The 57671-nt window shown below is 36.9% G+C and carries 49 protein-coding genes and 1 tRNA gene (1 of these 50 running past the window's edge); 20 read left to right on the top strand and 30 right to left on the bottom strand.

Annotation, left to right across the window (positions count from 1 at the left end; translation table 11 throughout):
- The 4 genes from IEW45_RS13645 to IEW45_RS13630 all read left to right on the top strand — a co-directional run.
- Nucleotides 1-765 carry the 3' portion of an Rne/Rng family ribonuclease gene (locus IEW45_RS13645; RefSeq protein WP_229665958.1) on the top strand. 795 nt of this gene lie to the left of the window's left edge, so 765 of the gene's 1560 nt are visible here — the last part of the coding sequence; its start codon lies beyond the left edge, outside the window; it ends in the stop codon at nt 763-765.
- 254 nt (nt 766-1019) lie between these two features.
- Nucleotides 1020-1439: a YkvA family protein gene (locus tag IEW45_RS13640; RefSeq protein WP_188621820.1), complete on the top strand. Its 420-nt coding sequence runs from the start codon at nt 1020-1022 to the stop codon at nt 1437-1439.
- A gap of 58 nt (nt 1440-1497) precedes the next feature.
- Nucleotides 1498-2028, top strand: coding sequence for a hypothetical protein (locus IEW45_RS14845; RefSeq protein ID WP_229665957.1), 531 nt, complete (start codon nt 1498-1500; stop codon nt 2026-2028).
- Between the two features lie 85 nt (nt 2029-2113).
- Nucleotides 2114-2446 (top strand): YegP family protein, encoded by a 333-nt coding sequence (locus tag IEW45_RS13630; protein WP_188621819.1) that lies wholly within the window; start codon nt 2114-2116, stop codon nt 2444-2446.
- Nucleotides 2447-2498: 52 nt separating this feature from the next.
- On the opposite strand, the gene IEW45_RS13625 is transcribed toward IEW45_RS13630, so the two are convergent.
- Nucleotides 2499-3194 (bottom strand): hypothetical protein, encoded by a 696-nt coding sequence (locus tag IEW45_RS13625; RefSeq protein ID WP_229665956.1) that lies wholly within the window; start codon nt 3192-3194, stop codon nt 2499-2501.
- Between the two features lie 234 nt (nt 3195-3428).
- On the opposite strand from IEW45_RS13625, the gene ileS reads away from it, so the two are divergent.
- From ileS to IEW45_RS13610, 3 genes are all read left to right on the top strand, one after another.
- Nucleotides 3429-6833: an isoleucine--tRNA ligase gene (ileS, locus tag IEW45_RS13620; protein WP_188621817.1), complete on the top strand. Its 3405-nt coding sequence runs from the start codon at nt 3429-3431 to the stop codon at nt 6831-6833.
- Nucleotides 6834-6840: 7 nt separating this feature from the next.
- Nucleotides 6841-7221 (top strand): TraR/DksA family transcriptional regulator, encoded by a 381-nt coding sequence (locus IEW45_RS13615; protein WP_188621816.1) that lies wholly within the window; start codon nt 6841-6843, stop codon nt 7219-7221.
- Nucleotides 7222-7351: 130 nt separating this feature from the next.
- Complete coding sequence (locus IEW45_RS13610; protein WP_188621815.1) at nt 7352-7960, top strand: lipoprotein signal peptidase; 609 nt, start codon at nt 7352-7354, stop codon at nt 7958-7960.
- A gap of 5 nt (nt 7961-7965) precedes the next feature.
- Here the strand turns inward: IEW45_RS13610 and pbpC are convergent, their stop codons facing one another.
- The 4 genes from pbpC to IEW45_RS13590 form a co-directional block, all read right to left on the bottom strand.
- Entirely contained in the window at nt 7966-10314 is a 2349-nt protein-coding gene (pbpC, locus tag IEW45_RS13605) for a penicillin-binding protein 1C (protein ID WP_188621814.1), read from the bottom strand.
- A 28-nt stretch (nt 10315-10342) separates the two neighbouring features.
- The gene (locus tag IEW45_RS13600) at nt 10343-15847 is read right to left on the bottom strand and encodes an alpha-2-macroglobulin family protein (RefSeq protein ID WP_188621813.1); all 5505 of its coding nucleotides are present in this window, start codon (nt 15845-15847) and stop codon (nt 10343-10345) included.
- Between the two features lie 146 nt (nt 15848-15993).
- A complete protein-coding gene (locus IEW45_RS13595) occupies nt 15994-16476 on the bottom strand; it encodes a hypothetical protein (RefSeq protein ID WP_188621812.1) in 483 nt (160 codons plus the stop codon).
- 7 nt (nt 16477-16483) lie between these two features.
- Nucleotides 16484-16927 carry a nucleoside deaminase gene (locus IEW45_RS13590; protein ID WP_188621811.1) on the bottom strand — a complete coding sequence of 148 codons (444 nt, stop codon included), beginning with the start codon at nt 16925-16927 and terminating at the stop codon, nt 16484-16486.
- A gap of 64 nt (nt 16928-16991) precedes the next feature.
- Between IEW45_RS13590 and IEW45_RS13585 the strand changes: the two genes are divergently transcribed.
- The 3 genes from IEW45_RS13585 to IEW45_RS13575 are packed head-to-tail and all read left to right on the top strand — an operon-like array spanning nt 16992 to nt 20390.
- The gene (locus IEW45_RS13585) at nt 16992-17591 is read left to right on the top strand and encodes a hypothetical protein (protein ID WP_188621810.1); all 600 of its coding nucleotides are present in this window, start codon (nt 16992-16994) and stop codon (nt 17589-17591) included.
- 33 nt (nt 17592-17624) lie between these two features.
- The gene (locus IEW45_RS13580; RefSeq protein ID WP_188621809.1) at nt 17625-19397 is read left to right on the top strand and encodes a 1-deoxy-D-xylulose-5-phosphate synthase; all 1773 of its coding nucleotides are present in this window, start codon (nt 17625-17627) and stop codon (nt 19395-19397) included.
- Between the two features lie 45 nt (nt 19398-19442).
- Nucleotides 19443-20390 carry a DUF3078 domain-containing protein gene (locus IEW45_RS13575; RefSeq protein ID WP_188621808.1) on the top strand — a complete coding sequence of 316 codons (948 nt, stop codon included), beginning with the start codon at nt 19443-19445 and terminating at the stop codon, nt 20388-20390.
- A gap of 36 nt (nt 20391-20426) precedes the next feature.
- On the opposite strand, the gene IEW45_RS13570 is transcribed toward IEW45_RS13575, so the two are convergent.
- From IEW45_RS13570 to IEW45_RS13545, 6 genes are all read right to left on the bottom strand, one after another.
- Nucleotides 20427-21767, bottom strand: coding sequence for a deoxyguanosinetriphosphate triphosphohydrolase (locus IEW45_RS13570; protein ID WP_188621887.1), 1341 nt, complete (start codon nt 21765-21767; stop codon nt 20427-20429).
- Between the two features lie 24 nt (nt 21768-21791).
- Complete coding sequence (locus IEW45_RS13565; RefSeq protein ID WP_188621807.1) at nt 21792-22049, bottom strand: hypothetical protein; 258 nt, start codon at nt 22047-22049, stop codon at nt 21792-21794.
- A gap of 1 nt (nt 22050) precedes the next feature.
- A complete protein-coding gene (locus tag IEW45_RS13560) occupies nt 22051-22578 on the bottom strand; it encodes an RDD family protein (RefSeq protein WP_188621806.1) in 528 nt (175 codons plus the stop codon).
- 93 nt (nt 22579-22671) lie between these two features.
- A complete protein-coding gene (locus tag IEW45_RS13555) occupies nt 22672-25077 on the bottom strand; it encodes a ribonucleoside-diphosphate reductase subunit alpha (RefSeq protein WP_188621805.1) in 2406 nt (801 codons plus the stop codon).
- A gap of 81 nt (nt 25078-25158) precedes the next feature.
- Complete coding sequence (locus tag IEW45_RS13550) at nt 25159-26136, bottom strand: ribonucleotide-diphosphate reductase subunit beta (protein WP_188621804.1); 978 nt, start codon at nt 26134-26136, stop codon at nt 25159-25161.
- 537 nt (nt 26137-26673) lie between these two features.
- The gene (locus tag IEW45_RS13545; protein WP_188621803.1) at nt 26674-27255 is read right to left on the bottom strand and encodes a DUF3109 family protein; all 582 of its coding nucleotides are present in this window, start codon (nt 27253-27255) and stop codon (nt 26674-26676) included.
- Nucleotides 27256-27377: 122 nt separating this feature from the next.
- Here IEW45_RS13545 and IEW45_RS13540 point away from each other — a divergent pair, with 122 nt between their 5' ends.
- The 3 genes from IEW45_RS13540 (at nt 27378) to IEW45_RS13530 (ending at nt 28843) form a co-directional block, all read left to right on the top strand.
- Nucleotides 27378-27953, top strand: coding sequence for a MarC family protein (locus IEW45_RS13540; protein ID WP_188621802.1), 576 nt, complete (start codon nt 27378-27380; stop codon nt 27951-27953).
- Between the two features lie 71 nt (nt 27954-28024).
- Nucleotides 28025-28222 (top strand): hypothetical protein, encoded by a 198-nt coding sequence (locus IEW45_RS13535; protein WP_188621801.1) that lies wholly within the window; start codon nt 28025-28027, stop codon nt 28220-28222.
- A 9-nt stretch (nt 28223-28231) separates the two neighbouring features.
- Complete coding sequence (locus IEW45_RS13530; RefSeq protein WP_188621800.1) at nt 28232-28843, top strand: FAD-dependent oxidoreductase; 612 nt, start codon at nt 28232-28234, stop codon at nt 28841-28843.
- A gap of 81 nt (nt 28844-28924) precedes the next feature.
- On the opposite strand, the gene IEW45_RS13525 is transcribed toward IEW45_RS13530, so the two are convergent.
- From IEW45_RS13525 to IEW45_RS13515, 3 genes are read right to left on the bottom strand one after another with little or no spacing between them, the layout of a single operon-like run.
- Nucleotides 28925-29281: a cation transporter gene (locus tag IEW45_RS13525; RefSeq protein WP_188621799.1), complete on the bottom strand. Its 357-nt coding sequence runs from the start codon at nt 29279-29281 to the stop codon at nt 28925-28927.
- A 34-nt stretch (nt 29282-29315) separates the two neighbouring features.
- The gene (locus tag IEW45_RS13520) at nt 29316-30902 is read right to left on the bottom strand and encodes a S41 family peptidase (RefSeq protein ID WP_188621798.1); all 1587 of its coding nucleotides are present in this window, start codon (nt 30900-30902) and stop codon (nt 29316-29318) included.
- 3 nt (nt 30903-30905) lie between these two features.
- Nucleotides 30906-31334, bottom strand: coding sequence for a deoxycytidylate deaminase (locus IEW45_RS13515; protein WP_188621886.1), 429 nt, complete (start codon nt 31332-31334; stop codon nt 30906-30908).
- Between the two features lie 300 nt (nt 31335-31634).
- Between IEW45_RS13515 and IEW45_RS13510 the strand changes: the two genes are divergently transcribed.
- Complete coding sequence (locus tag IEW45_RS13510) at nt 31635-32066, top strand: tellurite resistance TerB family protein (protein ID WP_188621797.1); 432 nt, start codon at nt 31635-31637, stop codon at nt 32064-32066.
- Between the two features lie 81 nt (nt 32067-32147).
- Here the strand turns inward: IEW45_RS13510 and fbp are convergent, their stop codons facing one another.
- Nucleotides 32148-33164 carry a class 1 fructose-bisphosphatase gene (fbp, locus tag IEW45_RS13505; RefSeq protein ID WP_188621885.1) on the bottom strand — a complete coding sequence of 339 codons (1017 nt, stop codon included), beginning with the start codon at nt 33162-33164 and terminating at the stop codon, nt 32148-32150.
- A gap of 113 nt (nt 33165-33277) precedes the next feature.
- Between fbp and IEW45_RS13500 the strand changes: the two genes are divergently transcribed.
- A complete protein-coding gene (locus tag IEW45_RS13500; protein WP_188621796.1) occupies nt 33278-33751 on the top strand; it encodes a GNAT family N-acetyltransferase in 474 nt (157 codons plus the stop codon).
- A gap of 37 nt (nt 33752-33788) precedes the next feature.
- Nucleotides 33789-35060 (top strand): aspartate kinase, encoded by a 1272-nt coding sequence (locus IEW45_RS13495; RefSeq protein ID WP_188621795.1) that lies wholly within the window; start codon nt 33789-33791, stop codon nt 35058-35060.
- A 52-nt stretch (nt 35061-35112) separates the two neighbouring features.
- Here the strand turns inward: IEW45_RS13495 and IEW45_RS13490 are convergent, their stop codons facing one another.
- The 4 genes from IEW45_RS13490 to IEW45_RS13475 form a co-directional block, all read right to left on the bottom strand.
- Nucleotides 35113-35628, bottom strand: coding sequence for a hypothetical protein (locus tag IEW45_RS13490; RefSeq protein ID WP_188621794.1), 516 nt, complete (start codon nt 35626-35628; stop codon nt 35113-35115).
- Between the two features lie 4 nt (nt 35629-35632).
- Complete coding sequence (locus IEW45_RS13485) at nt 35633-36424, bottom strand: cysteine peptidase family C39 domain-containing protein (protein WP_188621793.1); 792 nt, start codon at nt 36422-36424, stop codon at nt 35633-35635.
- Between the two features lie 134 nt (nt 36425-36558).
- Nucleotides 36559-36822, bottom strand: a complete 264-nt coding sequence (locus IEW45_RS13480; protein WP_188621792.1) for a hypothetical protein — start codon at nt 36820-36822, stop codon at nt 36559-36561.
- 11 nt (nt 36823-36833) lie between these two features.
- The gene (locus IEW45_RS13475; RefSeq protein WP_188621791.1) at nt 36834-39149 is read right to left on the bottom strand and encodes a cysteine peptidase family C39 domain-containing protein; all 2316 of its coding nucleotides are present in this window, start codon (nt 39147-39149) and stop codon (nt 36834-36836) included.
- Nucleotides 39150-39370: 221 nt separating this feature from the next.
- On the opposite strand from IEW45_RS13475, the gene IEW45_RS13470 reads away from it, so the two are divergent.
- Nucleotides 39371-42793: a DUF8818 domain-containing protein gene (locus IEW45_RS13470; RefSeq protein ID WP_188621790.1), complete on the top strand. Its 3423-nt coding sequence runs from the start codon at nt 39371-39373 to the stop codon at nt 42791-42793.
- On the opposite strand, the gene IEW45_RS13465 is transcribed toward IEW45_RS13470, so the two are convergent.
- The 7 genes from IEW45_RS13465 to IEW45_RS13435 all read right to left on the bottom strand — a co-directional run bounded on the left by IEW45_RS13465 (nt 42790) and on the right by IEW45_RS13435 (nt 48330).
- The gene (locus IEW45_RS13465; protein WP_188621789.1) at nt 42790-43272 is read right to left on the bottom strand and encodes a hypothetical protein; all 483 of its coding nucleotides are present in this window, start codon (nt 43270-43272) and stop codon (nt 42790-42792) included. The two genes, IEW45_RS13470 and IEW45_RS13465, sit on opposite strands and share 4 nt — an antisense overlap.
- 182 nt (nt 43273-43454) lie before the next feature.
- Nucleotides 43455-45599, bottom strand: coding sequence for an Ig-like domain-containing protein (locus IEW45_RS13460; protein WP_188621788.1), 2145 nt, complete (start codon nt 45597-45599; stop codon nt 43455-43457).
- Nucleotides 45600-45601: 2 nt separating this feature from the next.
- On the bottom strand, nt 45602-46126 hold the full coding sequence (locus IEW45_RS13455; RefSeq protein ID WP_188621787.1) for an ankyrin repeat domain-containing protein: 525 nt from the start codon (nt 46124-46126) through the stop codon (nt 45602-45604).
- 11 nt (nt 46127-46137) lie between these two features.
- Nucleotides 46138-46680, bottom strand: a complete 543-nt coding sequence (locus IEW45_RS13450) for a YceI family protein (protein ID WP_188621786.1) — start codon at nt 46678-46680, stop codon at nt 46138-46140.
- 22 nt (nt 46681-46702) lie between these two features.
- A complete protein-coding gene (locus IEW45_RS13445; RefSeq protein WP_188621785.1) occupies nt 46703-47077 on the bottom strand; it encodes a cytochrome c family protein in 375 nt (124 codons plus the stop codon).
- A gap of 10 nt (nt 47078-47087) precedes the next feature.
- A complete protein-coding gene (locus tag IEW45_RS13440) occupies nt 47088-47933 on the bottom strand; it encodes a DUF5777 family beta-barrel protein (protein WP_188621784.1) in 846 nt (281 codons plus the stop codon).
- A 7-nt stretch (nt 47934-47940) separates the two neighbouring features.
- Nucleotides 47941-48330, bottom strand: a complete 390-nt coding sequence (locus IEW45_RS13435; RefSeq protein WP_188621783.1) for an OB-fold protein — start codon at nt 48328-48330, stop codon at nt 47941-47943.
- Between the two features lie 212 nt (nt 48331-48542).
- Between IEW45_RS13435 and IEW45_RS13430 the strand changes: the two genes are divergently transcribed.
- Nucleotides 48543-49379, top strand: coding sequence for a hypothetical protein (locus tag IEW45_RS13430; RefSeq protein WP_188621782.1), 837 nt, complete (start codon nt 48543-48545; stop codon nt 49377-49379).
- An 8-nt stretch (nt 49380-49387) separates the two neighbouring features.
- On the opposite strand, the gene rlmF is transcribed toward IEW45_RS13430, so the two are convergent.
- Nucleotides 49388-50350, bottom strand: coding sequence for a 23S rRNA (adenine(1618)-N(6))-methyltransferase RlmF (gene rlmF / locus IEW45_RS13425; RefSeq protein WP_188621781.1), 963 nt, complete (start codon nt 50348-50350; stop codon nt 49388-49390).
- Nucleotides 50351-50405: 55 nt separating this feature from the next.
- A tRNA-Ala gene (locus IEW45_RS13420) sits at nt 50406-50479 on the bottom strand.
- Between the two features lie 124 nt (nt 50480-50603).
- Here IEW45_RS13420 and IEW45_RS13415 point away from each other — a divergent pair.
- Nucleotides 50604-51374 (top strand): enoyl-CoA hydratase/isomerase family protein, encoded by a 771-nt coding sequence (locus tag IEW45_RS13415; protein WP_188621780.1) that lies wholly within the window; start codon nt 50604-50606, stop codon nt 51372-51374.
- Between the two features lie 74 nt (nt 51375-51448).
- Here IEW45_RS13415 and IEW45_RS13410 read toward each other — a convergent pair whose 3' ends face one another.
- The gene (locus tag IEW45_RS13410) at nt 51449-56029 is read right to left on the bottom strand and encodes an Ig-like domain-containing protein (protein ID WP_188621779.1); all 4581 of its coding nucleotides are present in this window, start codon (nt 56027-56029) and stop codon (nt 51449-51451) included.
- Nucleotides 56030-56257: 228 nt separating this feature from the next.
- Complete coding sequence (locus tag IEW45_RS13405; protein ID WP_188621778.1) at nt 56258-56896, bottom strand: 2OG-Fe(II) oxygenase; 639 nt, start codon at nt 56894-56896, stop codon at nt 56258-56260.
- A gap of 109 nt (nt 56897-57005) precedes the next feature.
- Between IEW45_RS13405 and IEW45_RS13400 the strand changes: the two genes are divergently transcribed.
- The gene (locus IEW45_RS13400) at nt 57006-57455 is read left to right on the top strand and encodes a 6-pyruvoyl trahydropterin synthase family protein (RefSeq protein WP_188621777.1); all 450 of its coding nucleotides are present in this window, start codon (nt 57006-57008) and stop codon (nt 57453-57455) included.
- The last annotated feature ends 216 nt before the right edge of the window (nt 57456-57671 follow it).

The following is a 57671-nucleotide window of genomic DNA, read 5'->3' as shown; positions in this document are numbered from 1 at the left end:
AAGGACTATCTGCAGGAGATAGCTCCGGATAAAGCGAATATCGTTAAGCTATACCAAAACAGGGATTTGCCACTTTTTGAAAAATATAACATTGAAAGGCAAATTAAAACATCGTTTGGTAAAACTGTATCGATGAGTAAAGGTGCATACCTTATTATAGAACATACCGAAGCATTGCATGTTATAGATGTAAACAGTGGTAACCGCTCTAATAAGGCACAAAGCCAGGAAGACACTGCACTGGAAGTAAACCTGATTGCAGCGGCTGAAATAGCACGACAGTTACGATTGAGGGATATGGGTGGAATTATTGTTATTGATTTTATTGACATGTCTAACCCGGAAAACAGAAAGAAACTGTACGATTTCCTTAAACAGGAAATGAGCGACGATAAGGCTAAACATAAGATCCTGCCTCCGAGTAAATTTGGGTTAATCCAAATTACACGGCAACGTGTCAGACCGGAAGTAAACATCAAAACAAGAGAGGAAGACCCTAATAAAACCAACGGGGAAATTGAAGCTCCTATTCTTATAATTGATAAAATAACGGCTGACCTTGAAAGAATTATAAAAAAGCACAAAAAAATAGTGCTTAATGCGCACCCGTTTGTGGCCGCATACCTTACTAAAGGTTTCCCTTCTATACGCTCTAAATGGTTTTTTGAGCATAAAAAATGGGTAAAAGTTATACCACGTGACGCTTACACGTATTTAGAATACCGCTTTTATGATAGCAAAGGAAACGCTATCGCGACAGAATAAGAAAAACCGCCTAACAAGATGTTAAGGCGGTTTTTTAATTTAAATACCTAAATAAATATTATTTGCCAGCAAGACCTTATTGGCTTTTTTGTAGTGTTGTGTAATAATCTTTAGCCCCCCAAGGTTAAACACAACATTACAAAAATACAAATAACTGTAAATCAAAACTATACCCATTAATAGGTATTTTACAGAATAATAAAAACACACTGTCATTACTATTTTTGTATTTTAGTTGTACTAACTAAAAAATAATGAAAGAGTTTACAGAAGAACAAGCCAAAGAAGAACTGAATAGAAAACAACAGAAATTCTCACCTAAAGATTTTGCAAAACTTATAGCTAAAGGAGATGTTTTAAAAAATAAATTTAAAACCCGTAAAAAGCTATCAAAATTTGTAAAAGATTTTAAGGTGCTTTTTGCAATGGTTAAAGACTATTATAAAGGCAATTATAAAAAAGTTCCATGGTATATTATCTCCTCAATAGGAGCTACACTCCTTTATGTGCTGTTACCTACAGATGCAGTTCCTGATTTTATCCCGTTTGTTGGTTATATAGATGATGCTACTATTTTCTCCCTGTGCCTTAAAATAGCAAATACAGAGGTTAAAAACTATTTAAAATGGAAAGAGGAAAACACGCAGGATAATCAAAACCCTATCCCTAATTAAATAGTATCTATGAAACTTCAATTAAAATATATTGAGCTAAAAACAGGATATAGTGATAATGGTCCCGCATGGATTGGCTATATACAACTATCAAAATCGGGGGAAAACAATTTATTTTAATGGTAAGGGCTTTAAATCATGTAAAGGAGCAGGAATACAAGGCAATTATTACGATAGTGAAACGGGTGATGAATACTGGATTTCAGGGGTAAAAAAAGATATGACTGACAGACACTGGGCTGGTGGCGGCAAAATATTTATTGAAAAAAGAGCTGTAAAAAATTACCTTACGGAAATAGGCATAAGTTCTTTAAATATCTCTGACTATGAGCTTGTTGATATAATAACCGAAGTACCCAAAGAGCGCTTATATGAAATGGAAAATGAAGTTACAGAAGCACCTTTATTTGATGATAATATACATTTTAAACAGCCTCCTGAACTCACTATCAACGAAATTGAGTATTTAATCCAACTATTAGAACAAGATGAAAAAGAAGCTGTATATAATAAAGGGAGAAGGACTATAAAACAAAAAAGGCTTTTATTAGAAGAAGAGTACAGGAAAAGACTAATAAATAATGGTTAAATTTTGCATCACAAAAAATTTTGCACACTATACTCTTTCACTAAAAATTAATAAATTGTGATTATAAAATAAAAACAACGCAAAAATGGGTAAATTTGAAATTTTAAGACGAACAAATGATGATTACCAGTTTAACCTGAAAGCATCTAATGGCGAAATAATACTAACCAGCCAGGGGTATGCATCTAAAGCAGGTTGCCAAAACGGAATAGAATCAGTAAGAGTTAACTCTCAGGATGATGCTAATTTCGATCGTAATGAATCCTCAAACGGGAAACCTTTCTTTAACCTGAGAGCCGCTAACGGACTTATAATTGGTACAAGCCAAATGTACAAAAGTGTATCAGGTCGCGATAATGGTATAGAATCAGTAAAGAAAAATGCTCCCGATGCTGAAATAGAGGACCAAACAGTATAAACTTAATATTACAAAATAAAAAAGCCCTGTTCTACAACAGGGCTTTTTTATTTTATTCAAGAGTAAACAACTTACTAAATTTTTCTTTTGTAGTCTCATAATACATTTTATCAAGATCTGGCCTAAGAAATTCAATACTTTCATAAGACTGAACTACAAATCTTGCTTTGTCTTTATATAACTTTAAGTACACCACTAACTCAGGCATTAAAAACTTACTACCCTTTTTCATAAACTTATACAAATCTTTTTCAACAACATTTACATCCAGCGAAGAACTTGGTGTAAGAAAATCAATTCTGTTAGCATAAATTGTTTTTATCTTTATTTCATGATTCTTATCTCCCTCCAAATTTTTCAGCTTTTCAAGCTCTTGGCTTTCAAAAACATAATAAACAATAACATCCTGAGGTATCCATCCTTTACTAATGGATTCATATTTATAGTGGCCTTCTTTCCCTTTTTTAATAAGGATAGTATAATTAACATCATCTATAGTCACATCATGTAACCCTATATAAGTAAAGTTTTCCCTGTTTTCACCTAAAGCATAATGTTGATAATCGATAAGCTTCTTATCCTGACCTGAGAGGTTCCATGGCAATCTGTTTTTTCTTGACAACCACTCTCCATCATCATTCTGTAGCCAGCCTGTTGCTTCTGTTATTTTCCCTTTTGCAATAGGATTAATAGTGGGTAAAGTTGCATTTTCTCTTTCTTGACTATATGCAAATACAGATATTAGCAATAACAATAATAAATAGTTTTTTTTCATTATTTGAAATTTTTTAATAATTAAATGTTGCCAAATTTAGAATATTACTTAAAGCTGTAGCTGGCCTAAAAAGGAATTATTTATAATTTAACATACAGGTAATCTCTCTTTTACCAAATCCTTAAATCTGTCCTCTACACAGCAATAACTACCATTACATAGAAAAATTCATTACTTTCGCAAATTGATTTTATAGACTGCAACAAAATGAGTATGAAGTTTACTGAATATAAAGGACTTGACCTACCGTCTCTGGCAGATGAAGTACTTGATTTCTGGAAAAAAGAGAACATTTTTGAAAAAAGCGTAACTACCCGAGAGGGTAAACCACAATATGTATTTTTTGAAGGCCCCCCATCGGCAAACGGGCTTCCGGGAATACACCACGTTATGGCACGTGCCATTAAAGATATTTTTTGCCGCTACCAAACCCAAAAAGGCTTTCAGGTAAAACGTAAAGCAGGTTGGGATACCCACGGGCTTCCTGTAGAACTGGGTACCGAAAAAGAGCTAGGTATTACCAAAGAAGACATCGGTACAAAAATATCAGTAGAAGAATATAACGAGGCATGTAAGCGCACAGTAATGCGTTATACAGACGTGTGGAATGACCTTACCGAAAAAATTGGTTACTGGGTAGATATGGATGACCCGTATATTACCTACAAACCAAAATACATGGAATCGGTTTGGTGGTTATTAAAGCAGATATATGACAAAGATTTAATATACAAAGGGTACACCATACAGCCGTACTCGCCAAAAGCAGGTACAGGACTTAGCTCACACGAGGTAAACCAACCGGGTGCGTACAGAGATGTAACCGATACTACTATAGTAGCACAATTTAAAGCCATAGCAGATACCTTACCGGAAGTTTTACAAGGCTTTGGGCAAGTAGACCTTATGGCTTGGACAACTACCCCTTGGACGCTACCAAGTAACACTGCCCTTACTGTAGGACCAAATATTGATTACGTATTGGTAAAAACATTTAACCAGTACACTTTTCAGCCTATAAATGTAATGGTGGCTAAGCCACTTTTAGGCAAGCAGTTTTCGGGTAAGTTCTTTGCAAGCGAAGACGATGCTGACTTTGAAAAAAACTATAGTTCATCAGATAAAAAGATACCATATAAAGTATTAGCCGAAATAAAAGGTAAAGACATGGTGGGTATAAAGTATGAGCAGTTGTTGCCATATGCACTACCATACCAAAACCCTGAAAATGCCTTTAGAGTAATATCAGGTGATTTCGTTACTACCGAAGATGGTACCGGTATAGTACACACTGCCCCTACTTTTGGTGCAGATGATGCCAAAGTAGCAAAAGAAGCTACACCGGAAGTACCGCCAATGTTAGTATTGGATGAAAATGAAAATGCTGTACCACTGGTAAACCTTCAAGGTAAATTTAGAGATGGCTTAGGCGACCTTAGTAATAAATACGTTAAAAACGAATATTATACTGATGGCGAAGCTCCTGAAAAATCTGTAGATGTAGAAATTGCAATACAGCTTAAAGAATCCAACCAGGCATTTAAAGTAGAAAAATACGTTCACAGCTACCCACACTGCTGGAGAACCGATAAACCTATATTATACTACCCGTTAGATAGCTGGTTTATACGCGTTACTGATATAAAAAACCGTATGTTCGAGCTAAATGAAACCATCAACTGGAAGCCAAAAGCAACAGGAGAAGGTCGTTTTGGTAACTGGCTTAAAAATGCAAACGACTGGAACTTATCGCGCTCTCGTTACTGGGGTATACCATTACCAATATGGAGAACCGAAGACAAAACCGAGGAAATGATGATAGGTTCGGTTGAGGAGCTTTACAATGAAATAGAAAAAGCTATCGCTTCGGGAGTAATGACGGAAAATCCGTTTAAAGGGTTTGAAGCAGGCAACATGAGTGAAGAAAACTATAGCATAATAGACCTTCATAAAAACGTAGTAGATAACATTACGCTGGTAGCACCATCAGGTAAGCCAATGAAGCGCGAAGCTGACCTAATTGATGTTTGGTTTGATAGTGGTTCTATGCCCTATGCACAGTGGCACTACCCGTTTGAAAACAAGGAATTAATAGATACGCATAAAGCATTCCCTGCTGATTTTATCGCTGAGGGGGTTGACCAAACACGTGGATGGTTCTATACCCTGCACGCTATTGCAAGCCTTGTGTTTGATGAAGTAGCTTATAAAAACGTTGTAAGTAACGGTTTAGTTCTGGATAAGAACGGACATAAAATGAGTAAAAGACTGGGCAATGCCGTAGACCCTTTTACTACACTTGCCGAGTACGGCCCTGATGCTACCCGTTGGTACATGATAAGCAATGCTAACCCTTGGGATAACCTTAAGTTTGATATAGAAGGTGTAGCAGAAGTTAGAAGAAAATTCTTCGGAACACTATATAATACCTATTCGTTTTTTGCGTTATACGCTAATATTGATGGATTTAGCTATGCTGAAGATGAAATTCCGCTGGATGAGCGTCCTGAAATAGACCGATGGATACTTAGTGAACTTAATACATTAATAAAGGATGTAGACAGTTACTACGCCGAGTACGAGCCTACAAAAGCTGCAAGAGCAGTATCAGACTTTGTACAGGAAAACCTTAGTAACTGGTACGTAAGGCTGTGCAGAAGACGTTTTTGGAAAGGCGAATATGCGCAGGATAAAATAGCGGCTTACCAAACCCTATATACTTGTTTGGTCAACATAGCAAAATTATGTGCTCCAATTGCTCCTTTCTTTATGGACAGGCTTTATAAAGATTTAACACAGGCTTCACAAAAAGAAAGTTTTGAGAGTGTACATTTGGCCGACTTCCCAACATATGATGATAACTTTGTTGATAAGTCGTTGGAAAGCAGGATGGAAAAAGCACAAACAGTATCATCACTGGTACTGTCACTTCGTAAAAAGGAGATGATAAAAGTGCGCCAACCACTGCAAAAGGTAATGATTCCGGTACTTGACGAGAAGCAAAAAGCTGAAATAGAGGCGGTATCAGAACTGATAAAAGCAGAGGTTAACGTTAAGGAAATTGAACTGATAGACGATGCTTCGGGTGTTCTTGTAAAGCAAATTAAACCTAACTTTAAAATGTTAGGGCCACGCTTCGGAAAAGATATGAAACTGGTTTCCAGTGAGATAAATAAATTCTCACAGGAAGAAATCAATACCATAGAGAAGAACGGCAGCATAGACGTTGAAATATCAGGAAAAAGTATTACCTTAACATCTGAAGATGTGGAGATTTCTTCACAGGATATAGAGGGCTGGCTGGTAGCAAATGCAAACGGTATAACCGTAGCGCTGGATATAACAATAACGGAGGAATTGAAGAACGAAGGTATTGCCAGAGAGCTTGTAAACAGAATACAAAATTTAAGGAAAGACTCAGGTTTTGAGGTTACCGATAAAATAAAAGTTCATCTACAAGCAAATGAAACGCTGCGAAATGCTGTAAGTGCAAATGAAGGCTACATCAAATCAGAAACTCTGACAGAAGAATTGATTTTTGAAAGTGAAGTTAAAAACGGAACTGAAATAGAATTTGATGATATAAAAACCTTAATATTAATTTCAAAATAGTTGGAATATGGTAGATGAGCAAATAAGATACTCTGATGCTGAATTAGCAGAGTTCAAAGAACTTATTACAAAGAAAATAGAAAAAGCTCAAGCCGATCTTGAACTTATTCGCAGCGCATACATGAACGACCTTAATAATGGTACTGACGATACATCGCCAACCTTTAAGGCTTTTGAAGAAGGAAGCGAAACAATGTCTAAAGAGGCAAATTCACAGTTAGCTATCCGTCAGGAAAAGTTCATTCGCGATCTTAAAAATGCAATTATCCGTATTGAGAATAAAACATACGGTATTTGTAAAGTTACAGGTAAGCTAATAAACAAAGAAAGATTAAAACTTGTTCCTCATGCTACCATGAGTATAGAAGCTAAAAATATGCAACGATAAAACAAAAAGCCATTCTGTACTAAGAATGGCTTTTTTTATCTTCATCTTATTTATATAAATTACCTGTTTAAATACCCTAAAGTGATATTATTTAATAATTTCACTTATTTTTGCGGGTAAAATTTTTGTAATGTCATTAAAGAAAGCCTACCTAGTTGCTATAATTGTATTATTAATTGACCAGATTTCTAAGATATATATAAAAACTAACTTCAAACTCCACGAAGCTATAGAAGTATTAGGATTAGACTGGTTTCAAATAAACTTCATTGAAAACGAAGGAATGGCTTGGGGCGCTACTATTCCCGGTTCTTATGGTAAACTAATACTTACGCTATTTCGGATTATTGCTGTAATAGCTATAGGATGGTGGCTTAAAGACTCGGTTAAAAGAGGATATTCGTCTTATCTTATATTCTCTATAGCTTTAATACTGGCAGGAGCTTTCGGTAACATCCTGGACTCTGTTTTTTATGGAGTAATTTTTAATGAAAGTACTGCTTCACAAGTTGCAACTCTTTTTGCTGATGAGCATTACGGAACTTTTTTTCATGGCAAAGTAGTAGATATGTTTTATTTTCCTCTTTGGCGTGGCACACTACCATCTTGGTTACCTATATGGGGAGGAGAAGAATTCTTGTTTTTCAATGCTGTTTTTAATGTAGCTGATGCTGCTATTTCTATTGGAGTGGCTATACTTATTTTATTCAACAAAAAAGCTTTTGCTAAGCCACAATAACGGCTTTATTTTGATATTATCTCTACACTTCGGGTAATTTCATTCCCCGACTCATCGGTTATTGTAATATAGTACTGCCCGGTTTTTACCTCAACAGGCATTTCGTGAAAGGTTTGTGTCATACCCAAATACTCATTATTGATATACCAAAAGAGCTTGGCATTTGTATGCGTATGGGCTGCTTTAAAAATCACAGGTTGTAGTTCTCCGTTAAAATCTTTCGTCAGGTATATTTTACTGTTATTTCTTGGGTAAATAAAATCCATAACCGTATCACTACCCTCATTACAATCTTCCCGAACAGGAGGCAATGGCATATAGTCCGTATGTAGTTTTTTATAATACCACTCCATAACAGGCGGTAATACAAACCAAGGTTTATTAACTATAGCTGCAACAGGTTCACAATTACTGTTCACCCTGTATTGTAATGAAGCATCCAAATGCACTAACATATGGTAAGGGCATACCGTAGTTTTTTTACCTGCTGGTGGAACCCATTGCATTACAGCAGTACAATTCTCTCCTGCCAAATGACCGCTTTTACTGCATACCGCTACTTCTTCTAAATCATTTAATGGTGGTTTAAACCAAGGTTGGTGTGGTAATAAATGGAAAACATCAAACAGTACAGGTGCAGCACTGCCTACCCCTGTTAACGAAGGTCGCCCCTCTCCTGAGGCATTACCTACCCAAACACCTACCACATAACGTGGGCTTGTACCAATAGCCCAAGCATCACGCCCGCCAAAGCTGGTCCCCGTTTTCCATGCAATTTCCAAAGAGGAATCGTAAAAACGCCATGCGCCATCTTCTTCAGGGCGGTTTACCTCTTTCATGGCATTATAGGTAAGCCATATTGCTCCTGCGCCAAGTTCAGGTTTGTTATAGGTTTCCTCTCCAAAGTTTCGCTTTCGGGTACTGTCCCAATTCAGTTCGGCAAACTCATTGGTTCGGTACTTTGCATCGTTTTTGGTAAAATAGTTTAAAGTAGAAGTCATCCCTGCATAGGTTTGGCATAAATCCCAAAGGTTTGATTCGGCACCGCCCAAAATAAGCGAAAGCCCGTAGTGGTTTGCGCCTTTGTTTACATCGTTTAGCTTAAAGTCCTGTAACCGGTCGTAAAAACGTTCTATACCGTATTCTTTAAGCATAAGCACCGCAGGAATATTCAACGAACGGGATAATGCTTTTTGTGCGGGTACAGCTCCATCATAGGTCATATCATAATTCTTAGGGCTATAACCTGCAATCTGAGCAGGAATATCCGCAATTAGAGTATTTGGCAGCAATTCTCCTGCATCTAACATCGAGGCGAATAATAGTGGTTTCAACACACTACCGGTGCTTCGTGGTGCGGTAATAATATCTACATCTTTTTGATGCACCCTGTCAGTCGGGGCATTACCGGTATACGCTACAATGTTTCGGGTTTTTACATCTACAACCAGTATAGCAAGGTTATGTATTTCTGTTTGGCGGTATTCGTTATAATAGCGCTTGGCTATTTGATTGACCTGACGTTGTAAAGCAGCATTCACTGTAGTTTTTACCCGATGCCCCTCACCTCTTTTAATGGTAATATTCTGTAATAAATGTGGTGCTGTTTGGGGTAAATCGAAAGGTTTTTGAGGTGGCTCTTCCTGTATGGAAAGTTCATAAGTAGTTGCATCAATCACACCTTCTTCAAACAGTTTTTTTAGTAAGCCATTGCGCTTTGCTACCAATTCATCCTGATTTCTCCCCGGGTAAATTAACCCCGGAGCATTGGGTAATACGGCAAGTGTAGCGGTTTCCGCCCACGATAATTGATGTGGTTGCACACCGAAATACCGCCAAGATGCCATTTCCAGCCCTACCACATTACCGCCATAGGGCGCATGAGCAGCATACAGGTTTAAAATTTCATCTTTGCTATAGCGGAGTTCCAAACGGGTAGCGAGTACTAACTCGACCAGTTTTTCCCAATAGGTTCGGTTTTTATTACGGGATAAGCGAATTACCTGCTGCGTTAAAGTACTGCCACCCCGCACTACTTTACCCGCTTTATAATTATCCTGAATTGCCTTTACTATAGACACAGGGTTAAAACCGGGGTGCTTGTAAAAGTATTCATCTTCAAAATGGGTAATACATTGTTTAAATTTATACGGCACGTTATCCTGGGCAGGAAAACGCCACTGGCCATCGGCAGCAATGCGAGCAGAAAGCAATTCGCCTTCTTTACTTTCAATAACCGTAGCGTAAGGTTCTTTAAACAGTTCCTTCGGCAAACAGAAATAATACCAAATAAGCAGCACAACTGCTATAGCCGATTTCATTCTGTTCTTTTTTATCCAGCGTATTAACTTCATCCAAAGGATGTTTTACCTCTTCATTAAATTACTCTACAACTTTTACCCACTGCCCTTTGGTGCGCGACAGGTACTCATTATCATACATTGCTTCACACTGTACGCCCGGCAGGTAATACTGCCCTAGGTAGGAAGCATTTAATTGTATTTTAAACGTCTTAGTATCACGAGCGCGTAAATTAAAATAGAAGTTGGTTCTGTCATCCCGAATATCTATATAATCGGCTTTGTTATCACCTGCACTACCATAATCGGTAAATCGGGTATTTATAATCTCCCAACCCGAAGGTATTATCTGCGTTAGTGCTACATTATCAACATACTCACCTGTAAGGTTGGTTACGGTAACTTCTGCTACAAACTCGGTTCCCTGCTGAACTGACGAAGGGTTTATTACACTACCATTTCTGCTTTCAAATACAATACGGGTACTTAACCCGCGTTGCTCTGTCTGCTCTTTTCCTACAGGTAATACTCCGCTGTAAATTACTTTTACATATAGCGAACCTTCACCATTATTGTTTACCGTTACTGCATTATTATTGGCTACAGGCAATACCCTGCTGGCAAATGATTTTCCTGTTTTTATATTTTTTGATGTACCCTTAACGGTATAGGTTACATCCAGCCCATCCATTTTATTTGCCTGTGCAAATTTTGACATGGAGAATAAACAGAATGCCGTAGTTTGGGTGCTCATCCAGCTTGATGATGACATTTCCTTTGCTATTTGTTTTGCCATGCGAAATGCTTTTTCTTTTTCTTCTAAAAGAATTAATGTTTCCAGCATCATCGCTCTGTTGCGGTATGCCGAACCATAGTAATAATAATTTTTACCGGTTACATCAAGCGACGATTGATTAAGCAATTCCATACCCGCGCTTTTTTGCCCTGCCAGTGCATAGGCTGCCGCTAACCTCAGCTTAGTATCATTCGTTATACCCTGTGTTTCCCTCAACCTGTTCATAGAGGATAAGTCAGGTGAACCTGCTAATGCTAAAGTGTATAAACGGTATGCCTGAGAGAAATCGTTATGATAACGCTCGCTGTAACGCCATTGTCTGGCTGTTTTCTTTTGGTATTGCAGCCACTGTTGTTTCATGTTTAATGGTAAGGCATAGCCTTTACGCTCTGCTTCCAGTAAAAAGTGCCCTACATAGCTACTGCTCCACTCATCAGGAGTTGAATTACCCGGCCAGTACACAAAGCCTCCGCTACCGTTTTGGTAAACTTTCAGGCGTTCTATACCTGCTGTTATATTGCTTTGTATTTTTTGTTTTCTGGCATCGTCAATATCTGCTATATCCGCTAAATATAATTGTGGGAATACACTTGATGTAGTTTGCTCCACACAACCATGTGGGTATCGTATAAGGTAATCTAACCTTCTGTTGAAGTCTATTGAAGGGAAAGAGGACACTTCCAGTCTTGCTTTGTTTGTTCCTGTTGTACCAAAAGCTGCCCAAGACAGCGTACTGCTAGGACCTGCTTCCAATACTATTTCTTCATAGTTTTGGGTAACAGGGTTAGGGTTTACCACATCAATTTCTACACTGTAACTTGCTTTTTCTTTACCTGAGGTAGCGGTTACTTTTATTGTACCTATACCTGTGGTTTCACCTACTTCAAGATTAAAATAGGCTAATTTCTCGTCAGGTTCGCTAAACGATACTGTTTGGGTTGAACCTCCTGTTACTTTTATTCCTTTACTGGTTTCTACTTTAACCGAAACGTTTTTAACGTGTTTTTCCATAGCGAAAAGCGTTACGGGAAGCGTAACTTTTTCACCCGGAGAAATTTTTCTCGGTAACGAAGCCAATACCATTAACGGACTGCGTACAGGGGTAGTCTTTTCTGCCGAACCATAGGCTTCGTTATCGGTATTCGCAGCTACTACCATAGTACGTACTGACCCTATATATTCGGGTAATGTTATAGCATGCGAACGGGTTTCGCCTTTGCCTAAAGTAAACGGCCCTAAATATTTAACCACAGGTTTAAATCGGTTCGCTTTTTTAGCTTTACCACCGCCTATATATTCATCTCCACCAATACTGAATACCTGATTTACCTTACCGCCATACGCACCGATAACATCATCGTAAATATCCCATGTTTTTACACCCAGTGCTTCTTTAGCATAGAAAACATCCCAAGCGTTTGGCGTTTTAAATCGGGTAAGGTCAAGTAAACCATCGTCTACTATAGCCAGTGTATAGGTCATTGCCTTGCCTGATTTTTCGTTTACTTTTACCGTAAACTTGTGTTCCGGTTGTAACACATCAGGCATTTTTATTTGTGGCTCTAACTTGGTTGCTTTATCTATTACTTCAATCGGCACAATACCATACATACGTATAGGTGCATCGTTCTTTGTATTGGCGTGCGGTTGTAACAGCGTTATGTTGATATATACATTCGGAGCCATCTCTTCAGTTATAGGAACCTCAACTTGGGTTTCGCCTTTTGCTGTTTCTGTCCAGAACGTTTTTAGCACCTGCGAACCATTTTCTACAGCAACTAATGCCCTTCCTCCTTCTCCCGAAGGAAATGATACTACTGCTTTTTCGCCTACCGAATAACTTTCTTTATCGGTAGTGAATACTAACATTGTAGCTTCTTCTCCTCCCGAGTTTTTGGTACGCCCTGACCAGTAAGGCCAGTCTATCAGTACTGTTTCCCCTGATGAATGTCCGCTTTCTACATCTGTTACTCTTACAAGGTAACGCCCCCAGTCGTTTTCGTTTACATTCATAGTAAAGCTTGCTTTACCATTATCATCGGTAACTGTAGTGCGCGAACGATACGGCGTTTTAGATAGTGCCGAGTTATACGATGATCTGTTGTTGTGGGTGGCATCCCACCACCAACGCCAGCTTACTTTATAAACCCTTACATCTACTTTTCGGTTGCCTTTAGCTTTACCATCTTCGCCCAGTGTAACAATGCTAAACTTTTGTTCTTTTCCTGTTTCCAGCATACCATATTTATTCGGCTCAGGTGATTTTACACCTACATAGGCATCATAAGGCGAATAGGTAGCCGTAGCAACATCGGTACTGAAATCGCCTCCTTTTTCATACGCCTTGGTAATAATAGCCGCTTTTAGCATACCCGGTGCAGCCGACTTTAATGATGGCTGAATACTTACCGTAGTTTCCCCGTTATTATCTACCGCACCTGAGAACAGGTTTATTTCTTCTGTTTTAAAATTTTTAGCAGGGTCATCAAACACGTAATTAGAATACCCTTTAAAGGTTGTTTTCTGTTCCATGAACTTGGCTTGCATTTCCAGTTTTAAATTTCTTGCTTTTGCACCATGCAGCCATGCCACTTTTATGTTTGATGTATTCTTTTCTCTTCCTGAAAGTATCTCTCCGTTAAAACCGTTATCTATTTTAAGCCTGTTCGGTTTTATGGTTTCTATTTTAATTCGTTTGTAGAATTTAGCACCCCCCACGCTGATTACAGCCTGCCAGTTTCCTGTAGGCGCATTGCTTTCGGTAGGGACTACAAATTTGTAGTGGTTTTTGGCATCATACGTTTGTACTGCCTGATACACTAACTTACTATTAGGGTCACTCAATTTTAATTTTATAGGGTGCGATGCCGGTAGTTTAGCTTCTTTGTCGTTCAATACAAAACCAATAAACAATGTATCACCCGGACGCCATACACCTCTTTCGCCATATATATAACCTTTAAGGCCTTTTTGGAGCTTAGTACCATCTACTTCAAAATTACTTACCGATAGTGAGTTACCATCAGCCATTTTTACATAGGTAGTATTATCACCTTTGCTTACTACAGCAAAAAAGGCTCTTTTATCAAGCGACACAGTCGCTGTACCCTCTCCGTCAGTTTCGGCAGTGGCTACTTTTTGTTGTTGATAGTTATATACCTCTATTGTTGCGCCTGATACTGGCTTTGTAGTTGTAATGCTGTTTACAGAGAAGAAGTAGTTGTTATTCTCGCCTCCTTTGGCAATAACGCCTAAATCACTAGCCAAGACATTTGTTGCTACAGTTTTGCCGTAGAAGTATGATTTTGTACAAGGGTTCTCTCTGTCTCTCCAGTTATAATCATCGTAATAGTAGTAATCCTCATAATAATAGTCGTCAAAACCGGAGTAAAACTCAGTATCTTCATTTTCATCTTCCTCTTCTTCATCATCGTCAGTACTATCTCCGTTACCGCAATTGTATAATGAATATGACTTTCTCATAGAAAGCTCTACCCTGTATATAGCACCTTTTTCAGGTTGAATGATTGAAGCTAAATCCAATGCATAAGGGTTCCACTTATTGTAATTGATAAGGTTACTGGTTTTAAGTGTTATTTTTTTCTTGGCAACAGGTAAGGCTACCTTACGTAAGTTTCGTTGTCCTGAAATCTCATTATCCTGTAAAAACTGTAATACATTATTTTCGTAAATGCGATATACTTTTACGTCTACCGCGCTAAGGTTTACAGCTTCAAAATTTAATTTTAAGTTACTTGATGATGGCAGTATTGTTCCGCTTTTCAGGAAGCGTATATTCGGTTCTAATTGTTCAAAAACAAGCCGCTCCTCATAGGTTTTTCTTGTTTTAAAACCATCCTCACTTTGTATTCCCTGAAACAACTCTACTTTTACCGTACCTGTTACTTGCTGGTTAAGGAAAACTTTTAGCAAGTTTCCTTCTACAGCATAGGTTAGTTTTTTAACGCCCTGTACTGCTACTAAACCATCAAAGTTTTGGTCTTTCTTTAAAGGGTCAGAGAAGTTTACCAGTAATGCCAAAGCTCCTTGCCTTTGTACTTCAACATTTATAATTTTAAAATTGTTTTTACCCGGTATATCAAACTCTTCGCTACCGGACTTATCCATACCAATAGCATCGCCACTCCAATTAATTGTAACCTTGCTATCGTCTTCCTTACGCTGAATGCTGTCTATAACAAACAAAAAATCTGTAGCTTCTCCTTCTGTAACATCAAAACGAATAGGCAGCTTTTTACCGTCCTGCTCTGCCGAAACCAGTTTATGCGCTATAGCAGCATCCATATAATCACTGGTTTTAATTTCCGCATTTAAATACTGCCAGTTTTTATCATACGATTGCAAGTCCATGGTAGTAACCATAAAATCCTGCTCTAGTGTTTTTACAATAAAATTGAAATCTTTTAACTCATCAGGAACATTTACAGCTTTAGAAAGGTGAAAAGTAACCCTATACTCTTGGTCTTGTTTTAAACGTTCTTCGGGTTGAAATACAATAGTATGGTTCCCCCGCAGCATTACTTTACCATCTACCGAGGGCGAGATACTGAATAAATCGTCGTCCAGTTCTGCATCAGCCTCCCAGCCTTCATTTGAAAAGGCTATACCCAGCTCTATATTATCTTTCGCAGAGATAACCCCGGAGGTAAATCCGGTTATATATTCCCTGTAAAGTGAAGGGTCTGAAACAAATTCTTCTCTTGATTCTTTAGAACATGACGTGATAAACAATACTGCTGCAAAAAACAGTAAGAACTTAGAGGCTTTCATAAGCTGCTACGGATGGTTTAGTTGGTTAATGCTATAAATTAAGTATATGATATCAGGAAGAAAAACAAAACTGCTTTTACTCCTCTAAATATAAGGGTATTTTTTTAAAGAGCGAACTTATATGTTTTGTGTTTTTATGTGTAATACTAAAACTGTTTAAACTCTTTACATTGTATAGTCCCTTGAGTATAAACTTGATTTTCAATATTGACTATATAATCTTTAGCACTTTTACAAAATGCTTCTTTAAACTCTTTCTTATCTAAATTATATATTCTTATAACAGCAAACTTTGTATTATAAATATACCCTAATGGAAACTCAATTTTATAATGATATGTCTCAAAGTTTTTAGAAGAATCTTTACCGATATAATCAAACTCTAAATACACTTCCTGATAAAAAGTTTCAATATCTGCAATTAACTCTTTTCCTACAGTATATGAATGATTTAATAACACTTCACCTTCTTTACTTACAAAGTTCATTTCTACACCACTTGTTACCAACTCATTATCAACAATTAAAACTATATTAACCTTAAGCTCATTTTGTGCATACCCCTGAGAAATAGAGACAATAAACACTACAAACAGAGAAAATGTATATTTATACAGAAGATTCTTCATAACGCTTTTACTTTCTTCGTTCTTTAAAAAAGGTTTTCATCAATTCAGCACATTCGGTAGCCAACACACCTTCTTTCACTTCTGTTTTAGGGTGTAGTTTACCTCCCATTACTCTATACCCCCTGTGTTCATCGGCAGCACCAAAAACAACCTTGGGTATCTGGCTCCAATATAATGCACCGGCACACATTTGGCAGGGTTCCAGTGTAACATACAGCGTACAATTAACAAGATATTTACCTCCGAGAAAATTAGACGCTGAGGTTATTGCCTGCATTTCGGCGTGGGCAGTAACATCGTTTAGTAATTCCGTTAAGTTATGCGTACGGGCTATTACCCTGTTATCTACCACTATTAAAGCACCTACAGGTATTTCGCCTTTTTCATAGGCTATTTCTGCCTCCTGTAAGGCTTTTTTCATAAAATATTCGTCGGTAAAAATGTTTTCCATAGAAAGCAAAAATACGATTCTCAGCAAATTATACGTTATAATAAGACAACCAACCCACTAGCTTATGAAAACATATAAAATATCAATCCCAAAACCTTGTCATGAAGATTGGAATACAATGACTCCAACCGACAAAGGTAAGTTTTGCTCCGCATGCGCTAAAAATGTTGTCGATTTTACTAATATGAGTGATGCAGAAATAAAAAACTACCTGATTACTAAAAAAGAAGAAAGGGTGTGCGGGCATTTCAGAAAGCAACAGCTTGACGCTATTACTATAGAAATTCCACGACAGGTTTTATCCTCACAAACGCAATTCAGGAAAATATTTCTGCTGGCTTTATTATTTACTATGGGTACTACCTTATTGAGTTGTGCCGATGAAGCAGGCAATAAGCAAAAAATAGAGAATGTGGTGATTGAGAAAGAAGAAGTGATAGTCCCTGAAGGTATTGATATTCTTGAAAACTTACCTCCTCCACCCCCTGAAGAAGTAGAATTTTTAGACGGAGAGGTCGCTATAGCGCCAGACACCACTCCTGAATGCAAAACAATAAAACAAATAACGACGCATACAGTAGGTAAGGTTACATTAGACATTAAGGATGAAAAAAAAGAAAACAATCACATTACAGGAGATACTATTATAACAACCAAGCAATAATAAATCAAGAGTAAATATTGTAAATTTGCATTCATGCAAAAGTTACTTAACACTATACAATCGCCTGCCGATTTACGAAAACTAACTCCTGAACAGTTACCGCAACTGGCTGCCGAATTACGGGAGTTTATTATTGATATTGTTTCGGTAAAAGAAGGGCATTTGGGTGCAAGTTTAGGTGTGGTAGAGCTAACCATTGCATTACACTATATTTTTAACACTCCTGATGATTTACTGGTTTGGGATGTAGGACATCAAGCCTACGGACATAAAATATTAACCGAACGCAAAGATAAATTCGATACCAATCGCCAATGGGGTGGCATAAGCGGTTTCCCAAAACGTAACGAAAGTGAATATGATACTTTTGGAGTTGGGCATTCCTCTACTTCCATTTCGGCAGCGTTGGGTATGGCTATCGCTTCAAAACTTAAAGGCGAAGCCGAAAAAAACCATATAGCTGTTATAGGCGATGCGAGTATTGCATCGGGTATGGCGTTTGAAGGGCTTAACCACGCAGGTGTTACGGATACTAATCTTTTAGTTATCCTTAATGATAACGCCATTGGTATAGACCCTAGTGTAGGGGCTTTAAAAAACTATTTAACCGAAGTTAAGGAAGGGCGCAACCCACGCCAAAACAACATGATTAAATCCCTTAACTTTGATTATATAGGTCCTGTAGACGGACATGATATCAACGCACTACTAAAAGAACTGGAACGCCTTAAAAATAAAAAAGGTCCTAAATTCCTGCATATAATAACTACAAAAGGTAAAGGGTTAAAAAAAGCGGAAGAAGATCAGGTAAAATACCACGCACCGGGTAAGTTTGACAAAGTAACCGGAGAGATATTACCGAAAACAGAAGATAATTTACCCCCAAAGTATCAGGATGTTTTTGGATTGACTTTAGTTGAGCTGGCAAAACAAAACGAAAAAATAATAGGCATTACCCCTGCAATGCCTTCGGGGAGTTCCTTAAAATTTATGATGGAGGCTTTCCCAGAAAGGGCTTTTGACGTAGGCATTGCCGAGCAACATGCCGTTACTCTTGCAGCAGGCATGGCAACTCAGGGAATGACGGTATATTGCAATATATACTCTACCTTCCTGCAACGTGCTTACGACCAGGTGATACATGACGTTGCTTTGCAAAACCTACCTGTAATTTTTTGTTTAGACAGGGCAGGACTTGTAGGCGAAGATGGCGCAACGCATCATGGCATATTTGATATTGCTTACCTGAACCCGATACCTAACCTGATTATTTTTGCTCCGCTAAACGAAAAGGAACTGCGAAATATATTATATACCGCTCAGCTTGGTTTAGAACACCCTATTGCGATACGCTACCCTCGAGGGCGTAGTGAAAGTACTGAATGGCAACTGCCTTTCGAGGAAATTGAAATAGGAAAAGCTACCGAACTGAAAAAAGGTAATACAGTAGCTATACTTTCTACAGGTACTATTGGTAACAATGTGACTAAAGCTTTTGATGAGGTGGATAACAGTAGTTTATTCTCTCATTATCATTTCGGGTTTATTAAACCATTAGATGAAAATACCCTCCATACTATTTTTAAAACCCACCAAACTATACTCACTATAGAGGACGGAGTTATAAAAGGTGGTTTTGGTAGTAGTATAAGTAATTTCGCTACGGAAAACAGCTACACACACACTATAAAGCATTTAGGTGTACCTGACAGCTTTATTGAACATGGAAAAGTAAGCGAATTACAACAATACTGTGGTATAGACGTTAAAAGCCTAGAAGAAATTTTTTCAGCTTACGAAAATTAACGATTTTTGCAAGCGCATCTATTATTCTATTAAACATCAATTTTAATGAAGTTAAAATCCCTCTTAACAGCATTGCTGCTACTAGGCTATATATATAATGGTTATTCGCAGATGATTGCGACTACATTACCCGATTCTATTACTTATTGGGAAAATAACAACAAACTGGGGCTGGATATTTCGGAAATTGCATTTGTTAACTGGAGTGTGGGTGGTAATAACTCGGTAACCATATTGGGTAAAGGAGAGTTTTCTCGTAACTACAGTAAAGGCAATCTTAACTGGGATAATGAGTTGTTATTAAAATACGGGCTTAACAGCCAGGAAGGCCAGGTATTACGAAAAACCGACGACCAGATAAAATTTACCTCTACCTTTGGTTATAGAAAAGATACTATATCACACTGGTATTATAGTGCCAAATTTAACTTTAATACGCAGTTCTCTAACGGTTATGCTTACCCAAATACCGAAGATGAAATTTCAGGACCTTTCTCCCCTGCTTATATCTTTCTGGGGGTTGGTAGTGAGTATATACGAAAAGACTTAGGGCTTAATGTTTATTTATCTCCGTTAACTAATAAAACCACATTGGTATTAAACCATGCACTTGCTGACCAAGGTGCTTTTGGTGTTGACCCTGCCATATATGATGAAGAAGGAAACCTTTTAAGAAAAGGAAAAACATCACGAACGGAAATAGGTATATTAATTACCAACAGCTTTAAAAGGCAGATTTTTAAAAATATAATGTTAGACCATCGTATTAGTTTCTACACAGACTACATTAATAAGTTTGGTAATATTGATGTGGATTGGCAGTTTCAGCTGGACATGACTGTAAATGAATATGTAAGGGCTAATATAGGTTTACATATAATTTATGACGATGATATTAAAGCTACGGAAGAAGTGGGTGACGAAGTAGTACAGGTAGGACCAAAAATACAGCTAAAACAAATGCTTGGGCTTGGGCTTACTTATACTTTTTAATTCCTTGTTGCTACTATCCTAAACCTGAAATACTCTTTATTTATTACCCGTTATAGTGTTATATAATAATAACGCCTTGCCATCTGTTAGTGTGGAAACAAAATGGCAAATATGCAATAGCCTGTCATAAAGGCTCGTTTTATTGGTAACAAACTTTTCAGGTAATAATTTTAGCACCAATTTGTCGTAGTTATTTTCTACACCTTCAAACTTGTTATTGTAAGCAGTACAAAAAGTATCGAGTAATGTATTAATTATTCGGTAGCCTATAACCTCTTTTTCTACCACCTCACGGCTTTGGTATATATTTTCAATACTCAGGTTAATAATATCTCTCATTTGCGCAGTATATTTACCCTGCTCTGTTAATGAGTATGGATATTTACCTGCCAGTATAGCTTCTTCATTATCAAGAAACACTTTTACGGCATCATTAATAAGACTACTTATAGCTAATGCCCGCAGGTAGCTTACCCTGTCTTCTTTTGTAGTAAGACTTTTATATTTGTCTACCTGCACATTATTTTTAACCAGTTTTATAAGGTACTCCAGTGCAAAATCTTCAGAGATAACGCCAAGGTTAATCCCATCTTCAAAATCAATGATAGTGTAGCAAATATCATCGGCTGCCTCAACTAAGTAAGCCAGCGGATGACGCTCGAAGCCAATATCATTACCTGTTTTATTAGGTATAAGTCCTAATTCATTTGCTACATCCTGAAAGAATGCTTTGTCACACTGAAAGAAACCGTATTTTTTATCAGCAATATTTTTAGTTGGCTTTTTGGGTAGTGATTCCTTAGGGTATTTCATAAATGCTCCCAAAGTAGCGTATGACAACCGTACACCGCCTTCTATACCGGGGCGTGATGCTGTTAAAAGATTAAAACCGTTAGCATTTCCTTCAAAGTCTACTATATCCTGCCATTCTTTATCCGTTAGTTGATCTCTGTACTTTTTACCGTTACCGGTCTTAAAGTATTCTCCTATTGCTTTTTCTCCCGAATGTCCGAAAGGCGGATTACCAATATCATGCGCTAATGCAGCAGCAGCAACTATAGCACCAAAATCATTCATTTGGTAACCATGTATGTTTTGCAGATATGGGTGCTTTTCCAGTATTTTTTTACCTACAAGCCTACCCAGTGAACGTCCTACTACCGATACCTCTAAACTGTGGGTTAAACGGGTATGTACAAAGTCTGTTTTAGAAAGCGGAATTACCTGTGTTTTGTCCTGCAAGCTCCTAAAAGCTGATGAGAAGATTATACGGTCGTAATCTACCTCAAAACCTAAACGGGTATCATCCTGCTCTTTTCGTAAACGTTTACTTGTATCCCCCTGCCTTTTTAAAGACAGTAGTTGTTCCCACTGCATCATATTAGTATATGGTTTTATATTCTAGTCTTCTTCAGGTTTAGGAGCGTCATCATCTCCTTCTTGCTTATTTACCAAAGTAAAATCTTTCGATTTCATTGGGTATTGCTCATTACTTTTATCGCTGGAGTTTTCTATTGTCGATTTTATAGTTATCTTATCATTAAGATTAAAACCTTTAGCTACCGTTTTATAGTCTAACAGGTACTCACCACAAAAGTAGTTACCGTCCTCATCTTGCGCTATCACTCCCGTATAAACGGCTTTTTTTTCTTTTGCCATATTAATAATTATTAAGTTCTGTTGTTTCTTCCTGCCCTATTTGTTCAAACGATTGTTTCATCATTACAGCATGTTCATATTTTTTTACGTCAATTACATACGTCTTACTCAGGCTATCATGCCAGCCTCTTGCTTTTGAACCTAAAAATGAAAATGCTTCAAATGGTATAATTCGGCATATTGTACGTAGTAATATAGTCCCTGCATCAGGTTTAGATCCATCGTACATTACCACTTTTGTTCCTGTAATATATTTACCTATACTACGCGATGTAAGCGATTCTATAAGACCATAATAAACAATTAATATTACCACCCCCAGAAACCTTTCTTCAAGAGTTCCCATTTCCGCTATCCATATAGCAGGTCCGTCAATTCCAAAAGCAAGATATAATAGCGAAGCAAAAAGCCCTAACAAAAAGCCTAACACGAGTTGAACCACAAAATCTAAAAGAAGGTTTGCAAAACGTTTCCCTCCGGAAGCGTACATGGTTTCATCAACGTAAACAGCAGTAATTTGATTTTCCATAATTATAGTATTAAAAGGTGGTGGTTGATATAATTAAAATAAGGAGCATTATGCTCCTTATTTTAATTCTGCTAATATATTACTTTTTCTTTTTTAAGAACCGCACATTTCACAATCATCAGGGTCAGAGTTTTGGGCACGTTGTAACATTGCCTGGAACTCATTTGTAGACATTGATTCTGTATTAGCATCTTCAGCAGTTGCAGCAGCAGCTACCGGTTGCGCTTTTTTGTCATTATTAAGGGTAAACTTAATAGCATCTACAGCACTCTTAGTTCTCAGGTAGTACATCCCTGTTTTCAGTCCGCTCTTCCATGCATAGAAGTGCATTGAAGTAAGCTTACCAAAGGTTGCATTTTCCATAAACAAGTTAAGCGACTGCGATTGATCTATAAAGTAACCTCTTTGGCGGGACATATCTATAATATCCTTCATACTTAGTTCCCACACTGTTTTGTACAGGTCTTTTATATCCTGAGGAATAGCATCTATATGCTGAATGGAACCGTTGGCTCTCATTATTTCCTGCTTTAGGTTATCATTCCATAAACCAAGGTCTACAAGGTCACGTAACAGGTGCTTGTTTACTACAATAAACTCTCCTGAAAGTACCCTTCTTGTATATATGTTTGATGTATATGGCTCAAACGCTTCGTTATTACCTAATATTTGCGATGTAGAAGCCGTTGGCATTGGTGCTAACAACAGTGAGTTTCTTACACCGTTTGCCATAACCTCTTTACGAAGTGAAGCCCAGTCCCAACGTCCGCTAAGGTCTTCATCTTTTAAGCCCCAAAGGTTATATTGGAATTCTCCTTGCGATATTGGTGAACCTTCAAATGTTGAGTATGGTCCTTCTTCCTTAGCCATTTCCATACTCGCTGTAACAGCAGCAAAGTAAATGGTTTCGAATATTTCCTGATTTATTTGTTTTGCTTCATCACTGGTAAATGGCTGACGCATTAGTATTAATGCATCGGCAAGCCCCTGTACTCCTAAACCTACCGGACGGTGGCGCATGTTTGAGTTACGTGCTTCCTCTACCGGATAGTAGTTTCTGTCTATTACTTTATTCAGGTTACGGGTAATGCGCTTGGTAACATCATATAAATGTTGGTGGTTAAACACACCATCTTCTACAAACATTGGTAATGATATAGAAGCAAGGTTACATACTGCCACTTCATCAGGTGCAGTATACTCCATTATCTCTGTACAAAGGTTAGAGGAACGTATTACACCTAAATTCTTTTGGTTCGATTTTCTGTTAGCCGCATCTTTATACAGCATATACGGCAGTCCTGTTTCTATTTGAGACTCCAGTACTTTTTCCCAAAGGTCACGGGCTTTAATCGTTTTTCTTCCTTTGTTGGCTGCTTCATACTTTAGGTACATTTCCTCAAACTCCTCACTGTGTACGTCGTAAAGACCGGGACACTCGTTAGGACACATTAACGTCCATTCTGCATCTTCCTCTACACGCTTCATGAATAAATCAGGAATCCAAAGTGCTGTAAACAGGTCACGTGTTCTCATTTCTTCCTTACCGTGGTTCTTTCTTAACTCAAGGAAGTCGAAAATATCGGCATGCCAAGGCTCAATGTAAATCGCAAAACTACCTTTACGTTTACCTCCGCCCTGATCTACATAACGTGCTGTATCGTTAAACACACGCAGCATAGGCACAATACCGTTTGATGTACCGTTTGTACCACGAATGTATGAACCTGTAGCTCTTACATTGTGTATAGATAAACCTATACCTCCTGCTGACTGTGATATTTTTGCTGTATTTTTAAGTGTGTCATATATTCCGTCTATACTATCATCTTTCATAGTAAGCAGGAAGCACGACGACATTTGTGGTTTTGGCGTACCTGAGTTGAAAAGCGTTGGCGTTGCATGAGTAAAGAATTTTTTAGACATTAACTCATACGTTTCCAGTACCGCATCAATATCATTAAGGTGTATACCTACTGATACTCGCATTAGCATGTGTTGCGGACGCTCTACAATTTTACCGTTTATTTTTAACAGGTATGATCTTTCCAGTGTTTTAAACCCGAAATAGTCATAGTTAAAGTCACGGTTGTATATAATGCTCGAATCTAATGTTTCGGCATTTGCCATAATGGCTTCGTAAACCTCATCAGAAAGCAGCGGAGAAGGCTGTCCTGTTCTTGGGTTTACATATTCGTACATTTCGGTCATTGTTTCCGAAAACGACTTTGTTGTATTCTTGTGCAGGTTAGATACCGCTATACGGGCAGCTAACTGTGCATAATCAGGGTGGCTAACCGTCATGGCAGCGGCAATTTCCGCAGCAAGGTTATCCAGTTCATAAGTTGTTACACCATCATATAACCCTTCTATAACACGCATTGCTACTTTCACCGGATCTACAAGGTCGCTAAGTTCATAGCACAGTCTCCTTACTCTAACCGTTATCTTATCGAACATTACCGGCTCCTTTCGGCCATCTCTTTTTACTACATACATAGGCAATATTTTAAGGTTATTAATGGCGGGCAAAAATGCCCACTAACTTTATTATTTTGTTTTTGTGTGTTTGGTCTTTTTTTAGAAATCAGCGTCGAAGCTAATTTTTTGTGAGTTATCATCTTTATTAATAACTCCTGCTTTTTGGTATTCTGAAACTCTCTTTTCGAAGAAGTTTGTTTTACCTTGTAGTGAAATCATATCCATAAAGTCAAACGGATTGGTAACATTGTACTGTTTTTCACAACCAAGTTCTACTAAAAGTCTGTCGGTTACAAACTCCAAATACTGCGTCATTAACTTAGCATTCATACCTATAAGACTTACCGGAAGTGACTCTGTAATAAACTCTCTTTCTATATTAAGCGCATCTACTAAAATCTCTTTAATTCTTTCTTTCGGTACTTTGTTTACTAAGTGATTATTGTGCAGGTGTACTGCAAAGTCACAGTGTACACCTTCATCACGCGATATTAATTCGTTAGAGAAGGTTAAGCCCGGCATAAGTCCTCTTTTCTTTAACCAGAATATAGAACAGAATGCTCCTGAGAAGAAGATACCTTCTACCGCTGCAAATGCAATTAGTCTTTCAGCAAACGATTCAGACTCTATCCATTTTAAAGCCCACTCTGCTTTTTTCATAATAGCAGGAAATACTTCTATAGCACGGAAAAGTTTATCTTTTTCCTCTTCATTCTTTACATACGTATCAATTAAAAGCGAGTAGGTTTCACTGTGTATGTTTTCCATCATAATCTGGAAACCGTAAAAGAACTTTGCTTCGGCATATTGTACTTCGTTTACAAAATTTTCTGCAAGGTTTTCGTTTACAATCCCGTCAGATGCTGCAAAGAATGCTAAAATATGTTTTATAAAGTATTGCTCGTCGTCACTCAACTTGTTATTCCAGTCATTTAAATCCTGGTGCAGGTCTATTTCTTCAGCCGTCCAAAAGCTGGCTTCCATTTTTTTGTACCAATCCCAAATATCGTGGTGTTTTATCGGGAATATTACAAATCTATTTTTATTTTCCTGTAAAATCGGTTCTGTTGAAGACATAATTTTTTGACTTTTATAGTATTAGAATAATGCTCTTTTTCGCTAAAAGGGAGATACAAAGATTGCCATTTGTGAGAGAAAATGAAAGGCAAACTTATTCACAATCTGCAATAGTTTTTAACAACGACTTAATATTAGGATAACAAGGCTAAAAAATCACAAAATATTGTTTTTTAGTTATTTACAAAAAATAAACCGCTTTTAAAGGACTTTAAAAAATACGCAAAAACCTTTGTATTTACAAGTGGTAAGAGCTATTTTTAATCAAAATATTTTACAGGATATAAATGTATTTTATAGCTAAAAAAGTCGTAAGAAAAGTATGTTTTTATAGAACTTGATGAAATTTTAACCCGTTATTTTTTAACTTGTTATTTCTTTTTTGCATTTAATTAAACAGAACGGATAATTTTCATTAATAGTAGTTACTTCACACAATCTGTAATTCCCAAATTCATTCTCTGTTATCACTATCATAAAAACCATATAGCCATTTTCAGCCAGCAGGCTATAATGAGAAATTTAAAGAAAAAACCTTTACAAGTTTCCTGACTGTTTTTTAAACTCTTCGGCAACCTTATCAAGCTCTGCATACCAGTCCTCACCAAAACGACGGATTAATGCCTCTTTTACAAACTTGTATACAGGAACTTCTAATTCCTTGCCCAGTGTACAAGCATCACTGCATATATGCCAACGGCTGTAGTTTACCGCAGCAAACTCCGAAAAATCTTTTACACGTATAGGGTATAGGTGACAGGAAACAGGTTTTTTCCAGTCAACCAAGCCTTGATTATATGCTTGTTCAATACCGCAAAGTGCCGTTTTGCCATCAAAAATAACATAGGCACATTCAGCACCGTCAATAAGTGGTGTTTCAAACTCACCATCTTCACCTACTACCCAAGTCCCCTGAGCCTCTATAGCCTCAATTCCTTTTTTTCGTAAAAAAGGTTTCACTTTCGGGTATATTTCCTCCATTATTTTAGTTTCCTCCTCTGTTACCGGAGCCCCCGCATCTCCTTCTACACAACATGCACCTTTACATGCCGAAAGATTACACACAAACTCTTTTTCGAGAACCTCTTCAGAAACTATTGTCTTACCTATTTGAAACATGCTGCAAAGATAAAACAAACTTAGGTTAAAAACTGCCTGAATAAAATTTTAGTCTTTTTTCGTGGCAGTGTTTAATTTATAAGGTAATTTTGCAGCTTAAATTTTTTTAATTACATCAGGGTATGGCATTTGACTGGAGAGAATTATTTACAGTGAGCATGGTACTTTTTGCTGTAATAGACATTATGGGTAGTATACCTATAATAGTAGACTTGCGCAATAAAGTAGGGCACATACAGTCGGAAAAAGCATCACTGGTTGCCCTGATAATTATGGTTGCTTTTTTGTTTGTAGGGGAAGAAATTTTAAACCTTATAGGTATAGATGCCAGCTCGTTTGCCGTAGCAGGTTCGTTTGTACTGTTTTTCCTTGCCTTAGAAATGATACTGGGCATACGTTTATATAAAGATGACGACCCAAATACAGCATCTATAGTACCTATTGCGTTCCCGCTTATTGCAGGGGCAGGTACCATGACAACTATACTATCGCTTCGTGCAGAGTATGCCGAAATAAATATTATTGGCGGCATAATACTAAATGTAGCTGTGGTATATGGTGTATTAAAGTCATCGGCTAAAATAGAAAAAGTATTAGGGGCTAACGGGCTTGGGGTAATACGTAAAGTATTTGGTGTAATATTACTGGCTATAGCTGTTAAATTATTTGCGGCTAATGTTAAACAACTATTTATTTAACAACCCTTTACGTAATTTTATAATAAAACAAGGCTCCCCAAATAAAAGCCATTATTTAAAATAATTTTGCAATGAAAACATTTATTTATACACTAATAGCTATAGCCATAGGGCTTATTATATTTAATATAACCCTATTGGACTTTAACAACCTTTTTGAAGGCGACAGCCTTATTGCATTAATAGGTATAATAGCATCGTTATGTGCTGTATGCATACTTATTATATTTAAAAAGGCAAAGCAAATAGAGGAGAAAACCCGTAATTAACAATCCAAAATGTTTGACGTTTTAATAATAGGCGGAGGCGCATCGGGCGTTTCCTGCGCACTTATATTAGGTTCTGCACAAAACAAACCGTATGCAGAAGGTAAAAAAATAGGTATACTTACACACCAAAAAGCATCGGCACTGCGTGATGCTGTTTTTAATAATGCTTACGGTATTCCGGCTGGTAAATTAGGTAAAGATTTAATGGACGAAAGCCTGCAACAGCTTACCGACCTTTACCCGCATGTAGAACAAATAGAAAAAGAGAAAGTAATGAAAGTGGAAGGCGAAGCCGGAAACTTTACTGTTACTACAAACAAAAACAGTTATACTACCAAAGCTATTGTAGTAGCGGTAGGTTCTGCTCCTACTTTTAATATAGAGGGCTTAATGGACTATATAGAACCACACGGCAAAGCATTACCCGAAAAGAACCGCATACAGTTAAAGAATGATGACCATTTGGTTGATGATGGTATTTATGTAACCGGAACACTTGCAGGCTGGCGCAGCCAGGTAGCTATTGCTGCCGGTAGTGGCGCTGCGGTTGCTACTGATATTATGACGCTTTGGAATGACGGTGTGCCGGCACAATATCACGACAGTACAAGAAGTAAATAGAAACTTTACTTTAAACAAAAAACGGAGCTTTATAAGAGCTCCGTTTTTTGTTTAATTTTAATGAGATGGTAAAGTTATACCTTACACCTTACAACATCCGTCTAGTTTTTTATACCCTTCAGGGTCTGCTTTAACATCATCAGCATCATACCCTAATTGGCTAATCGCTTTTTTTATGGTTGCCAAATCAGTCTTTTTGGTGTTATACGTTACTTGTATAGTCATTTTCTCTTCATTAAGACTTACCATTTGCACACCTTTCTCTCGTAACAGCTTCCTGTCAAATAATTGTCCGCATGTCTCACATATCTTACAATGATCGCAAGCAATAGCTGTTTTTATAGTTACTGTCTGAATCTTTCTGTCTTGTGCACTTGCGGTAATACTAAAGCAAAATAATGCTATTAGTAGCAAGCCAGATTTAATTATTGTTTTCATTTTTTATAATTTATTTAGGTTAGTTAGTTATAAATTATTTTTTTAGTTGTCTTTCATATTCAAGCACTTTTTTTACCATAGTATCGCGTTTAAGCAACATTTGGTAATATACTTTTTCACTAAACAGTTGTCTTGAAAATTCAGCAGTTAAGTAGTACTTAACCTCATCTTTATGCTTTTCTAAAGGTAATACCAAACCACTATTGGCAAGGTATTCTCCAAATGCATTATAATACTTGTCTGAGTTTTTTATTTTTTCCTGTAAAGCATCAAGAGTAAGTCCTTCAAAGTCTTTACGGTGGTTATCCAGTTGTTCAAAAACAAAATAGCTTACAATACCTGATTTCATTACCATAAGTAAAGCCTCGTCACCATGTTCCCCTTCCAGCGGAACAAACACATCCGGTATAATACCGCCACCGCCATATACCGTACGCCCCCTTAAGGTTTTGTACTTTAAGGTATCCGCTATTTTAATACTATCGGCTGCATAAAGTTCTCCATTTTCATAACGTTTGGCAAAATCATCAAAATACGCCTCGCCTCCATCGGCATAGCTGCGCTGTATCGACCTGCCTGATGGCGTATAGTAGCGTGCTACGGTTAAACGCACAGCACTACCGTCGCCTAAAGGCATTTCTCGCTGTACTAACCCCTTACCAAAGGAGCGCCTGCCTACAATAGTACCCCTGTCATTATCCTGAATAGCTCCGGCTAATATCTCACTGGCAGATGCGGTGTTCTCGTTTATTAGTATATATACTTTGCCTTTTTCAAACATTCCGTCATCATGGGCATAAGTTATATCTTCACGACCTTTTTTATTCTTGGTTTTTACTATAACTAAACCGTCTTCCAGTAGGTCATCGGCAATATCAACCGCTTTTTCAAGGTAGCCCCCTCCGTTATCACGAAGGTCTATAATAAGGTTATCCGCACCTTCCTTTTTAAGCAGTTTTAAAGCAGTTTCAAATTCTTTATAAGTAGTCTCGGCAAAACGGTTTATCTTGATGTATGCAGTATTATCATCTGCCATTACCGCAGCATCTACACTTTGTATAGGCACTACATCTCGGGTAATGTTTACTTTAAACTCTTTGTCTTCACTTTTTCTGTAAACTGTAAGGGTTAGTTTAGAGCCTTCCTCTCCTTTTAGTTTAGAAAAAAGACTGTCATTAGGCAGGTTTTTACCATAAAGCTGATAATTATCGGCATACAAAATACGGTCGCCCGATTTTATACCTGCTTTTGCCGAAGGACCTCCCGGAATGGGTTTTATAACCGCAACCGAGTCTTTATACATATAAAAGTTAATGCCTATACCTACAAAATCCCCCCTCATACTTTGTGCTACCGATTCCATTTGAGCTCTGTCAATATAAACTGAATGAGGGTCCAGTTTTTCCAGTATGCTGTTCACGGTAAGGTCTACAATAGAGTCTGCATCTACATCATCTACATATTCACTGTCAATAAAATCAATTAGCTTATTCAGCTTGGTTTTATTGGAATATAAAGCACTGCGCTTAGATTCGGGAAAGTTTAAAAAACTGCCCAATAAAAGTCCCACTACCATAAAGGCAGCCAGTAATATAGGTAAATATGCTTTTTTTATCTTCATATATTAATCCAGTTCGGGCACACAAACCACCTTAACCCCTGCACGTTCTAAAAAGTCTATCCCCGAATTGTCTTTATAACTACTTTGGTATACTACACGTGTAACGCCAGACTGGTGTATAAGTTTGCTACAGTCTTTACATGGCGACATGGTTATATAGAGTGTTGCTCCCTCGCATGATTGGGTAGAGCGGGCAACTTTAGAAATGGCATTGGCTTCGGCATGCAATACATACCATTTGGTTAAGCCTTCGTTATCTTCACAGCAATTTTCAAAACCTGAGGGTGTACCGTTGTACCCGTCAGATATTATCATTCTATCTTTTACAATAATTGCGCCAACCTTTTTGCGCTTGCAGTACGACAGTTGTGCCCATTCTCTTGCTATTCTCAAATAAGCCTTATCGTACTTATTTAATTTTTCTTCTTTCATTTCCATAAAAAACAGTAAGATGCAAAGTTAAGGTTTCATCATTTTAAAACGGCAGGCACAAAAAATTTATTACTACAATTATGTATTAAAAATAACCTTATCGGGTAAATAATACAAACAGTACTCTTATTTTTTGTCTGTAAGCTCAAAATATCATGCTTTAACCTATAGAAAAAATGGTATTTCCCTGTTGTAATACGATAAGTGTAAAAAATATACTAAAAATCTTCATCAAATTGTTTATATGAGAAAATATATAATTTATATTTGCCGATATTTTATAGATAACACAAAATAACTATGTCAATTTCAGATTTATTTGATAGCGGTTTTAAAGAGAGAAACAAAGGTCATTTTTCATCTATTGTTAGAGTTGCAATGGAAAACGGACATATTAGTCCTGAAGAGAAACTGTTTTTAGATAAACTGGCTAAGCAACTGGATATATCGGAGAGCGAATATGAGGAAATATTAGCCAACCCGAACAAATATCCTGTAAACCCTCCTTACCTTTACTTACAAAGACTGGAGCGTTTATACGATTTATCTAAAATGGTATATGCAGACCATGTTTTAGGACCAAAACAAAAAGAAATTTTAAAACGTTTTGCCCTTGCACTTGGTTTTACACCAGGTAACGTTAACCTTATTGTAGAAAAAGCACTTTCACTACAGGTTATGGAAGTTGATGTTGATACTTTTGTGTATGAAATGCAACACATGAACCGATAGTAAAAAATATTATATAGTAAAAAAGCCTCTGTAATTACAGAGGCTTTTTTATTTAAACCAATAACACAAAAACTATAATAATTATTCTTGTTCTTTTGCTTCTCGCATAAATTGCTCTGCTTTTTCTACCATGTTATAACTACCACAGAAGAATGGCACACGCTGGTGCAGTTCAGTAGGTTTTATCTCCATGATACGGTTAAACCCGTCAGACGCTTTACCGCCTGCCTGCTCTGTTAAAAATGCCATAGGGTTACACTCATAAAGTAAACGCAGTTTACCGTTTGGTGCTTTGGCACTGGTAGGGTAAATATAAATACCGCCTTTTATCATATTACGGTGAATATCCGAAACCAAACTACCTATATAACGTGAAGTATACGGTCTGTCTTCCTCCTCACGCTGGCAATACTTAATATAATTTTTTACTCCTTGTGGAAAGTGTACATAGTTCCCCTCATTTATAGAATAAATATTACCATCTTTAGGGAACTCCATATTAGGGTGCGAAAGATAGAAAGTACCAATAGCAGGGTTTAGTGTAAACCCGTTAACACCGTTACCCGTAGTATATACAATCATTGTACTGGTACCATAAATTACATATCCTGCCGCTACCTGGTTTATACCTGGTTGTAAAAAATCTTCGGTTGTTACCGGTGTACCTTCAGGTGTTACCCTGCGATAAATAGAGAAAATTGTACCTACCGATACGTTTACATCTATGTTAGAAGAACCATCTAAAGGATCCATCATTACCACATACTTATTGTTATGGCAACCATCCTGTCCTTTTATAGTTATATACTCATCATTCTCTTCAGAAGCTATACCGCAAACTATTTCACGGTTAATAAGTGTTTGCATGAAAATTTCGTTTGCATACACATCCAGTTTTTGCTGATCCTCACCCTGAATGTTTCGCTCTCCGAAAGCTCCTATAATATCAACCAGTCCCGCTTTGTTTACTTCGTGGTTTACTACTTTTGCCGCCAGGCGAATAGAGTTAATTAATCGGGAAAGTTCTCCGGAAGAATACTTAAAATCTTCCTGTTTTTCAATGATAAATTCCCCTAAGGTCTTGTTGCGTCCTTCCATTACTAAAACGTTATAGTTGAGTTGTGGCACAAATATCTAAATTTTTGTGATAACACAATAATTTATTATTAAATAAGGTAATAGAATGTATTTTTGCCAAAATTTCACTACTTATGAACATCCGTAAAGGCACTAAGAACGACATGCCTGCCGTACTGGAACTTATTACCGAACTTGCTGTTTTTGAAAATGAACCTGATGCCGTTAGCATAACTGCTGATGACCTTATAAAAGATGGTTTTGGGCAAGACCCGCTTTTCTACACATTTGTAGCAGAAAAAGACGGGGAAATTATAGGTATGGCATTATTTTACTACCGCTACTCTACCTGGAAAGGAAAAACCATACATTTGGAAGACCTTGTAGTAAAAGAAAGTATGCGTGGTACAGGTGCGGGCAGTGCTTTATACAAAGAAGTGATTAAATTTGCTAAAGCACAAGGCGTGCGCCGTGTAGAATGGGTAGTACTGGACTGGAACACCCATGCTATTGATTTTTATAAGCGTAGCGGAGCTACAGTGTTTAACGACTGGCTTACGGTACAAATGGATGAAGAGGGGATTACCAAGTTTACGGCAAACCTATAGCAGTAAACCAATCAGCCAAATAAGAGCGTAAAGAACTATGAGAGTATTTAAATTTGGAGGAGCATCAGTTAAAGATGCTGACAGTATAAAAAATGTATACAATGTATTACAGCAAGTAGGCTATAATGATGTGCTTATTGTAATATCGGCTATGGGTAAAACCACCAATGCATTGGAAGTAGTGGTAAAAAACTACCGAGAAAAATCACCTGAGCTGCAAGCATCTATACAGGAAGTAAAAAAATACCATAACCAAATACTGCTCGACCTTTTTGAAGATGAAAACAATCCTGTTTTCAATACCGTAAAAGAGTTGTTTAATGATATGGAGAACTTTTTAAAGAAAAATAAATCTCCTAACTATAACTTTATTTACGACCAAGTAGTAAGCACCGGCGAACTGGTTTCTACAGCTATAGTGAGTCATTACTTTAGCTCTATGGGTTTACACAACCAGTGGCTTGATGTTCGCGATTATATTAAAACTGACACTACGTATCGTGATGCCGTTGTTGACTGGGAACAAACCCAACAAAATATAGCCCAAAAGGTAAACCGAAAAGTACTTAGCATCACACAGGGGTTCTTAGGCTCTGATGAAAACAGTTTTACCACTACTTTAGGAAGAGAAGGATCTGATTATACTGCTGCTATTTTTGCCTACTGCCTTAATGCCGAAAACGTAACTATTTGGAAAGATGTAAAAGGGGTACTTAATGCCGACCCAAGGTATTTTGACAATGCAAAGCTACTCAATCAAATATCTTACAGGGAAGCGATAGAGTTGGCATTTTACGGAGCATCGGTAATACACCCGAAAACATTACAGCCATTACAGCGTAAAGAAATTCCGCTATTTGTAAAATCGTTTACCGAGCCGTTACTACCGGGAACAAGTGTAAGCAAAGGTGCCGATTTAGAACCGCACATGAGCTGTTATATTGTTAAAAAGAATCAGTTGCTTGTATCGCTTTCCTCGCTTGATTTCTCTTTTATAATGGAGGAAAACATTAGCGAAATTTTTGCACTGCTGCACAAATACAAAATGAAGGTACACCTGATACAGAACTCTGCTATTAGTTTCTCCGTTTGTGTAGACGACAAGTTTGGCAACTTTGCAGAACTGAAAAATATACTGGCTCAAAAATTCAAAGTATCATATAACGAAGATGTATCGCTATATACCATACGCCACTTTACTGAAAAATCGGTTAACGCTGTAGCCGACAATAAAGAAATATTAGTAAAACAAGTAAGCCGCGAAACCATGCAACTGGTTACAAGAGAATTGCAACAGGAAACAGTATAAATAAAAAAGCCCCAAATTTGGGGCTTTTTATTTTTGGAACCTTAATTCATTATTATTTTAATTTCAAGGTTTTTCTATCAAATGTCTTATAAGACAAAACATCAGTACCTACATTTCTAGTTTCGTAAAAATTACCATTTTGCTCTAAAAACAAGCTAGAATAAGGCAAGCCTTGATGATGAAGTAATACAGTTCCGACCATGCCTATATCTCTACCAAGAAAGGTTACTTCAAACCCATTTTCCAACACTTCAGAACTATACCACTCCCATTTCCTCACCATAAAGCTACCGACAACATTAGGCAGACTATGCAAAATATAATCATTATGAAAATCTTCATCATCAAGTTGACTAACAAATGCTACCATTTGTTTTGATAACAAATTTTCCCATTTCGGGTCATCAGGAGACAGATGTTTATTTTTAATCAATACCGAAATCGTTTCTTTAAAAACATTCAGTTCATGTTGAGGATTGATTATGTTTTCAACAATGAAGTAACCATACTTACCGCTTTCGGGTAATTCCCCTTCTATATTATTTTTAATTCGTTCTAATTCTATCATATCGCTATTTTTTTAAAACTACAAATTTGTCATTAAATACTTCTTCAAAATCTGCCCAGCTAATACTATAATATGACCCTTCATTTAAGGGTAATGGATCCCTCAAAAACACTCTCCCGTTCTCAATCTTATCAACAACTACAGCATGAGCTCCTATATCTGGGGCTCTTATACCTACAATGGACACTTTATTATTACCTTTTAACGCATTCTCTAAAGTACCTAAGGTTATGTTCTTATCCATTGTCCCTCCTCTTGCTATAAACTGAAAACCTTCTTCTACATATAAATTTTCTAATGCTTTTGGAATATCCAAAATATTAGCTCCCTTCTCTGTAGTTTTTAAAGCAGCAGCAATGGTATTCTCATATTTTATTATTCCAAAATCACTTAAAGCCATTCGCAACGAATTAGCTACACAAGTATAATCTTTAGTTTGTCCAGAAATTAATTTGCTTGTACTTTCTGCTCTTAATGCCAAACCAGCATTTTCAATAAATGACTTATGAATGTCTCCTTGTTTAGCTGTTCTAGCAAGACGTTTAGCTCTTTTAGCAGCATTCCCTGTTTCTCTAACTACCTCCTCACTCTCCTCTATTAAATCATCTATTTGTTTTGCAAGCTTTTTATTTTTTAGCTGTTCTTTAAATTTTGCTCCATACTTTACTATTCCCTTTGCAAGATAGTAAGAAATAGTTCCCATACTTACACAAAAACTTAACAACCCCCAATGTGTTACAAACCACTTTCCGGCTTCTGTTTTACTTAGTACTCCCTTAGCTCCCGGTATTGCCATCCTTAGGTTGATTGGGCTAATAGAAATATCAAGTAAGCCGTGAAACCATGCAGCTAATTACAAGGGAATCGAAACAGGAAACAGTATAAATAAAAAAGCCCCAAATTTGGGGCTTTTGCTTAAAAGTTTAACGTTTATGTTTTTAATGGTGCATAATCTTTAATAAAGTCAATCAACTCATTCTCTGTATTAAAATCTTTTGATTCATTAACAATAGAATTAATCAGCACAACAGTCGCTTTATCGTCATTAAAAAAAATTTCAAACCCTTTATTAATCACGAATGTATCAGGCAGTGGCCCTGTTTCACCTTTTACACCTCCCCAGATATGACTATCCTTGTCAAAAACTTGATAGCCTATATTTGACAATTTTTCTTTTACTATTTTTCTGTTCATATTATATTCATTTAATTTTTAAACCAAAAAGCATATCTATTAGATAGATTCCATCTTTTTTCAAATTCATCCAGTTTCAAATACGCTTCGACCCCTGGCTCTCCACTATCTATTCCTTTAATACCATTTATTGGCCATGGGTCCCGAACATAAACAAAACCATTTTCAATTTTATCAATGATAATAGCATGGAATATTCTATCTGTTTCTCTATTTTTCACCCATGCAACCCACGATCCATTTTCACTTAAAATATGACTCAAATCAAGAACTGGCATTTCAACATGTTCTAATATCCCTTCTCCAAATGATTTATTTTTAAATATTTTCTCTGATGCGGCAACCATCTGTTTTTCATATGTAGGACCTCCTTTAACTATATTTCCAAATTTTCTGATTTTTTCTTCGGTTATAATAATATTTCTATCTTTTGCCAATTGTCTTATACATGCAACTGCACAAGAAAGAGAATCTTCCTGACCAAACATATTCCTTGAAAGAACAGATAAATATTCTATAAACCCACCTGTACCTATTGCTTTCACATTCGAAATATCTGCTGCATTGACAACCTTCTTACTCTCCTCTATTAAATCATCTATTTGTTTAGCAAGCTTTTTATTTTTTAGCTGTTCTTTAAATTTTGCTCCATACTTTACTATTCCCTTTGCAAGATAATAAGAAATAGTTCCCATACTTACACAAAAACTTAACAACCCCCAATGCGTTACAAACCATTTTCCAGCTTCTGTTTTACTTAGTGCTCCCTTAGCTCCCGGTATTGCCATCCCTAAGTTAATTGTGCTAACGGCAACATCAAGTATGGCAAATAAACGTGCTGCACCGCGTATCCCTGCCGAGAGTGCACCTCCACTGGTTATAATACCAATAACATCTACTACAGCCAATGCTGCGTCTGTTACATCGCTCCATTCGCTGGTATCTCCCAAATACTTACCGTACAATGCAATAGTGGGTATGGTTTCTACCTCATTTAAATCAGAATCAAGCTTTTTAATATAAATAATATCTAATGGATGAAATTGGTTTGATTCATTATCAGGATTATTTATTTCAATATCTTTTCCAAAAAGATACCTAAATATTGAAAGTGAATCAAATCCTACAACAGGCAATTGAAGCTCATTTGTAATTTTTACTTTTCCTTCTTCATCACCAAACAAAATATTACTTTCAATATGGGCATTCCCATCTTCACTAACAGTAAATGTTCTTGGTTTTATATCTTCACCCGCTATAAGGAATGTAAGAGCTGTAAAGTAGGTACAAAATTCCTTTATTGAGTTCTCATCATCAAAACCACTATATAATTCTATTAAATCATCAGGATTATTGTAAAAGTGTTCGTAGGCTGCTACAGGGTTTAACTTTGTTAATATTCCGGTTACTCCGGAAGTTGTATCGTTACCTAAACCATCTTTACGATCAAACTTACTAAGTTTAAATACATTCCCTAGTGTTTTACAAAAATCTAGTTCTTGTGCAACAAACCTAGGTATATATTGGTAAAGCCAATTTAGTCTGAAAAACTTTACATTATTATACTCTTTCCTGTAACCATTATATAAAACTTTATCTTCAAGCTCTTCTGTTTCCTTTAAAGCATCCAGAAAAGCATTCTTTATTTTATTTTTAAAATTACTGTTGCTAGTACGACCACACAATTTTAATAACTCTTCAAAATCATCATAAACAGAAGATGTTATAATAACAGCAATTTCACCTTTACTGTCTTCTTCAACAACGTAGCGGGTAGCCCTAACATAATAAAAATATAGCTTATAGCTAACTTTTCTGCGTAAAGGATCAAACTCAAAATCAAGCCCAACAGTTACATCATCTTCAGAATCTTTTTTAAGATTTATAACTCCTGTTTCTTTATTTAGTTTCCCATCCAATTGTAAATATCTCGAAGCAAGACGATCTGTTATAGGCTTTTCTTCATTATATATTTCTGTAACGGTAATGCTTGTTGAGTTTCCTGCCATACGGTCAAAAATAGCATCCTTTCCATGAGATAGTGTTTTTTTGACATCCTTTTTAGAAATACCAATAAAATTGCGGTAATCAAAAATAGTATCTTTACCTTCTTTAAGAAAATTTATTAACGTGGGAAAATCAATATGCTCTTCAGCATAATCCGGTTCATAAAAAACACTGTCCCTACCAAATGGGGAATCCAGTGCTATCTCATTAGAGGTTTGTTGAATGCTATTTCCTTGAGAAGCTAAATTGTTAAAAGCATCATTATTATAATTATCAAAGGAAATAACAGACCCTCCTGAGTTTAAATCGGTAAAATCCATGATTAAATTAAAGTCCTTTTAAAATACCCAAACACAGGTACGTGTTAAGTATATACAAATCTTGAAGAGAAAAATTATTTTAAAAGAAATCTTGAGTGGATAGTCGACGTCTGACTATTTTTGAGATTACAAAGATACTAATAATTTCTGTAGCACCACTACTCACCAACTAATTAAACTGAAATACACTACTTTTGCCTTTTTGGAGTTATAGTTGTGTGATGCTGAAAAACGGAGTGTTATTGGTGTTTTTGTGTTGTGTTTCCGCAGTTTTTGCGCAGGAAACCAACACGCCCTATAAAACCCGTACAATAGCTCCCGAACGCGACACTATACAAATAGATTCTGTTAGTATAAACAATTCCTACTTTGAACTGAAAAATAAAAGCGGAAAAGCCATTGACACCAGCTTTTACAAGGTAGATTACCGTAATGCTAAACTTATATTATTTAAAAATGGTTACAAAAGCACAGACAGCTTAACCCTTAGTTACCTTAAATACCCCGATTACCTTACTAAACAATACAGTATTTACGATAAAACTCGTGTGGTAGCAAACGATGCTGACGATGGCGCGCGCTATGCCGTAAACCCCGAAACCATAAAAACGTTTAAACCGTTTGACGGGCTGAATACATCAGGGAGTATAACGAGAGGGGTTACCGTTGGTAATAACCAAAATGCGGTAGTAAACTCTAACTTAGACCTGCAAATAACCGGTAAAATTTCCGACAAAGTAAGTCTACGGGCCTCTATACAGGATAGTAACATTCCATTACAGGAAGGCGGTTACTCCCAAAAACTAGATGAGTTCGACCAGATATTTATAGAAATGTTCGGCGACAACTGGAGCATTCGCGCAGGCGATTTGTTTTTAGAAAACCGAGAGTCGCGTTTCCTTAACTTCAATAAAAAAGTGCAGGGTATTTCCTCCTCTTTTTCATTTGGAAATTCAAGTTCACGCACCACTATTAGTGCTGCTGCTGCCTTGGTTAGGGGGCAGTATGCCCGTAGTACTTTTACAGGAGAAGAAGGTAACCAGGGGCCGTACAAATTACGCGGAGCAAACAGTGAGCTATATGTTTTGGTAATATCCGGTTCTGAGCGGGTATATGTAAACGGTATACTACTGGAACGCGGCGAAAACAACGATTATATAATAGATTACAACGCAGGAGAAATAATATTTACGCCGTTGTTCCCTATTACTTCGGAGATGCGTATTAATGTGGAATATCAATATTCGGAACGTAGCTTTACACGACTGGTGGCTTACGGTGGTATAAAACACGAAACGGACAACTGGAGTTTAGCCGGATATGTGTACAATGAAAACGATGTTAAAAACCAGCCGTTACAGCAAAACCTTTCGGAAGAGCAGGTTGCTATTTTACAACAGGCAGGCGATAACAGCAGTTTAATGACTGCTCCATCGGCGTATGAGGACACCTATTCGGAAAACAGAATTTTATACCGTAAAACACTGGTAAACGGCATAGAGGTTTTTGAATACTCCAATAACCCTGACGACACGTTGTTTAATGTTACCTTTAGCCTTGTAGGGAATAATCAGGGTAATTATATACTCGCTAACGCTGCCGCTGTGGGTAAAATATACGAATATGTACCACCCGTTAACGGCTTTCCGCAGGGTAATTACGAGCCTATAACACGCCTTACGCCTCCTACCAAAATACAAATAGCAACTGTTTTAGGTACGTATAATCCTAACGAAAAAACCTATGTAGATTTTGAAGTGGGGCTAAGTAATAACGACCTCAACCTGTATTCCCCTATTGATGATGAAAACAATAATGGTGTTGCGGGTAAAATAAATACCAAAAAGAGGCTGTATACTACCGAAGCATGGGAGCTTGATGTATTTGCAGACTATCAGTTTATTCAAAAAGATTTTAGGACGATAGAGCGTTTGTTTAATATAGAGTTTAACCGTGACTGGAATTTAAACGGTATAACTACGACGGATGATAACCAAAGCTATCTTATATCGGGTTTGAGTTTTAAACTGCCCAAAAAAGGAATAATTAATTATCAGGTAGAACAACTTGATTTCAGCGATGCTTTTTCAGGAACGCGCCATGTAGTACAGGGTACATACAATAATGGTAAAGTAACCGTTTCCGAACAAGGTAGCTGGCTGGAAAGTGACGGTAATTATTCCAAATCATCTTTTATTAGAAATGAAACCGTTGGTAAATATCATTTCGGTAAAAACTGGGTAGGTGGTTCTGTTAGAATGGAAGATAATACCGAACGCATTAAAGCTACCGATGAACTATCTGCCATAAGTCAGCGATTTACAGAGTTCGGCGGTTTTATTGGTCGCGGAGACAGTACCAGTGTATATGTAGAGTTTGGCTACCTGCAACGCGCTAACGACAGCCTTGTAAACAATGCGTTACAGAAAGTAAACACTTCGCGTTCCTACTACCTTAAATCCCGATTAATAAAAACCAAAAAAAGCGATTTAACCGTTTTTGCCAACTACCGTAACCTAAAGTTTGAAGACCCTGATATTGAAAACGAACCATCGTTAAACTCGCGTGTGGTGTATAACGACCGTTACTGGGGGCAACTGGTACAGGTTACTACTGCCTACGAAACTACATCGGGTACTATAGCACAACAGGAGTTTACTTACATAGAGGTTGAACCCGGTCAGGGTGTATATACCTGGAATGATTATAATGGTAACGGCATACAGGAACTACAGGAGTTTGAAGTAGCTCCGTTTCCTGACCAGGCAAAATATGTACGGGTGTTTTTACCCAACCAGGTATTTGTGCGAACCCACCAAAATAAGTTTTCGCAATCGGTTAACTTAAACCCTATAGAGTGGCAGAATGAAAGCGGGTTTAAAAAATTCTTGTCGCATTTTTACAATCAAACGTCCTATTTAATAGACCGAAAAATAGAGCGTAACGGTAACAATTTCGACCTCAACCCCTTCTCTACTTCCGAAGATAATTTACTGGGGCTTACCTCCGGCATTCGCAATAGCCTTTTTTATAACAGGGGAAAACAAAACCACTCCGTTACGTATACTTACATCAATAACAGGGCTAAAACATTGTTAACAGTAGGTTCTCAGGAAAACAGGAGTAACTCACACCAATTGCAATATGCCCACCTTGTAGAAGGCACTTGGTTGTTTGGCGCAACAGGGCAAACGTTACAATCATCATCATATTCGGATAATTACAGTAGTAAAAACTTTGAAATTGATGGTTACAGTGCCGAACCTAAAATATCGTACATCTTTTCGCGTAATGCCAGTTGGGATATTTTTTATGAATACCAAAACAAAGAAAATCAAATAGGAGAAGGCGAATTGCTTAATCAGCAACGTTTGGGAACATCGTTTAACTATGCTTCCGAAAAAGGTTTTACCGCAAGCGGAGAGTTTTCGTTTTACAAGAATGATTTTACAGGCGACGCAACCACTCCTGCCGCTTTCCAAATGCTTGAGGGATTACAGGCAGGTGAAAACTTAACGTGGCGGTTATTATTGCAAAAAAACCTTACCAGCTTTCTGGATGTGAATGTAAATTACCAAGGCAGGAAAAGTGAGACGAGTAAAGCTATACACACCGGCAGTGTACAATTAAGGGCTTATTTTTAATTGAACAGCTTTTTCTCCTTGTCAGTAAAAGCTTCTGATACTTTTACGTATTTTTTGGTAAATGCTTTTAAGTCTTCCCGTTGCTTTTGGTAGTTTTTTATTAGGAATTCTTTATCCTCATCAATTTCTGACGTGTAACCGGTTATCCAAGGCACATTATCCTGTATATTAAGGCGTATAAGGCGTGCTTCATAATTATCAGGTGCATCGGCTATAGTTTCCTCCAAAAGGTCTGTACCGCGATTAAAAAGCCTTGTTTTAGAAATTAATCCTTTCTCATATTTTGCTAATAATACCAAAGAGGCTGCTTTATATGCCATAAGGGTACTATCATCATAATCCTGTTCTTTAAAAGTATTATAAAAACTGTCTGCCTTTTGTTTTGATTGTGCAGCATCAATATAATGTTGCCTCACACTTTCCAGTTCGGGGTACGATACTGTTACAAACAACAACAGGCATAGTGAAAATACTTTCATATAATTTTACAGGGTTGGTATATATTAATCAACAAATTAAATAATATAATTTCAAAATCCATACCTTTTTACAAAACTGTACTACAAATAGTTAGTTTATAAAACTATAAAGAGGCCTCCTTATTTCTAAGAAAGCCTCTTTTTTAAACACCCAACATGAAAAAATTGTATTACAACTTGTATTACTTTTTCATTATTTTATATGATGACGTTGCCCCACTTACTGTAGCTATTTGTGCTATGTAAGTTCCTTGTGGCAACTGCTCTATATTTACTGTTACTTCTTCTGAATTAAATTGTTTACTCATTACTTCCTGCCCTAAAAGGTTTACTACTCTTACCTCAGCAATAGTTTCGTTACCTGATATTGTAAACATATTATCTACAGGGTTAGGGTATATTTTAAAGCTGCTACCTGTAAAAGTAGCTGAACTTAAATTCTCGTTTGCGGTAACCATAAATGGTTCACTTTCACAACCATCAATTGTTTGAGTTACATAATACTCTCCTCCATCAATAAGAGCAGTAGTCGATTCTATTTCTACTAACTGCATTGCTGCATTCATTACATACCATGTTACTGTTGCACCAGCTTCGGCAGTAACTTCTAAATCTGCAACTGTTGCACCTGCATCAAATTGCTGAATAGCATCGCCTGTAGGAGCGTTTGGCACATCTTTTATTGTTATTTCAACTTCTACCCTATCACTCTCGCAAAATCCATTGCTTTGAGAAACATAATAGGTACCTGATTCCGTAATTACCGAATTTACATTTAAAGGCTCTCCTCCTGTTTCATTTTCATAAACTAATGCAATAAAGAATCCTTGGTTGGCATCAACAAAAGTTACATCTATAGTACCTACTATTACGCTACCACAAAACTCTTGGTCTTCTACAATAGGGTTGCTAAGTGGTGAAATGTTTACTGTTACCTCAGTTCTGTCACTTGTACAACCATCAAGTGTTTGCTCTACATAGTAGGTGCCTGAAGTTAATAAATCATTAGCATCTAAAGCTGTACCACCTGTTTCGGTAGTGTACCAATTAAGTGTTGCGCCGGTTGCTCCCATTGCCATTAAGTTGAAAACAGTAGAACCTTCACAAAGGTTTTGCACAGCATCAGCGGTAGGACTTACAGAAGTTATAGTTACATCAAAAGCTTCTTCTGAAGGACATGCAGGGAAAGTTTCTGTAGTTGCATAAATATAAATTGTTTGATTACTGGTTATCATATCACCTGCTGTTAACATAGTCCCTGTTCCCGAAGGTCCTGTATAGTAATTACCCTCAGCAAGTACAGGCAATTCATACTCTGTACATACTGTTTGGTCTCCCGGAGAAGTTATTTCCGGAGAATCAATTATTGTAATTGTAAAACTCGTTTCGTCAGTACAGTTTGGTGTAGTACCGGACTCTGCGTAAATATATATTTCCTGAGTTGTTGTTATTATATCGCCCATAGAAAGCATTGTACCTGTACCCCCAGGACCAGTATAATAATTATTACCAGCATTTAACGATTGTAATACATACATATCACACATAGAAAAATCTTGTATTTCCTGTGCTGTAACACTATTAACTGTTACAGTAACCGCAGTTCTGTCACTTGGGCAATCTCCTAAATCCTGTTCTACATAATATGTTCCTGTAGCAAGTACTGCTGCATCGGCTAAAGCTGTACCGCCTGTTGCCGAAGCATACCAGCTAAGTATTGCTCCTGCCTCACCTGTAGCATCTAAGTCAGCCACTGTTGCACCATCACAAAAAGACTGGCTTGATGCCGTTGGTGCATCCGGTGCTACACATTCAAAGAAGTTATTTATACTATATCCTCTGTTAGTACCTCCGTGACTTGATAAACCGAAAGCTGCTCCGTTGTTTCTTGCCCATGCAAAATCAACATTTGTATCGCTATAGTTAAAAGTATAATCGTTTGAATCGCCTGTATTAAAGGCTCTTGTAGCTATTATGGTACGTATACCTGCTGAAACTGTATTGGAGCTTACTGTCCAGTTATTAGTATCTGTAGTTGGAGCTGCACCTATGTTATTTTGTACTGCATCAACCAGCGTTGTACCGTTATAATACACTACATCTGTACCGTTTTGCATACCTGCACCGGTATTAAAGTTACCAAACTGCAATGCATACCACCTGTCCGATGGTCCTGTAAAGGTAAGTGTAACGGTATCATCATTGTCATTCAGGAGCATTTCCGCCGTCATGTTAGACGATAGCGTGACTACCCCTGTAGTTTTACTTTGTGCATATAACCCTAAAGATGTACAAAAGATTAATGTTGTTAGTAATAGTTTTTTCATATTTATTTTTTTAATAGGTTAACAATATCCTGATTCTCTGTAAAAGCAGCATAATCTATAGCGCTTTTCCCTTGTTTATCTGCTTTGTTAGGATCAGCATCGTGTTTTATAAGTAATTTTATAAGTGCTACGTTTTCAAACTGTACTGCATAAATAAGTGGTGTAACTCCCATAGCATCAGCTATATTTGGGTCTGCACCGTTTTCCAACAGTACTTTTGCCAGTTTAGCATTACCTTTTACCGCTACGGCAGCGAGTGCAGTACCATTATCACTGGCGTAGTTAATGTCTTTTACATTTTTAGCAAGATATTCCGCTACAGCATCGTTGCCCCTGTAGCATGCCAGTATAAGCGGAGAAAAACCCATTTTACTGGTAGCATTAATACTGTTCTTATCTTTAGAATGAAGCATTTTCATTTCGGCTACTGTGCCATATCGTGCGGTATCGAAAACATCTTTTTCTGCTTTCATTTGCGCACTGCACACTACCGAAATCAATAAAAAAAGAAAGGTAATTTTTTTCATGTCGTTTTGTTTTAGTTGAGTGAAAAGTTATATGAAATAACTATTGTTTCTGCTATTTTTTTACTCACTACACTGGGTATTTCTATATCAAAGTCAGAAGGCTTTACACTAAAATTCCCTGTAATGGTAATGGTATTACCCGATTTAGAAATTTTAGCCTTACTGGTTATTTGTTTTGTTGTACCATGCAGGGTTAATTGTCCTGTAATTGTAAATTCCGAAGGAGTGGCGGTTAAGCTATCTACCTTAAAGTTAGCAATTTTTCCTTTAAAAGTTGCCTTAGGGTACTTGCTTGTTTCAGCATAGTTCTCATTAAAGTGCTCTTCCATTAAAGCTACTTTAAAGCGAAAACCTTTCATTAATGCCAGTACAGCCATATCGCCATTTGCAGCATTTACTATTGCAGAAGCTGATTTATTTTCGGCAGCTACTTCTTCAAAAGAGGCTACAGATGCTTCAAACTTTACAGTACCTGTTCTCGTACTGTATTTTTGCGCATAAAATGCCAAAGGCATAAATAATAATAACAGGGTAAAATATTTTATCTTTTTCATAGCAACTTTCTTTTTTATAATTCTAATTTTCAAGAAGTCCATCCATATTCCACTCCAGTATAGCATCTATGTTATTCATTGGCATACGCCCTGTTTGCGGCATTAATCCCGGTTGCCCGTTTTGCCTTTGAATACGATCCAGCAAATCAGTATTTTCTACTGCATCTTTAACCTCCATATAGTTTGTTAACGGCAGAAATGATGCTGTAGCTCCTGCTGAATGGCAGGTAACACAATTAGCATCTACTATCTGTTTTACATGTGCATCATAAGTTATCACTACAGGAATGTCATCATCTGTAATACTATCTTCCTCTATATCTTCATACGTATTACTATCGCAGCTATACAAACCGAAAACTGTAAGTACTACTATTATTTTTGTAATGTTCTTCATTTTCATCATTTTAGAATACTCTATACAGGTTAAACCCAAAGAAAAAATCACCATCGCCCCAGTCACCTGCTGCCTGAGTTAAATAACCCGCTTCTGTCATTGCCTGAGAGTTAGTAAACAGTAACTGGAAAATATGTCCTCCTGTTTCAATATCAACCCCTATCGAAAGTGGGTTTTTATAAAAATCAGGTTTATCAACATTATATACGTATTCCAGGTTAAGTGAGAGTCTTTTAGTAAGTTTTACTCTTCCCCCTGCTCCTACCGAAAATTGGTCATCATTCTCTATAGTAGGCTCATAAAGATTTTTATGTATAAAAGAAGGCACTAACTCTAATGATATTTTCTCCGATAGTTTTCTGGAAATCAATACTTGTGTAATGTATGATAGCCTGTCTGTAAATTCTAGTTTCGGATAATTTTCCTCTTCTAAAAAGGTATTTATATCTATAGTATTATAACCTACAATTTCAAAAGGAAAATTATCATTTTGTCTTGCCAGTCGGTACTTTAAGCCACCTTCATATACTTTCAGCAAAGTATGACGCGAAGCACTTACCGAAAGCCAATCCGTTATACCATATACTCCACCTAATTTGGTAGTAGCCATATCCAATCCAAAAAACTCTGATATACCATCTTTAACCGTACCAAAGCGGTGTGACACCACAAAATAGAATTCTTTTTTAGCAGGCATTTTAGTAGTTTGCAGGGTTACTATCTGTAAGCCCTTAAAAACTGCAGAAACATCACTATTTGTATCTACCTGTACAGAATCTAACTCCGCCAGCAAATCATCTTGCGCACTAGCGGAGATTGCAAAGAAAAAACTTATTACCAGTATTATATTTTTCATATTTTTATTAATCGTTTCTGCTACATTGGTCTAACTTTACTTCTCCAAAAAGTTCATCAAAACCAATACATCTTCCTTTTACTGAAATTTTATCGTCTTTGTTTATTTCAGGAGTAGTACTAAAAGCACATACTACAACAGCATCTAAAATTGCTAAAGAATCTTTTACCTCTGTTACTTTACCTTCTATTGCTATAGTTTTATTTAGATACATAGAGTCTGCTTTTGCCATATTATTTTCATAATCGGCAAGTAATTGCTGCGCTGTTAAAGTATGGGTTACTTCTTCTGAGGCTATATCCCTGGCATCTTTATACAAATAACCGTTATAGAAGTATACTGCACCTGCTACAAAAGCAACTACAACAAGAAGTGTTATTATAATTTTCCTATTCATGTTAAAAAAGAAAACAACTTTTACGTGTTTAACTCATTTTAACAAAAGTAAATAACAAAGTCCCTCTTAACTTAGAATAAGGATAAACCTTATATATGGATTAGAATTTGAGTAGATAGAGTGAGAATTTGATTATAATAGAAAAACTACAATCTTACAGTCAATATAAAAAGAGTTCATTTCATTATCTTTGAAAATGAATTTTAATCTCCATGGAAGAAATAACATTACAACAAGTTAAAGATTCACTATCTCGGTCAGGGTATCTACTTGAAAACCGTATAATGAATATGTTTATTAATAAGGGATTTGCTACAGAATCAAGTCATGTATTTTTTTTAGACACTATAGAAGAAAAGTATCGAGAAGTAGATGTAATAGCCATTAATACATTAGACAACATAAGCTTTAAAGATGAAAGTTTGACCTTAACGGTACGATTCATAGTTGAATGTATTAATAACCCTGTACCTCTAGGTCTTTTTGAAAATATTGGAGACATGGATGAAACAGCGACTGACTGGATTTATATGTTCACTAATGGATCGAATATATTAAGAGAAGAAGGCTCTATTAACTGGCCTTCATCAATCTCGAAATACGAATCAAAAATATTACTTTCAAAACCATCAAGACAATATTGTAGTTTCATTAAAAAAAAGGACAAAAGTAAAGACGAATGGATGGCATGTCATCCTAATGATTTTCATAATAATTTAAAAAAAATTGCTCAATACTTAAAACACGATTTAAAAAAAATAAGCAATAATTGGGATGGAATCAGACCTCAAATGGCTAGACTTGATCTTTTAATTCCAGTTATTGTGCTCCAAGGCGATATGCTTGAAATAAAAAACAACTGTGAAATTGATATAAATCCTGTTGATTATTATCGTTTAAAAATCCCTTATGAAGACAGTCTCCAAAAAAATGTTAGTATCGATATAGTTACCGAAAAGAAATTTAAGGAGTATCTCGACCAAAAGACAAAAACTATCCAGCTAATGTTTAATGATTTAAAAGAAAAATTAGAATTGAGTATAGTGTAAATCTATTCCTAACTCTTCCATCTTTTTATCCTCCATTCTTTTTGTTCTTCTTTAGAAAGGAACGACCAAGCTACAATTCGGGTAGATTTATTACCTGTACCCATAGCTATTGTTTTTACGGCAGTTGCCCCAATAGTCTCTAAGGCTTTATAAACTCCTTTTAAGTTAGATTGTTTAGACACTAAAGTTGAAAACCAAAAACAGTTTGTAGCAAACTTTTTACTTTCTCTTATCATACTATGTATAAACTTGCGTTCACCACCATCACAAATAAGCTCATTACTAATACCCGCAAAATTGAGATCGGGATTTTTTATACGCTTACCCGATAGATTTTTTACTTTCCGTAACGTTCCTTTTTGTGCCTCTTCAGCAGAAGCATGAAAAGGGGGATTGCAGAGGGTTATATCTATTTTGTCTTCTAAGGTTATTACCCCATAAAATACATCCTTACGGTTCTTTTGTAGTCGAAGTTCAATTTTGTTACTAAGCTGTACATTGGTGTCAATTATATGCTGTGCCGATATTATTGAATTTTCATTAATATCCGAACCTATAAAATTCCAATTATACTCTGTAACTCCAATTACAGGGTAAATACAACTCGCCCCTACCCCAACATCTAAACACGTAATTTTATTACCAAGCAGATGCCTGCCAAAGTTACTTTCGCACAACAAATCGGCTATATAATGAATATAATCAGCCCTGCCCGGAATAGGTGGGCAAAGGTTTTCATCAGGAAAGTCCCAATGTTTTATACCGTAATAATAACTAAGTAATGCTTTATTTAAAAGTTTTACAGCAACAGGATTTGAAAAATCTACAGAATCAACCCCATATTTATTAGGTTTTACATAACCGACTAATTCGGATACTGTATCTATTAATGCACTAAGGTCATACCTTCCCCTATTCTTGTTTAGGGGGTGCATTCTTTCTTTTTCTTCTTGTTTTTTTTCTGTTGCCATAATGGCAAAAATAGTGATAAAAGAAAAGCCCCTGTACAGGGGCTTTTAAAATATGTGGAGAAGATGGGAGTCGAACCCACGACCTCTTGACTGCCAGTCAAGCGCTCTAGCCAGCTGAGCTACATCCCCAAGTAAGAAATACAGCAACAAATATAATTTAATTATGGCTTATTTTACAAATAGCGTTATAATCTTTGTAAAATTGTTTAAGTAACTACATATTTACTTTAATTTTACCTGAAAAATTATAATTATGACAACCACAACCCGACCAAACGGTTCTCTTTACACCAACATACATAACCATATTGCTACTGTAGAATTTGGACATCCTGCCAGTAATTCCTTCCCATCAGAGCTTTTACAACGCTTAACTGATGAACTTAATAAACTAAGCGAAAATAACGATGTACATGTTATTGTACTGAAAAGCGAAGGCGAAAAAGCTTTTTGTGCAGGTGCTTCATTCAATGAATTACTGGAAGTAAGTAACCTTGAAGAAGGCGGGGCTTTCTTTTCGGGGTTTGCCAATGTTATTAATGCTATGCGCAAATGCAGTAAGTTAATTGTAGGGCGCATTCATGGTAAAGCTGTGGGCGGAGGCGTTGGGCTTGCTGCTGCTTGTGATTATGCTTTAGCAACCGAAAACAGTGCTATAAAACTATCAGAATTTACTATAGGAATAGGACCTTTTGTAATAGCACCTGCCGTTGAAAGAAAAATGGGTGTTGCTGCTTTGGCAGAAATGACGATTGCTGCCGATGAATGGAAAAATGCCTATTGGGCTAAAGAAAAAGGGCTTTATGCTAAAGTGTTTGAAAATACTAAAGACCTTGATAAAGAAATTGATATACTTACCACTAAACTTGCAGGGTATAACCCGGAAGCATTACAAGCCATGAAAAAGGTGCTTTGGGAAGGTACTGAAAACTGGGACAGCCTGCTAAGCGAAAGAGCTGCTATATCCGGCAAATTAGTATTATCTGACGCGACAAAAGAAGCCTTAGCACCTTACCGAAAATAAACTTTTATAATATAAAATAAAAAAAGGGGTAACCGTAACGGCTACCCCTCTTTTATTTATAACAACCTATGTAATTAATTCTTTTTAACCAGTTTTACTGATGTTGCTGTACCATTAGTACCATATACATTTAGTATATATGTTCCTGCTGCCAATGCAGATACATCTACCTGAGCATTGTCTGCATGAACTTTTTGGCTTAAAACTTTTTGACCTAACATATTAGCAATTTCTATACTTTCTATTACTTGCTTACCTGCTATAGTAACTATATTATTGGCAGGGTTAGGATATACTTTTAAATCAGCAATACTAAATGAAGCAGCATCTGCTGTTATCTCTGCTACTATAGCAAGCACTTCGCTTTCGCAGCCTGCTACAGTTTGCGATACATAATACGTAACGTCATTTTCAAGTTCGGTACTCGCATCTACAGCGACTAATTCTTCCGACTCATTCATTACATACCAATTTACTACTGCTCCATCTGTTACAATAATATCAAGGTCTGCAATAGTTTCTCCAGCCTCAAAAGTTTGTAAATCATCTCCTGTAGGAGCATCCGGTATTGCATTAACTGTAACACTAACTTCCACTCTGTCACTTTCACAACCTTCAAGAGTTTCTGATACGAAATAAGAACCTGTTTCTAGCGCTGTTTCAGCTCCAAGTGTTTCTTCTGAATCGGCAGTAGCATACCAGTTCAAGGTAGCACCTTCAACAGCTTCAGCTACTAAATCAGCAATAGTACCTTCACCACAAACAGATTGTATTTCTGCTGCTGCCGGCACAGGAGTTATAGTTACTGTAACTGCTACTTCAACTCTTTCACTTTCACACCCTTCAACTGTTTGCGAAACAAAGTAAGAGCCTGTTTCAAGCACGGTTTCATCTCCAAGTGTTTCCCCTGCATCAACAGTAGCATACCAGTTTAAGGTAGCTCCGACTTCACCGATAGCTATTAAATCTGATACAACTGCACCGTTACATAACGATTGCGCTTCTGACGTTGGTATAGCTGTAACGTTTACAGTTACTGCCACTTCTGTTCTTTCACTCTCACATCCTCCTGTTTCCTGAGAAACGAAATAAGAACCTGTTTCAAGTACTGTTTCATCTCCAAGTATTTCTTCTGAATCAGCAGTAGCATACCAGTTTAAGGTAGCACCGTCTTCGCCGGTAGCACTTAAATCTGTTAAAACAGCTTCACCACAAAATACCTGCGGCTCTGCAAGAGGAGCATAAGGAGCAACACATAATGTTGTAAACTCACCCGAGATATCTTCAGTACAAAAATCTGTAGCTGCTTCTACAGTATAGTAATACGTAGTAAGCGCACTTAAACCCTCAAGGGTATATTCTGCCTCCGTAGCTGTAAATGGTGAACCATCTACTTCCGTAGTCATTTCACTATCTGTATATACTGCTATCGAATAATCCGGATCTTCCCATGTTCCCGAAGCACCAAAATTAAACATTGCACCATCACCTGTTGCTTCAGCTGATAAACCTGCTAAAGAAGGACAGCCTAATGTATATGCTGATACGGCAAAAATGTTAGGTACAGGCTCTGTAGTACCTGCTGATGATTTAGTAATATCTATTAAAGTGATGGTTTTAGATTGGTTATCTTCATCTATATTTACTGTTATGTAGAATATTTTTGAATTTCCTGTTTCTACAGCTCCTGTAGTATTCGATCTGTTTGCACGGCCTATACCGCTTATTACTGCGGGCTGTGTACCTGTACCTGCATTATACCAGTCTGCAACTGAAATTCCTGCTGCAATTTGGCTTGTACTGTCATCAAATAAAATTTCTACATTTATGTTTGATGTTCCACTACCTGATGTAACAGCAAGATATATACTTGAAGCCTGTACAGGCTCTGTTAACGTTAATGTTCCTGAATCATTTTGTGCGGGTAAACGCAAAGAGTTATTACCGGTATAATCTGCTAATAAAAAGTCTATATTAGTATTTACAGGGCTTGTAAGCATTCTGTTTAGAGGTAAACCAATAGTGGTTACCGAACCGCTTACATTTTCATAATCTAAAGCAATATAACTGTTATTTACAGCATCGACTGAATTAGTAGTAGAAACGTTTGCTATACCTGTACCATTTGCAATAACATCGGCATTAAATCCTGTTACTGTTAGCGGTGTATAACCTGTTTCCGCAGTAAAACTTGCTATTGCAGACCATGAATCATCTCCGCAATCACCTGCTTCCGCTTTAACGCGATAGTAATATGTAGCACCTATTTCAAGGTCGCTAAGTGCATAACCTGCATCACTTGTAGTATAAGTGTCTACAAGCTCTGTTAATGCTGCATCACTATATAACTCTATTGTATATGTTGGTTCGCTCCCTCCTTCTCCTGCAACTGATGACCAGTTAAGGTAAGCCGAAGTAGCTGTTATATTACTTGCACCTGCATTTACAACAGCCTTTGCACAAGTTACAGCATCAGCAGTACCTGCTGCGCTGTAGGCAGGACCAAAGCACTCTGTACCACCTTCGTTATAAGCATATAAGTAATAGTAGTAATGTGTGTTTGCTGCTAAAAAGTGCGTAAACGTCTCTATAGTTTCACCTGTTGCTACAACAGTACCGCCACCAAATTCTGCACCCAGTGCATAGCTTGCACCTGTAGCAGGCTCTTCTGTTAATGATGCTGAAGTACTGCGTATTAAAATATAACCTGAAGGGCTATCTCCTGCCGGAGTTACTGTTCCTGTAATTTCCGAAACTGTAACATCACTTAATGCTAAAGTTGGTGTGTCAGGCGTATCACAGTCTCCCGGCTGCTCTACTACTGCAATAGTATAGTCTTCACCTTCACCATAAGCTAATGGTCCGCATGGAACAATGGTAGTATTCCAGTAATATGTTGAACGAACTCTTAGCCTGTAGTTACCCAATGGTGCATCAGCAGGAATTGTAATTTCTCCGTTAACGGTAATGTTAGAATTCCAACCTCCCTGAGAGATAACTATTTCTTCGCCTTCATCATCAAAATCAAGGTCATTATTCCAGTCTATCCAAGCACCTATTGTAGCATAAACACTAGAGCGGGTAATACTATAAGAAAAAGTAGTTCCTGCCGGTTTACTCACTATTTGCGTACCACTGTAGTTAGTATACTGTTCCTCTACATCGTTAGCTGTAGCATTATCAATATTAGTATATCCGCCTTCTGTAGTAACATTAGTAATTGCATAAGAAGTATACGGTCCTGTTTTTTCGGTAATACAATAGCCTAATATAAATGAACCGTCAAGATATTCTGAATCACAGTTTCCGTTATTAGCTTTAACTCTGTAAAAATACTCTGTATCTAATAGTAAATCTTCAACAACATAAGATGTTTCTGTAATACCTGTAAACGGAGAGCCTGTTACAGGAGTAGTATAAGCAGCATCGGTATACACCTCCAGCGTATAAGTAATATCACCTGTTGCTTCACCTTCCGAACCAAGCTCCCAGCTAAATTCTCCCGAAGTTTGCGAAACAGCATCTGCACTCACTGCACTCAAAGTAGGGCAAGCACTAATAAGAGTTCCTGAAACAGCAAATATGTTTGGTATTTTAGATTCAGATCCTGTATCTGTTTTAGTAATTTTTATACCACTTACCAACTTTGATTGGTTTTCCAATTCAATTGGCACCATTATCTGGAATAGCTTAAAGTTTCCTGTTGATGTTACTCCTGTAGTTCTTTTAACACGACCTATGTTTGTAATAATAGCGGGAGTTTCGGTAGTTGCGCCACTATCCCAGTTAATAACATTTAATCCTGTAACTTCCTGAAAACTGGAGTCTGTAAACTGTACTTCTACTGAAATTACTGAAGAACCATCTCCTGATGATACTGCTAAGTAAACTTCAGAAAGTGATACAGGCTCTGTTAATGTAAGCACTCCGAAATCATTCTGATTAGGTAGTCGTAATGAGTTGTTACCTGAATAGTTATTCAGTATATACTTTACATTAGAGTTGGTAGGGCTTGTAAGACTTCTGTCTACAGGTAAACCATACGTAAGGTCAGCCGAGCCGCTATTCAGCTTATAGTCTAATGACATATAGGCAAAATTTGCACCTCCGCTAACAGAGTTATCTACAGAGCTTGTTGTAGAGCCGGAAGCAATACCTACCCCGTTTGCAATAACGTCTTCATTATAACCTGTTACATCAAGCGGAGTATAACTTAACTGAGCGGTAAAACTGCCCTCGCCATAATCACCACAAGTAGTGTTATCTACTTTTACACGGTAAAAGTATTCTTCTCCTTCAGTAAGTCCTGTAACTGAATAATAGGTATCTGAAATACCGGTATAATCATCATAAAGATTGGTATATGCTGCATCAGTATATACCTCTAATGTGTAAGTTGGTGTTGCTTCGCCCGAAACGTCTACCCAGTGCACTATACCCGACGTATCGGTTATATTACTGGTTCCTGCTATAAGAGGAGCATCTGTACACTGTGCAAAACTTTGCGCCGAAAAGAACATAAAAGCAAAAACGGCAGCACTTAAAAAGCTATAAATACTTTTCGTTTTTGCAGAGGTTTTTCTGTGGGTTTCACTTTCTGTGTCTTGAGAAATATCAAGAAGGGAATCAGAAAGTGAGAAGTAGTTTTTTCTCATGAAATTAAGATTTTTTAAGATTAGGTATAAATTAAAAACCCCAGTTAAAAAATATTAATATAATAAAAACGATAATTTTTAATTATATTAATAATTCTTGTACTACAAATATTGAAAAAAACTTAACAACCCTGAAAAGAATTATTGCTTTATAAAATATCCTAACAAATTAACTTTATTAGTTTATTTATGTAACTTTTATATGCTAGCATTGAATATATTACACTACTAAAACACTATTTCCGGTCTCGATTTAAGCCACCCCGTTATACTCAACCTTTCTTGTTTTACAGGCTTTACCTCATGTTCCAGCACCTGACTTTCAAACACTACTACCCTGCCCTGCATAGGATAAACATTAAGTGGTGTTTCTACCCCGTTTTTATCAAGATATAAGGTAAGTTCTCCTCCATACTCCGGTAGCCAGTCCTCATCATTAAGATAGCATACTACTGAAAGCTTTCGGCTGTCATCATTTTGAAAAGTATCTAAATGCCTGTGGTAATACGTTCCCTTTGGGTATACCGCATAATGAAATTCCTTTTCGGCGATCCCCATAAAACAAGTACGATTAAGATATTCTGTAAAGTGGTTTACTTTGCTAAAAAAAGTACCCTCTGCGGTATTGCTTTTACTTTCGTCTAACCAAAAAATAAAATCACCACGTACTTCTTCAACTACAACCTCATTTACAAAATTGCCAATAGCCGATTTTTTAAACTTGTCCTCATCATATTTAAAAAGCAAACTCTCCCTTAAAGCCAATACTTCTTCCGTAGAAAAGAAGTTTTCAACTATACTGTATTGTTGTTCCATAAGGTCAGTTATCACCTTTTCATAGAGCGGGTTAAGCACAAAATCACTCATTGCATAGTATTAAAAAAAGTGAGCAAATGTAGACTAAAAATCAATACGTTTTCAATAAATTATATCGAGGGGTTTTATTTAGTAAATTTGCAACTTTAAAACTCCTGAAATGAGCAAAATAAGAATTACAAAACAGTTTACATTTGAAACCGGACATGCACTATATGGCTATGACGGAAAGTGTAAAAATGTTCACGGACACAGTTACAAACTATCAGTTACCGTAATAGGCAGCCCTATAACCGATACAGAGAATGTAAAATATGGAATGGTTATAGATTTTGGCGATTTAAAGAAGATAGTTCAGGAAGAAATTGTAGAGATTTTTGACCACGCTACCGTTTTTAATAAAAACACCCCGCATGTTGAACTCGCAAAAGAATTACAAGTAAGAGGGCATCATGTATTATTAGTAGAATACCAGCCAACCAGCGAAAACATGGTTATAGATTTTGCTGATAAAATTAAAAGCAGATTACCTGAAAATATAGCTTTACACTCTTTGAAATTACAGGAAACCGAAAGCTCTTTTGCTGAATGGTATCAAAGTGATAATTAAAAAAAATCATTACGTTTTATAATAAAAAATCCCGCTCACTGAGCGGGATTTTTTATTATAGTATTAAAGACTTTGGTTTGTTAAGTCCTTTATTGGTGATGTGTTAGTTATTGCTTTACAATAATAAACTCCGATCTTCTGTTTTGCGCATGTTGCTCTTCAGTACAATTCGGCGCACAATCCACAGCCGGTTCCTTCTCACCGTAACCCTCACCG

Source organism: Flavobacterium suaedae, assembly GCF_014642915.1.
Lineage (GTDB): Bacteria > Bacteroidota > Bacteroidia > Flavobacteriales > Flavobacteriaceae > Flavobacterium > Flavobacterium suaedae.
The sequence above is the reverse complement of the archived record's forward strand: the minus strand, read 5'-3'. Positions and strand labels throughout refer to the sequence as shown.

What these genes read in the sequence shown, in the direction of transcription:
- IEW45_RS13640 (WP_188621820.1), top strand. Translation starts at nt 1,020, where the DNA reads ATGAAAGAGTTTACAGAAGAACAAGCCAAAGAAGAACTGAATAGAAAA.
- IEW45_RS14845 (WP_229665957.1), top strand. Translation starts at nt 1,498, where the DNA reads ATGGTCCCGCATGGATTGGCTATATACAACTATCAAAATCGGGGGAAA.
- IEW45_RS13630 (WP_188621819.1), top strand. Translation starts at nt 2,114, where the DNA reads ATGGGTAAATTTGAAATTTTAAGACGAACAAATGATGATTACCAGTTT.
- ileS (WP_188621817.1), top strand. Translation starts at nt 3,429, where the DNA reads ATGAGTATGAAGTTTACTGAATATAAAGGACTTGACCTACCGTCTCTG.
- IEW45_RS13615 (WP_188621816.1), top strand. Translation starts at nt 6,841, where the DNA reads ATGGTAGATGAGCAAATAAGATACTCTGATGCTGAATTAGCAGAGTTC.
- IEW45_RS13610 (WP_188621815.1), top strand. Translation starts at nt 7,352, where the DNA reads ATGTCATTAAAGAAAGCCTACCTAGTTGCTATAATTGTATTATTAATT.
- pbpC (WP_188621814.1), bottom strand. Translation starts at nt 10,314, where the DNA reads ATGAAGTTAATACGCTGGATAAAAAAGAACAGAATGAAATCGGCTATA.
- IEW45_RS13600 (WP_188621813.1), bottom strand. Translation starts at nt 15,847, where the DNA reads ATGAAAGCCTCTAAGTTCTTACTGTTTTTTGCAGCAGTATTGTTTATC.
- IEW45_RS13595 (WP_188621812.1), bottom strand. Translation starts at nt 16,476, where the DNA reads ATGAAGAATCTTCTGTATAAATATACATTTTCTCTGTTTGTAGTGTTT.
- IEW45_RS13590 (WP_188621811.1), bottom strand. Translation starts at nt 16,927, where the DNA reads ATGGAAAACATTTTTACCGACGAATATTTTATGAAAAAAGCCTTACAG.
- IEW45_RS13585 (WP_188621810.1), top strand. Translation starts at nt 16,992, where the DNA reads ATGAAAACATATAAAATATCAATCCCAAAACCTTGTCATGAAGATTGG.
- IEW45_RS13580 (WP_188621809.1), top strand. Translation starts at nt 17,625, where the DNA reads ATGCAAAAGTTACTTAACACTATACAATCGCCTGCCGATTTACGAAAA.
- IEW45_RS13575 (WP_188621808.1), top strand. Translation starts at nt 19,443, where the DNA reads ATGAAGTTAAAATCCCTCTTAACAGCATTGCTGCTACTAGGCTATATA.
- IEW45_RS13570 (WP_188621887.1), bottom strand. Translation starts at nt 21,767, where the DNA reads ATGCAGTGGGAACAACTACTGTCTTTAAAAAGGCAGGGGGATACAAGT.
- IEW45_RS13565 (WP_188621807.1), bottom strand. Translation starts at nt 22,049, where the DNA reads ATGGCAAAAGAAAAAAAAGCCGTTTATACGGGAGTGATAGCGCAAGAT.
- IEW45_RS13560 (WP_188621806.1), bottom strand. Translation starts at nt 22,578, where the DNA reads ATGGAAAATCAAATTACTGCTGTTTACGTTGATGAAACCATGTACGCT.
- IEW45_RS13555 (WP_188621805.1), bottom strand. Translation starts at nt 25,077, where the DNA reads ATGTATGTAGTAAAAAGAGATGGCCGAAAGGAGCCGGTAATGTTCGAT.
- IEW45_RS13550 (WP_188621804.1), bottom strand. Translation starts at nt 26,136, where the DNA reads ATGTCTTCAACAGAACCGATTTTACAGGAAAATAAAAATAGATTTGTA.
- IEW45_RS13545 (WP_188621803.1), bottom strand. Translation starts at nt 27,255, where the DNA reads ATGTTTCAAATAGGTAAGACAATAGTTTCTGAAGAGGTTCTCGAAAAA.
- IEW45_RS13540 (WP_188621802.1), top strand. Translation starts at nt 27,378, where the DNA reads ATGGCATTTGACTGGAGAGAATTATTTACAGTGAGCATGGTACTTTTT.
- IEW45_RS13535 (WP_188621801.1), top strand. Translation starts at nt 28,025, where the DNA reads ATGAAAACATTTATTTATACACTAATAGCTATAGCCATAGGGCTTATT.
- IEW45_RS13530 (WP_188621800.1), top strand. Translation starts at nt 28,232, where the DNA reads ATGTTTGACGTTTTAATAATAGGCGGAGGCGCATCGGGCGTTTCCTGC.
- IEW45_RS13525 (WP_188621799.1), bottom strand. Translation starts at nt 29,281, where the DNA reads ATGAAAACAATAATTAAATCTGGCTTGCTACTAATAGCATTATTTTGC.
- IEW45_RS13520 (WP_188621798.1), bottom strand. Translation starts at nt 30,902, where the DNA reads ATGAAGATAAAAAAAGCATATTTACCTATATTACTGGCTGCCTTTATG.
- IEW45_RS13515 (WP_188621886.1), bottom strand. Translation starts at nt 31,334, where the DNA reads ATGAAAGAAGAAAAATTAAATAAGTACGATAAGGCTTATTTGAGAATA.
- IEW45_RS13510 (WP_188621797.1), top strand. Translation starts at nt 31,635, where the DNA reads ATGTCAATTTCAGATTTATTTGATAGCGGTTTTAAAGAGAGAAACAAA.
- fbp (WP_188621885.1), bottom strand. Translation starts at nt 33,164, where the DNA reads ATGGAAGGACGCAACAAGACCTTAGGGGAATTTATCATTGAAAAACAG.
- IEW45_RS13500 (WP_188621796.1), top strand. Translation starts at nt 33,278, where the DNA reads ATGAACATCCGTAAAGGCACTAAGAACGACATGCCTGCCGTACTGGAA.
- IEW45_RS13495 (WP_188621795.1), top strand. Translation starts at nt 33,789, where the DNA reads ATGAGAGTATTTAAATTTGGAGGAGCATCAGTTAAAGATGCTGACAGT.
- IEW45_RS13490 (WP_188621794.1), bottom strand. Translation starts at nt 35,628, where the DNA reads ATGATAGAATTAGAACGAATTAAAAATAATATAGAAGGGGAATTACCC.
- IEW45_RS13485 (WP_188621793.1), bottom strand. Translation starts at nt 36,424, where the DNA reads ATGGCAATACCGGGAGCTAAGGGAGTACTAAGTAAAACAGAAGCCGGA.
- IEW45_RS13480 (WP_188621792.1), bottom strand. Translation starts at nt 36,822, where the DNA reads ATGAACAGAAAAATAGTAAAAGAAAAATTGTCAAATATAGGCTATCAA.
- IEW45_RS13475 (WP_188621791.1), bottom strand. Translation starts at nt 39,149, where the DNA reads ATGGATTTTACCGATTTAAACTCAGGAGGGTCTGTTATTTCCTTTGAT.
- IEW45_RS13470 (WP_188621790.1), top strand. Translation starts at nt 39,371, where the DNA reads ATGCTGAAAAACGGAGTGTTATTGGTGTTTTTGTGTTGTGTTTCCGCA.
- IEW45_RS13465 (WP_188621789.1), bottom strand. Translation starts at nt 43,272, where the DNA reads ATGAAAGTATTTTCACTATGCCTGTTGTTGTTTGTAACAGTATCGTAC.
- IEW45_RS13460 (WP_188621788.1), bottom strand. Translation starts at nt 45,599, where the DNA reads ATGAAAAAACTATTACTAACAACATTAATCTTTTGTACATCTTTAGGG.
- IEW45_RS13455 (WP_188621787.1), bottom strand. Translation starts at nt 46,126, where the DNA reads ATGAAAAAAATTACCTTTCTTTTTTTATTGATTTCGGTAGTGTGCAGT.
- IEW45_RS13450 (WP_188621786.1), bottom strand. Translation starts at nt 46,680, where the DNA reads ATGAAAAAGATAAAATATTTTACCCTGTTATTATTATTTATGCCTTTG.
- IEW45_RS13445 (WP_188621785.1), bottom strand. Translation starts at nt 47,077, where the DNA reads ATGAAGAACATTACAAAAATAATAGTAGTACTTACAGTTTTCGGTTTG.
- IEW45_RS13440 (WP_188621784.1), bottom strand. Translation starts at nt 47,933, where the DNA reads ATGAAAAATATAATACTGGTAATAAGTTTTTTCTTTGCAATCTCCGCT.
- IEW45_RS13435 (WP_188621783.1), bottom strand. Translation starts at nt 48,330, where the DNA reads ATGAATAGGAAAATTATAATAACACTTCTTGTTGTAGTTGCTTTTGTA.
- IEW45_RS13430 (WP_188621782.1), top strand. Translation starts at nt 48,543, where the DNA reads ATGGAAGAAATAACATTACAACAAGTTAAAGATTCACTATCTCGGTCA.
- rlmF (WP_188621781.1), bottom strand. Translation starts at nt 50,350, where the DNA reads ATGGCAACAGAAAAAAAACAAGAAGAAAAAGAAAGAATGCACCCCCTA.
- IEW45_RS13415 (WP_188621780.1), top strand. Translation starts at nt 50,604, where the DNA reads ATGACAACCACAACCCGACCAAACGGTTCTCTTTACACCAACATACAT.
- IEW45_RS13410 (WP_188621779.1), bottom strand. Translation starts at nt 56,029, where the DNA reads ATGAGAAAAAACTACTTCTCACTTTCTGATTCCCTTCTTGATATTTCT.
- IEW45_RS13405 (WP_188621778.1), bottom strand. Translation starts at nt 56,896, where the DNA reads ATGAGTGATTTTGTGCTTAACCCGCTCTATGAAAAGGTGATAACTGAC.
- IEW45_RS13400 (WP_188621777.1), top strand. Translation starts at nt 57,006, where the DNA reads ATGAGCAAAATAAGAATTACAAAACAGTTTACATTTGAAACCGGACAT.